The organism is Candidatus Uabimicrobium amorphum, assembly GCF_009002475.1.
Lineage (GTDB): Bacteria > Planctomycetota > Uabimicrobiia > Uabimicrobiales > Uabimicrobiaceae > Uabimicrobium > Uabimicrobium amorphum.
This window is the reverse complement of sequence record NZ_AP019860.1, coordinates 2,422,203-2,479,873: the sequence shown is the minus strand read 5'-3', so window position 1 is coordinate 2,479,873 and position 57,671 is coordinate 2,422,203. Positions and strand designations below refer to the sequence as shown.

The window sequence follows — 57,671 nt, the reverse complement described above, 5'->3', positions numbered from 1 at the left end:
ATTTGCGAACTATCGCTAAGAGAAAAAGTACCTATTTTTTTTTCGACAGTAACTCCGGGAAAGTTACCTATCTTTTGTCGTAAACCGGTTAAGGAATTGAAAAGGGTTGTTTTTCCGACGTTCGGGTTTCCAATGAGTGCTACCCTTTTGCTGTTGTTTGTCATGAGTTTCTTTCTAAGCTTGTACTTGGATTAAGGCTGCTTCGCTACTACGCATGGAAAGTTGATAACCACGAATATCTATTTCTCTGGGGTCTCCCAGTGGAGATAGTTTAGATACGGTAACTTCTGTTCCTTTGGTCATACCCATTTCTAGTAATTGTTGTAAAACAGCAGGTTTGCTAAAGTTGTAACCGACGATTGTTGCTTTTTCGCCCATTTTTAATTCACTAAGAGCTCTCATAGTTTTCTCCTGAAATTGAGAATCAATCTCAATAAATATGCGTGTTTACTAGCGGAATATATCCCTAGATTTAAAATAAAACTTGAAGAAAAGTCAATAAAAAACCTAAAAAATAGCATCGTATTTTTCCACTGTCTTTTCCCACGAATGCTTTGCCATACTCTGGGAGATTCTCTGGCGATATTCTTTTCGCCGTTCCGGGATTTGCAAGAATTTTTCCATTTTAGCAATTAGATCCGCAAAATCTTTATATAAGCACTCCTTATGATACTCGCGCGGTAGGACCTCTGGATAAGAAAGGCGATGGGGAAGGAGAGGGAAACAACCGTAGTACATCGCTTCTACCACGGAAATGCCAAAGTTTTCTTGTAGGGCGGTACTTATGACCAAATCGGCGCGTTGCAACCAAGTAATATAATCGTTTTTATTGTCGACAAAACCATAATGCAAAACGCGTTCACCCCATTTATCTTTGGCTTTAATAAAAGGTTTCGGTACATCCTGTCCGCATTCCCCTAGAAGAACTATATCGAAAGCATAACCTTTGCCATCGATCTCACTAAGCGCACGAAAAAACTCTTCCGGATTTTTATCAAATTCCCAACGGTGATTCCAAATGATCATTGGGCGCTTATTATGGACAAATGCGGCGTTATTTTTAAGTTGGCATCCTGGGTGTAGTACCTGCGCTTTTTGCATAATGATTTTTTTGATCCAGTGTGGAGGATACTCGGGAACGCGCGCAAAATACGTATCAATGTGGTCTATAAAGGTGCTCATGTGAGTATGTGAATTGAAGACTAACCAGTCGGCAGCTAGGCAATTGCTAAAATCTATGTGAATGCCATGGTGGTCTACTTTGGAACTTTTCGGCAGAGGATAGGATAGTTGGCTTTCGTGCATATATAGAAAAATCGGTATTTGACAGTGGTTTTTGAGCTCACTGATGGACATCATACTTGTGCATATAAGCGCATCGTATTTGTGAAAGTCATCAACAATGTCCACAAAATACAACGCGGCCATACGCAAGCGCCATTTCCAAAAACGTGCAGGTAAGGTAACTAGATCGATTTGGTGTCGCGAGTGTTGTATCCAACCATCGGCGAAATCTTTGTGTGAACCTCCATAGAAGGGTTCTAAAAACAATAATTTTTTCATGGGTGAAAATTCCACTTGGTGTCTAAAGGAGATTCACATACCGCACATTCGTATATGTGATCTTTTACAATGTTGATTTGCATGCACTTTGTGCAACGTCTGAAAATACAAACTTGGTTGAAGTATGGGGGATAGTCGATGGCAATGGCCGCTAAAACATCTTTTACGACTTCCCATGACTCAGGTTCTGGGCAATAACCCGTTGATTGATTGGTAATAAACAACACCTGCGCCTTGTGTAGAGAAAATGTGATTTCTCCCGCAGCAAAAATCGCTTTTCCCCTGGCGCAGGCGACATGTTCACAATGACGATCGGCTATCCATAAATTTTTTTTGTCGTCGATAACAAAGGTGAAAATGCGTTCATTTGTATGGTCCTGAGACCATACAACGACATCTTCATAACACGTAACTTTTACTCGTTCACATGAGGTTTTGTCTCGCAAAATGTCTATAGGACCAACGTAGTGATATCGTCTATTTTTCATTGTCCTGTTTGTTTTTGACTTGGGGCAGTTTTTGTTCAATCCATTGTACAACGCCGTCGAATGTACCTCCACGTAGCCATAGTTTTCCGCTACTAGAGTCAAAAAGATAACACTTTCCTTGCTGTGTAAACTTTAGCTGAAAACGATCGGTTTCGCGATGTTTTTTCGGAACTGGGTTTAAATTGGCAATTTTTTGCGGGACCCATTGGGTGACACCGTTGAAATCACCTCCTCTTATCCACAAGTCTCCATTATGGCTGTCAAGTAAGTAAATATCTTCCGTTGTTTCATGATACTGGTAACGATTGACATCGGCTTTTATTCTTGGACGTCGCGGTGGTGTAAATGCGATAATAAATGCGGCGATGACAATGCAAATTCCGAGTAGATCTCCCTTTTTGCTGTTCTTATGCTCCCGACTTTCTCTACTCTCTTTACTCTTGCTCATGAGGCCTCCTGTGGTGTATCAAAAGTTAAAACGCCGTCCTCTACATCGCTCTTGGAAAAAATAGCTTTTTCGTACTTGTAGTCTTGAGGGTTGGTCCATGGTTCATGACTACCTTGTTTGGGAAGATCATCCATAACCCTTAGTAAGTAACCTGAAGTAAAGCCTTCGATAAATGGTCGCGAGGCCATATTTTCGTCTTCTTTACGTAAACGTGGTGTACAACGCGTTGCTTTTTTGTGGTCCATGTGATTGATGATGCGGCATATATAACCAGCAATGATATCTGCGCGTAATGTCCATGAGGCATTTACATAGCCGAATGTAAGTGTAAAGTTCGGGACGTCTGAATACATGAGTCCGCGATATGTGTAAGTGTCGGAAAAATTTAGTTTTTCACCATTCATAAAAAGTTCGATACCACCACATGCAATCAAGCTAAGCCCAGTTGCGGTGACAATAATATCTGCTGGTAGTTCTTTTCCTGAGTCGAGTAAGATTCCATTAGGAGTAAAACGCGTAATGGTGTCTGTTTCTACCGAGACTTTTCCCGATTTGATTGTTTTGAATAGATCGCCATCGGGCACAAGACATACGCGCTGATCCCAAGGTTTGTAATGCGGAGAAAAGTGCTTGTCTACATCGTAGTCGTTACCAAGTGCTTTTTTCGTCATTTTCAATAAAAAATCTTTGGTTTTTTGTGGACGATTTCGCGCTCTTTTGAAGTAAAAACGTTGGATAAAAACGTTTTTCCAGCGCGTAATGGCATACGCGAGTTTTTCAGGAAGTATTTTGCGCAAAAAATTGGCGATGATGTCTTTGGATGGTCGCGAGACAATGTAGGTGGGGGAACGTTGTAGCATCGTAACATGTTCTGCGGTTTCTGCCATCGAGGGAACAATTGTGATGGCAGTGGCTCCCGAGCCAATGACCACTACTTTTTTGTTGGCGTAATCTAAGTCTTCTGGCCATTGTTGCGGGTGTATGATTTGCCCTGTAAAGTCTTCACTGTGAGGAAATTTTGGGGAATGGCCTTGTTTATAGCTATAGTAGCCAGAACACATCGATAGAAAGTTACAACTCATTTTTACTTTTTCGCCTTGGTGGTCTATTTCCAGTTCCCAGGTACAACTTTCATCGCTCCAGTTTGCCGTTTTCACCATATGGTTGAAGTGAATGTGTGCTTCCACATTGTGTTCTTTTGCCGTTTCTTTTATATAACTTAGAATATCTGGGCCATCGGCAATTGCCTTCGCAGCGCGCCATGGCTTGAAATTGTAACCTAAGGTATGCATATCACTATCGGAACGAATACCAGGGTAGCGAAAAAGATCCCATGTTCCGCCCATGTCACCGCGGCCTTCTAGTATCGCATACGTTTTTCCTGGGCAATTTTGTTGTAAATGGCATGCCATGCCAATGCCCGAAAGTCCTGCACCTACAATAATAACATCAAAAAAATTTGTGCTCATAGTTTGATCTCTTGTCTAAAAATAGATCTAATTGTTTTACAATTATTAGGGCGTGTCATCAATTAGAAAATTTGTTCAGTTCTCGTGTCATCCCTGCGAAAGCACATACCTGTCAAGCTAAGATGTAAAAGCTTTCTCAATAAAGACTTACAAAGCCGTGTCATTCCTGGCTTGACCAGGAATCCACAAAACAAAATTAAATTGTATGCGCCTGGATCCCTGATCAAGTCAGGGATGACACCGGCAAGGTAGTTTTTTAGTTTCAGAGAAAAAAATGTAATTCTTTTATTTGTAGTACTTTATGTCTTAACTTGACAGCCATGTGCGAAAGCAGGGATCTATGTTAATAAATAGAAATATCAAAAATAAAAAGAAATATCTTTAGAAATAAGAATTCCTTATTTTTGTAAGCTTTTCTAATTTTATTCATGGATCCCGCATCAAGTGCGGGATGACACCAGGCGTATGTTTTATCTAGTATTTGTGTAATTCGTTAATTGATGACACATCCTATTATACAACGAAAATGATTGGTTTCTTGATTTTTGTATGTAAACAATATAGTATGAGTAAGTTTTGCGTTATGTAGGGTGTTACACCCTAATCATACAAAAACGTATTGTAACAAAATTGTTTTACAAACGGAACAGAAACATGAATAGAGTACGTTGGATAATTCAGAATAACTTAATTTCGCCCAGTGATTTGTCTGCCATAAAAAATGCGTGTCAAAAACTTGGCGTTGGTTATAAAGAGGTATGTGTAATTCCATTCTCCAACGAGTTACCTGAATTTCCACAAGACGAAGTGACAAACATTTACTACGGTGCCACGGCATTTATTTCCGAACTTCATAAAAAAAGTAAACCTTTAGGCATATTTTTTGATGAAGAAAGGTTTAGTTTAGAAACAGCGATGAATAACTGGCAGGAATACATGCTAAATAGCGAAGGGAAAATAACTACGCTACAAAATTTTTCTGAGTCTAGTTATCCATTGGATAGTAAGTGGTTTATTCGTCCAAATGCCGATGATAAAAGCTTTGCTGGTGAAGTGATTCGTTTTGCTGATTTTAAGGACTGGTACCAAAGATTGATCACGCAAAATGTTTCTTTGAATGTTCACAGCAAAATACTTGTGGCACCGCCGTACAATATCAAAAAAGAATGGCGAAACTTCGTCGTAAACGGGAAGGTGATCACAAGTACACTGTATCGTCGTAACTTTCAGGTTCATGTTTCTGACAGTGAGGCCCCGCAACAAGTGGTTGATTTTGTGGAAAAACGCTGCAAAGAATTTATGCCGCACAAACTTTTCGCAATGGATATCGCTCTGTGTGGAGATGAATACTACGTTATCGAATGCAATTGTTTGAATTCTATTGGTTTTTACGGGGCAAACATCTTCGTCATCGTGAAAGCCATCACCGAATACGTTGCATCTATCAACTCGGGAGTAGAGAAATGATGCCAGAGCTTTCCGCGACAGTAAAACAACAAATCATTGAAGATATGGCAAACTTGTATAAAAACCTCCATGAGGATTTGTCGCAACTTCCTGCTCCTTGCACCTCTTGTGGCTTCTGTTGCCACTTTGATTTAGCAAAGCATTCGTTGTATGTCACCACTTTGGAAATGATCTATCTTTTTGATAAATATCACGTGACATCTAAGGTGGAGAAACACTGTCCTTTCCTACGGAATAATTTGTGTAGCGTACATGACAGAAGAATGTTGGGGTGTCGCACGTATTTTCGTTTGCACAATAAAGAGCAAACGATCGCTGCTGAACAAATCTACGAGAAGTACCTTGGGAAAATAAAGGAACTACATCTTAAATACGATGTGGAGTGGAACTATCAAGATTGTATGAATATCTTTCAAGAAATGATGTAAAATGTCATGACACAAGACATACAAAATAAAATCAAAGAAAAGTTCGACGCAATTTCGCCTTTTTTAGACGAAAAATCGACGAGGTTATGGTGTGCTGCAGAAGCGCGGGCCTATGGCTATGGTGGTATTACGATCGTTTCTAATGCAACACGTGTGTCTCGCACCACAATACGACGTGGTATTGAAGAGTTAGACAAAACACCTAATGAAAATGCCTCAAAAATTCGTCAAACGGGCGGTGGGCGCAAAAAAATCAGTATTACAGATCTTACCATTATGGCGGATTTACAGAATGTCATCAAAAATAATGAGGATGACGCGTTGTACTGGACAGACAAAAGTGTGCAACAAATAACCAATATTCTAACGTATAAGGGACACCGTATTAGCTCGCGTACGGTAAATCGCATGTTGAAAAATATGGGATATTTTGTGCAAAGAAAAGAGCAAAATTTTCCAGAGCAGTGTAAATATATAAACAAGCGAATGATCGAAGTGCAAAAGCAGGCTCTAGCGATGGTTTATATTGAAATTGACCAAAAAAAATACAAAACAAAAAACAAAAAAAAACTCGAAAGCAATAGCAAAAATTTACTGGAAAAAAACCTCATCACAGAGAAAACATACTTTGTGGTGGATAGCCTATATACATGGGCAGAACGAAAAACCTTCAATGAAAAGCCTTCGCTAGAAATTATTACTCATGCGCACTACGTCAATAATAAAAAATATTGGCTACAAGCACTACAGAATTTTGCAAATCAATACAACACGAAACTCTACATACATTTAATTGGCTCTGGGATCAAAAAATGGCAGTTATTGATGGACAAGATGCACTTTTTATATCCCGAAAAAGACAATGGTCAAAAAAAACAGAAAATGACAACTGTGTACTTTTCGGCGAGACAAAAATCACAATCTACCACCACTGTAATACGCGACAGACATCAAGTAAGCTATGTCGAAACCAAAAAAAATATACAGCGTGATTCTGTTTTGGGAAATTGGAATTACGTTGTGAAACCTATGTAAATTTAAGTCACTAAAACTAGGGTGTCATAAAAAACTATTTGTAATGATGGGAAAAAAAATGGTTAAGAAAAGAGTTACAGCAAAGCCAAAGCCAAAGCAATCGCAGATACGTTTAAATTTGTCTTCGGCTTCGGTAGATTATGTGGGCGAATTTAGTATTCAGTCTACTTCTGAAGAGGTTTTCTTCAACTTTGCAGCATCTTTGTTTCCCGGGGGGGCACCTGGGGAAATAGTACTTCCTGTACACACTCGGCTTGCCACAAATTACAAAAACGCCAAACGTTTTCATGAAGTTTTGGGAAAAGTTTTACAAAAATACGAAAAACAGTATGGGGAAATTGATATCAGTAACGTGCAGCGTGAACTCCCCGTCGAAGAAAAAGAAAATGAAGAAACCACAGCTAGACTACCCAAAATTAAACTATGAAAAGAACACAACGCCGCAAGAGAGTAAAGCTCGTTGATTCAGGTACGCATGCAATTTATAAAGACTTTGAAAGTGGTGTGGAAGGAAATTCTGCTTCTACGCGTATTTCAGAGTTAGATGCATTGCGTCTTCAACGCAACTTTCACAAAGTAATGATGCGTTTTGACGAACCACAAGAGTTTTTCAATGCGCTGTTTTTGTTTATCATAAAACTCACCAATGCCCGAGGGGTTGCCCATTTTACTTTAGATGAAAAAGTGAATTTGCAACTTACTCACAAAATAATACTTTCATCGGATAGTAAAAAGTCGCAAACGATTGAACAAAAGATTGAAGAGAGTGCTAAGAAAGCTTTGGGACTAAAACAAGTCGACATTCATCGTGTGGATGACTGGGTGATTCTCGCCGTACCTATTTTATACCAGCAGCATGCAAAGTCTGGTTTGGCTTGTGTGCTAGAAGTTGTAGATATAGAGCAGTTAAGCCCGTATATTCTCATTTTGCAGTTCATTGCGAGTCACATACCACTGATTGAAGACAGTTTTGATAATGCACGCCTGAAGAAGCAAGTAATGCGTTCCGCAAGTTTTGTTGATTTAGTTCGCGAAATTTCCATGTATAAATCGTTTGACAAGGGAATAGACCAGTTATTACTTTTAATGAAGAAAGAACTTGGTTGCGAACGTATTGCGATTGGATTAGCGAAAAAAAAGCGCGCACGACTACTGGCATTGTCGAATATGAGCAAGTTTGACCGACGTGCACGTCTTGTAGGGCTTATTGAAAAGGCAATGGCGGAAGCTTTAGAGCAACAAAAAACGATTACTCACCCACAAATAAATACCGATAAACGTGAAATACAACTCGACCTTGCTCATCGTAGCTTGCAACAAGAAACGAAATCGCAGGAGGTCGTGACATCTATTATCGGTGACTCTAACGGGTCTTTTGCGGTGTGGAGTTTTCTGTGGAATGAGACAAAAGTCAAAAAAGAAGATGTCTTTTTTATCGAGGCGGTATCGGAATATATTACACCGATATTGATGCTTTTACGAAAAAAAACGTTGTTTGTAAAAAATCGCGAACATTCCCATTGGGGAAGGAAGTTTGCCTTTGTGGGGATTTTTACCGCGCTCTTGTATTTTGTGCTGATGATGCCATACGACCACTATTTATCTGCATCGTGTTCCTTGGAGCCGGTGGCGACACGTACGGTTTCGATTCCCTTTGATAGCGTTATTGAAAAAGTGAACTATCAAGTGGGAGACATTGTACAAAAAGACGACGAACTTGTGGTTCTTGATGGACGTGATATTCGTTTAGAGTACTTCGCCGTGAAAGAAGAACTACAAAGTACACAAAAAAAGATGTTACAGTTGCTTGCCGAGAAGAAGATTGCGGAGTACCAAGCGGAGATGCTAAAGTCCCAGAAAATAGAAAAAGATTTACAATTGTTGCAGTATCACTTGGAACGTATTCGTATACGTGCACCGCAAAGTGGAGTTGTGACAGAGGGCGATTTAGAAAAAGCCACGGGAGCCACTGTTCGCAAGGGTGAACCAATCATGGAAATAGCACCATTGGATGAATTTTTTGTCAAACTAGAGATCGATGAATGGGACATGCCTTTTATCAAGAAAGGCATGCAAGTGGAAGTACAACTGCACTCCTTTTTTGAGGAAAAATGGAAAACAAACATAACGTACATTTCTCCTAAAATACAGATCTCGGAACAAAAAAATATCTTGGTATGCAAAGGTAAAGTACCCAATGCGCAACAAAAACTTCTCCCGGGAATGAGTGGAGAGGCACGCATATTTGTGGGAGAAGAACGCGTGTGGTGGGTATGGTTGCGTAAACCCATTATGTGGATGAAGGCGAAGCTGTGGTGGTAAAATGACAGAAAAAAGCAATGTTGATTTTGCCATACAAGAGTGGATGAATCTTTGTCCGCAACTGCGCGAAGATCTGAAGATTACCTTTCAAAAACAAAAAGGTGAAGTTTCGTACACGATTGAAGATCCGATTAACTCGCGTTATTATCGCGTAGGACTGTTGGAATATAAATTTATTTCACTACTCAACGGCAAAAAGAAACTCTCCGATCTCATTATTACCATGGTCGAAGACATGCAAGAGCAGTCTTTCGATAACCATGAAGTTTTACAGATACTCAATTGGTTAAACGATAGTGGTTTGCTACAAAAGGGGACTCCCTCCAATCTACAAAAAGACATATTTTCGTCGGCGAATGAAAAAGCGTCTTTTTTGGTTTTTCCCAAATTCCCCATAGGAAAACCCGATAAGATTATTTCTGGCTTATTTCCATTTTTTCGCCCATTGTTGGGAAATTTGTTTTTTTGTGTGTGGATTATCACTGTTTTATGCGGATGCTACTACATATTTAGCGATTGGAAAACATTTGTATACGGAAGCAATGATATACTCTCCGTTTACAGTGTGATCTCCTTTGCCCTCATTTGGGTGATGTTGAAGATCGTTCATGAGCTGTGGCATGGTTTGGTGTGTAAGCTATACGGCGGGGATGTTCGCGAAGCAGGTATCATGTTACTTTTGCTAATACCTCTTGGTTATGTCGATACCTCTAGTTCGTGGAATTTTCCTTCAAAATGGCAAAGAATATACGTCTCCATCGCTGGAATGTATATCGAAGTTTTTATCGCCGCTATTGCCGCTATTGTTTGGGGAGAGACCCAATCTAAGGTTGTACAGCAAATATGTTATAACATCATCATTTTAGGTAGTATCACCACTCTATTTTTCAATATAAATCCGTTGATGCGTTTTGACGGCTATTATGTATTGATGGATCTTGTCGAAGAGCCTAATTTGTATACGCGTTCGCGCAATTATATTCACTATCTTTGTAAACGATATATTTTAGGGGTGAAAGTTACCACAAATACGACAATCCGTCAAAAGCCACTTTTTCTTGTTTATGGACTATTGTGCTTCATGTGGCGTATCCTCATTTATTTCGGTATCTTTCTCGCCTCTAGTATCATGTTGATGGGCGTTGGCATGATAATTGCTATTTGTGTACTATTGATGTGGATTCTAATTCCCACAATAAAAGTACTTATTTTCATGTTTTTTGGCTCAAAAACAGAAAAGCCAAATGTACTGCGTTCTTTGGCGGTTTTGGGAACCGTGGCCGCTTTTTGCGTTGTCGGGTACCAAAATCTCACTTGGCAAGAAAAAATACAATCTCCTGGAGTGGTGGTCTACAAGAATTATGAGATAGTGCGCAACTATTGTCCAGGATTTGTGAAAAAAATACATATAAATTCGGGAGATTATGTCAAAAAAGGGCAAATTCTTCTGATTTTGGAGAACCGGGAAAAGCATGTCGCTTTGGAAAAAACAAAATACGATATTGCGATTACCGAGAACTTCATACGCCGTAACCAAAACGATGAAGAAAAACGCATCCAGGTACAAATTGCCAAAGAAAAACTAGAGTACTTTCACCAGACAATGTCTGAAAACAAGGCGCTCGTCGATTCCTTGACCATTAAGGCGCCTATCGATGGATATGTTTTCAATGAACACTTGGACTCTCTGTACGGCAAGTATATTGCCACAGGAGAAGAACTTGTGGAAATTTTTGCTACCGACAGTGCGGTGTTTCGCGCAGCCATACTCGAAGATGAAATTGAGCAGTATGCAATAAAAAAAGGAATGGATGTCACTATATACATTGTGTCCTTACAGATGGGATTCACAGGTAAGATTAACTCTGTGAGTCCTCGGGCAGATTACGAAATTAAACATCCTGGAATTACTGCACTAGCTGGAGGTGACCTTGTTGTCGAGCAGGCAGCACAAGGGCAAAATTCGCAAGCGAAATATCGTTTGGCATATCCACATTTTTATCTAGAAGTAACCATACCAAAGCACTATAGGAAACTCTTGTGCAATGAACAAACCGGCTACATTCGCATATACCGCGAAGAGAAAACAGTCGCCGAACTACTTTATTATAAAATCAAAAGCAAAATACAAAAATTTTACGCCAGTAATCTTTAATGGTTTGCATGTTAAGGAAATAAGAATGAATAAACTACTTTTAGGGTTTTGTATTTTTATCGTGAGTTGTACGCCATATTGGGGAAAGCCAGATAATCTCGATAACATTGGTGAAGATCGCAGTGAAATGCTCTCAGATTACAACGCACAAGTGGAAAGTATGGAAGTAAAACCTCAAGAGAAAGAGGAAGAGGAAAAACTTTTTGAAACAAAGCAAGAGATCGATGTCAAGAATATGGAGTGGTTTCGCCAGCTAACAGCGGAAGCTCAGACGAACAGTAACAATGTTTCTCTCGAAGATCTTTATTTAACATCCTTAGTGAACTCTAAGCAAATTAAAGTATTTGCTGACATACCCATTATCCGCAAAACCGGTATTCAAGAGGCAGAGGGACGTTTCAATACGCGTGTATTTGCCGACGGTGGTTACAATCGTGTCAATGAAGCGGTGGGGAACGTCCTAAGAACAGGAATCAACGATCGCTTTATCGAAGATGAAACCTTTATAGAGTTTGGTCTACGCAAAATATTTATTACCGGTGGAGAAGCGGTTTTAACGCAAAAACTTTCGCGTTTACAGAATAACTCGGAGTTTTTTGATCCCAATCCACAATCGCTGTCGAATTTGACTTTGCGTTTTACACAGCCACTACTACGAGGTGCTGGTGTTACATATAACGAGAGTGCGATTGTTCTCGCGCAACTAGACACCGAGATAGCGGAAAATGAATTTAAACGACAGCTCGAAGCACATTTCTTAGAAATTTCTGCCGCATACTGGGACTTGTACTTGGCCAAAATTAATTTCTTTATGCGCAAAAGAATTATCGACAATATAAAAGCCATCAATACGGAGATGACCGAGCGAAGTAATATCGATGCGTTGCGCAGTCAGATCTATCACACAGAGGCTGCGATTGCTTTTCATCGCACACAACTCATTCGCGCAGAGGTATCCGTACGCAATGCCCAGGATCGCCTGATGTCTTTAGTCAACTCGCCTAAGTTCCACGAGTATAAAATTGATGAGCTGACACCTCTTGATCACCCTATTACCGATTGGGTAAAAGCGGATCTTAAGGAATCCGCAAGGTTGGCGCTAAAAAATCGTCCGGAACTAGAACAGGCCTTTTTACAATTACGCAGTGCCAAGGTACGCCTTAACATGACCAAGAATGAATTACTCCCTATTTTAGATGTATTCGCTGAAATGGGTTTAAGTGGTATCGCCGCTGAGGTGGATTTCCCCAGAGCATTTGATGATCAATTTACCGGTGGTGAACCTGGTATGAGTGTCGGTTTCCATTTCGAGTTTCCTATCGTAAATGATACGGCCAGAGCGCGCAAGTTGCGTCGTGAAATAGAAAAACGCCAACTACGTCATCAATTTGAGAGTTCGGTGGAAAGTATTTTACTTGAGATTAAAGTGGCCGTGCGTGAGGTAAAAGCGGCCTATCAGGAATTTCTTTCCAGTCAAAAAGCATATATTGCCGCCAAAAATGAAGTGGATGCACTGCAAAGTCGTTTCAAATTCGAAGCATTGTTGGGAGAAAACAATGGCGGTGTAAGTGCTTTCTTACAAGTTATTTTGCAAGCGCAAAATGTGTATGCGGACTCGCAATTGGCGCTAGTGAAAAATCTTGTGAGCTATAACCTTGCCATCACGCGTTTAAAGAAAGCCGAAGGAACATTTTTGTCTTATAAAAACGTAGAAATTAGCGAAGTGACAGATGAAGATAACTTACCGATGTTGCGCGCTAGAGTAAAAGAGATGCAAGAAGCCACACCTGAAGATTGGAAAAAATAAGCACATGATGCACAGTGTGGCCAATTTTTTATATTCTGTTTCTCCTAAAGTAAAAAGTATCACTGATTTTGAATATCGCATGGTGGAAGAGATAAAACAGCACGAACGCGTTAGTGAAAAGTTAGACGATGACGCTTTGCGCTATAGTATTTTTTATCTCAAGGAATGTTTGAGGAAAAACAAGATCAGTGATTTCTATTTACTGGTAAAAGTGTTTGCCTTGGTGAGAGAGGCAGCATGGCGTGCATTGCAGAAAAAACACTACGACGTACAATTGTTGTCGGGAATTATATTGGCCAATGGTGGGATTGCCGAAATGGCGACAGGCGAAGGCAAGACACTTACGGCAACTTTGCCCATTGTGTTGTGGGCAATGCATGACAAGGGTGTGCATGTCGCGACGTCGAATCAATATCTGGCGGAACGCGATCTTGAGCTTATGAAGCCGGTGTACGATCTTCTTGGGTTTTCTTCGGCTGTCTTAAAAGAAAAGGACACTCCACAACTGAAAATACAGCGCTATTTGGCTGACATTACTTATGGATGTGGTTATACATTTGGTTTTGATTACTTACGTGACCAATTGGCGATCATTCATCGCAAGACACCTCCTTTGGGTAGTCGCTTTTGCGGTTACCTGAATGGAGAAAAAAATGTCGATGATGTTGTGCAGATGCAACGTGGGCAGCATTTTGCTCTCATTGACGAGTTAGATAGTGTGTTGATTGATGAAGCACGTACACCGCTTGTTTTGAGCAGCAAGGGGGACAACACTGGTACGGGCAATGATGTGTATTCTTATGCCAATGAAATGTCGAAAGTTTTAGAAGTCGAACAGGATTTTATTGTCGACTACAAAGCCAAGACCTTAGATATCACAGATAAAGGAGTCGAAAAGGTTTCTGGTCTCGTTGACGAAAATCGCATCCGCGGAATTAAATATCCGTGGTCTTTTTATATTCGGCAAGCGCTTCGGGCAAACCATTTGTTTCGCAAAGATGTCGATTACGTTGTTGAGGACGATAAAGTAATGATTGTCGATGCCTCTACCGGACGCAAGTTTGCTGATCGTTCGTGGAACCAAGGTCTACACCAAGCTGTCCAAGCCAAAGAAGGTGTTGAAATTAGCGATGAAAATACCACTTTGGGCAAAATTACGCGTCAAAAATACTACTCATTGTACGAATGTATTGGCGGAATGACAGGGACGGCAGCCGGAAGTGAAAAGGAACTGTGGAATCTATACGGCTTAGTGGTAACAAGCATACCAACGCGCAAACCACCACAGCGCAAATTACTCCCCACGCGTATTTTTACCACAAAGCAAGTAAAGTTCCAGGCAATTGCAGATGAAATTGCCAATATCGCCAAGACAAAACAACCAATACTCGTTGGTACAAAAACCATCGAAGATAGTGAGAAACTGTCGGCGATTCTCAAAGAAAAAAATATTGTACACAAGGTTTTGAATGCGAAATACGATCAAGAAGAGGCCGACATTGTTGCGGTCGCTGGACAAGCGGGAAGTATAACCATCGCTACCAACATGGCGGGGCGCGGAACAGATATTCCCCTGGGGGAAGGGGTGCCAGAAATGGGTGGATTATTTGTTATCGCTGCAGAACGCAATGATTCCAAGAGGATTGATCGCCAACTTGTTGGGCGATGTGCGCGACAAGGTCAACCAGGAACCGCACAGTTCTTTATTTCCTTTGAAGATGATCTTATTTACAACAATGTGGAAAAAGCGCCACGTAGTAAAAAAGATGAGGTTGATAAAAAATACGTAGACATGTTCGATAAGGTACAACGCCAAGTCGAAATTCGTCACTACGCACAAAGACGCGAAATGCAGCGTTATGATAGTTGGATGGAAGAGCTACTCGTAAAGGTAGGAAAGAAATGAGAATATTGATACTGTTTTTATTGTGTTTGCCAGCACTTGCGCAAGATATTATCGGTACTTCCCAGCCATTTTTAGAAATAGAAATGGTGCCGTTGCAACCAGGTACAATTCGCGCGATCGAAGTACGCGAAGGGGATTACATCAAAAAAGGGCAAGTTGTGGCATCTCTTAACAGCAATTTTTTACGGCCTGCTCTTGATATTGCCAAAATGAAAGCAAGCGCTCAAGGCGAGATTATCGCGGCAAAGTCGCAATTGGACTTGGCGAAAAACAAGTTACAAAGGTTGCAAGAGTTGCAGAGAAGTAACCATGCACGAAGCTCTGAATTTGACAAGATAAAAGCCGAGGTTTCACTTGCGGAAGCAAATTTACGTATCATGCAAGAGAAAAAGCGCATTGCGGAATTAGAGGTGCGGCAAATTGAGTTTCAAATTTCGCAGCACCGTGTGATAAGTCCCATTGATGGTGTGGTGCGCAAAATTATCAAAAAAGTAGGTGAGAGCATATCAGGTACACAACCCTTGATTAAGATAGCACAGCTACATAAAATCAATGTCGAGTCTTTCCCTCTTTTTGAGCAAACGCGTAGTTTACGTATCGGGGATAGCATCAAAGTATTCTTTTTACAAACCAAACAACAGGCGGCTGCCCGAGTGACCTTCATTGACCCCGTCGTAGATTTTGCTAGCAATACAGTACGTATCGTTGCGGTGGTCGACAATAAAGATCGGAAATATCGCAGTGGTTTAAAGTGTACATTACAATTTCCACGCTCTAATTAAGATTTTGTATAGCGGTATTATGATAGTAAAATTTTAAGAGGCCGCTATACAGCTTTTTGGCAAGTATTGCTGCGTATGGTAATAAACATCAACTACACGACATGGCTTTGCTATAAATCCATCACATCCCAAATTCAGCATATGTTGTTTATCTTCTTCACTAGCAAAAGCACTCATGGCAATGATTTTCGTGTGTGAATCGACATCGCGAATGAGTTTGACAGCTTTTGATCCACTCATGACCGGCATCGATAGGTCCATCCAAATCAAATGTGGTCGCCAACTCAAATGCATTTCTACTGCCTGTAATCCATTTTCCGCTTCGTGAATTTCACAGGGGAAACTTTCGAGAAGGCAGCGCAGTAAATAACGATTTGCCCATTGGTCGTCGACAATAAGAACGCGCTGTTTCTGTTGCGTTTTTTGTATCAAGTCTTTAGGATTTTGCGAAATAGAGTTTTGCATATCTACACTTTCCAATACAAATAGCAGATTTTGCGATGATCTTTGTTGAAAATTTATAAGGACAGCCGGTGAAAAAACCGGCTGTAACATCGCATACAAATAGAACTATCACTTAAAAATATCAAAAAAAAGAAATTTCTGCTATCCGTGAAAAAATGATTTTTTTATCAAAAAATTTGCTAATTTGCTATAGCAAATTTTGCTATGTGGTATCTTAAACCTTTTCAAAATATGAGTTTATAGTGGTGTTTTTTGACACAGATGTCGTAACGTAAAGGTTTTTTATTGCAGTGTATCGCTGTTTTCACTTTAATGAATTTGTTGTTCGTTTTGGGCTTATTAGAGTGGAAGGATTACAATGAGGCAGGTGGGGGATTATAAGTTACAATGCAAGTTACACGAAAACTATCGCGCAAGTGTTTATAAAGCGATACGTGGAAGAGACAATCTTGCCGTTATTGTCAAAGTCGTCAGCTTGTTGAATAAAAAAGCGCTAAAGCATATCGATAATGAATACAAAGTATTGCAAAATACTCATTTGCAAAACGTAATAGCTATCGTAGATTTTGTGAAAGACGATGATTACCAGCTTATTGCATATGAAGATATTAATGGCCAAAGTTTAGATCGCATATTATCCTCTTCACCGCTTGATTTGGAACGTTTTTTTCTACTGGCAAATCGCATCGTCGCCGCGATCGATGAAATACATCGTCATGATATTATACATTGCGATATCAAGCCGTCGAACATTATTGTCAGCAGTGAAAATCGCGTTAAGTTAACGGATTTTGGTATTGCATCAAAGTGTGCAACGAAGACTACGGTAGGTAACATTCAAGGAAGTCTTCCTTATCTTGCTCCCGAGAGAAGTGGTTGGATCGATTATATTTGTGACTATAGAAGTGACTACTATTCTTTGGGGGCAACATTTTATGAAATGCTTACCGCTTCTCTTCCTTTTACCGAAAAAGACACCGATAAATTAATCCATGCTCATATTGCGCAGACACCGCCGTCTCCTGATTTATTAAATCAGGAAATACCCGTTTCTTTATCAAAAGTGGTGTTAAAGCTCCTTGAAAAAAACCCTCAGGATAGATACATAAACACAAAATCACTCATGTATGATTTGCAAGTGGCGCAAAATTCATACAGCAGCATAAACTCTACCATAGTAACTCCACAGCTCTCTTTTGAATTTTCCACAAAATTTTATGGTCGCGACAAAGAAGTACAAATACTTTGTGATCACTTTATGCAATTTCTAAAGCACGACAAACCTTTTCTCAATATAATTTCTGGTCCGATGGGATCAGGAAAAACTACGGTGGTGCATAGTTGTTACCAAACATTTTTTCAGTATGATATTTTCTTTAGCCAAACAAAGTGCGAAAACGCTGACAAACCTTATGCGGCGGTAGTTCAATTGGCCAGGGGGCTTGTTTTTTATATTCTGACGCAACAAGCGAACGTTATAAAAAAGTGGCGAGAAAAGCTGAGTTGCTTTCCTCAAAAAGATTTACAGGAAATTATGAAGTTTGTTCCAGACTTGGCAAATTTAGTGAGTTGTCCATCAACCACATCTTCGTTTGAAGGTTCTCTTGCGGTTATTTGGCGAAGTTTTTTCTCCTTATTTGTGACGGAAAAACCGTTGCTGTGCTTCATCGACGATATCCAATGGATTGATGAAAGTTCGTGGATATGGATGCTCGCGATTCTTGAATACGAAATAAATGTATTTTTTGTATGCACTTCACGAAATAGCATCTCGCAGATAACAAACACAACACAAAATTTACAAAATGTTGCGGTAAGTGAGCTTTGTTTGCAACCTTTGGATGACCAAAATATTGAGCGATGGATTGAAGATTGCACACGAGAAAAAATAAAAGATATTGGGTCCCTTGTAAAAGTTGTGCGCCAAAAAACACGAGGTAATGTGTTGTGCATACGTGAGTTTTTGCAAATGCTTGATGAGCGCAAGTTATTGTACTATGACCGCGAATGGTGCTATGACTTAGAAAAAATTATCCAAAGTGGTGACTATACTATTTCTTACACAATGGTGCGCATGGATAATTTTTCGCAAGAAACAATCGATGTGTTGCAGTGGATGTGTTGTATGGGAAACGAGTTTGATCGAAATATGTTGTGCGAACTCGTTACACAACAAACTACGACTCAAATAACACAGGTTTTGTCAAAATTGCAACGAGAAAGTATCATTGTACCGTGCGAAAATGAAAGGGATACGTATCGTTTTACCCACGACTCTATCCGAGAAACACTGTATGAAAATATGGATACGACAAAGCGAGAATCTTGTCATTACGCTATTGGAATGTGTTTGCACAAGAGCCTTAAAATGCCTTTTGATATTGTGCAACATTTAAATATGGCCATCACTACCGTAAAAAAACAACACAATGAAACAATTTGTATTGACTGCAATATTAAAGCCGGAGAAATGGCTACGAAATCCAATGCATATCCGCTAGCGATTAAGTTTTTAACGATTGCTCATAATTTAGTGGTGGAAAGTGCACATAACGACAAGAAGTGGTTATTTGCCATTTACATATTATTGGGGGAATGTGAATTTTTGCGCGGAAATATTTCAGTTGCGGAAAAGTATTTCTCTCAGTTAGAAAATATGCATTTAGATGTAGAGCAACAATTTGCGGTGTGTAAGTTAAGATTGATCTTGTACTCAAATTTTGGAGAGTACAAGACTGCGGCAAAGTTTGGTTTGCGAGCCTTACATTTAGCAGAGCACCCTATTCCATATGATATTTCGTTGTTTAAAATAATCACTCAAGTATTCAAAAATGTATATTACTATTGGCATAGAAGCACAGATATGCCACAAGAAATTCACGATAAAATGATTGTGTTGAAAGATCTTATGGTCGTTGTTTTTATGTGTGAAAATCCCAAGTTGTTTTTGTTTATGCTATTACAACAAATACAAGTTGTCAGACAATACGGCGAAAATGCATTTACGGCACAGGTGTATATTTTTAAAGCCCAACTCTCTATTTTTTTTAAAAAGTATGGAACCGCACAAAAGCTCGCCCACAAAGCTTTGATTTTATGTCAAAAATACGGGGACCCTTCGGTGAGTTGTCGGGTCAAGTTTTTTTATATTGCTTCTATTAACCACTGGAATAATCACCTAGACAGTGGCATTGCTTACATAAAAAAACAAGTGGAAGAAGCTCAATATGCCAAAGATCACACAATGTTTAGTTATGGGAATACCCAACTTGCCATTCACTATCTTTACTCAGGAAAAAGTCTGGAGAAAACATCGGCGGTTTTCAAACAAATATTCATGATTTCTTCAAAGAACGAACGATTAGACATGTGCCACAAGTTAATGCTGGTGCTATATGAATTTAAGAATATCATGGATGGATCGAGTATACATAAAAATTGGCAGAGTCATGAGTTTGATGAAAAACATTTTCCCGACTTAGAAGAGGCCTCGTGTACAATCGTCTATATACACAAAGTGGAACTGCTATACATCTTTCACCATTATAATATTGCGTATGAGTACACGCAAAAAGTACTCACGATACTACCTTACAGTTTGCTTGTCGCTTCTGGTACACAAATGAGTTGGTATTTTGTTTTTTATTACACATTAGTCATTTGTGCTATGTATAAAACGCAATCAAAAAAACAACAAAGACAGTATCGTCGCTTGGTACATAAGAATAAAAAGATTTGCAAGTCTTGGGCAAAGAACTGTGCGCAAAATTTTCAGCACATTTACATGTTGATTTGTGCCGAAGAAGCGCGCATTTTACAGAAAACATTTCGCGCAATGCAATTCTATGACAAGGCAATTTATTATGCCAAAGAAAATGGTTTTGTACACCATCAGGGAATCGCGAATGAAAAAGCTGGGGAATTTTATTTAGATATGGGCAAAGAAAAAATTGCAGAAGCATACCTACGCAGTGCTTATGAATGCTATCGTAAGTGGGGGGGGAATGCAAAAGTTCGTGCTCTCGAAAGTCAATATTCACAGCTGTTTTACTTCGCGCGAGAAAAATTCGCCGATACGCTATCTTCTCTAACAGCAACCATTGCCAGGGAAAAAATAGATTTGCAAACCATACTCAAAACGGGGGTGGTACTTTCTTCAGAATTAGATTTAGATATACTCGTGGAAAAGTGGCTCAACATCGCGGTAGAAAGTACAGGAGCAACAAAAGGTATTTTATTGCGTGAGGAAAACAACGCTTTGCAGATTATGGGGGAGTATGGACGAAAAACATCACCGCAAACTAAATTTGCATACTCGGTGTTAAACTACGTACAGCAAACACGACAGAAGTTTGTCGTGGGGGACGCTTCTAAAGAAGAGAAATTGAGCCATGACGACTATATTCTCGAAAATAATGTAAAGTCAATCATGTGCTTACCTCTTGTAAATCAAAAAAAGCAGGTAGCGATTTTATATTTGGAAAATAACTTAGTCCGCAATGTTTTTCATCATAATGCTGTGATTGAATTTCTCACGGTACAGGCAGCCATTGCGATAGAAAATGCGATTCTATATAGGCGTTTATCGGAACAAATGTCGGAAAGACAGAAATTACAACAGAGAATTTTGCAAATTAGCGATGATGAAAAACAGCGTTTAGGACAAGATATCCATGATGGTTTAGGGCAATACGCGACAGCAATTCAGCTCAGTTTGCACGCACTACATCATCAGCTAGAAAAGGCGGAGTCTCCTTTTACAATCAATATGTTAGAGTTGATGGACATGGCCAAAGAAATGACACAACGCATTAGTCATATGGCACGAGGTTTAGTGTCACTGAATGTCAAAAACAAAAATCTTGAGGAAGTGCTGGAAAGTCTAGTGGCAAGCAGCGAAAAGTTCTTACTGGTGAAATGCCATTTGCATTACGACAGCAACGCTGTTATTGATGATCCTGTTGTTGTAAAGCATTTATACATGATTGCCCAAGAAGCGATTCACAACGCAAAAAAACATGCGCAGGCAACAAATATTTGGATAAGTGTCACTACCGAAAATAGTGAAGGTGCTTTACAGATTTGTAACGATGGCTTATCATTTACAGACGAAACGTCTAAGGGGTTAGGATTATTTACGATGAATAACCGCGCGCAAATTATTGGGGGAAATTTGCTGATTAAAAAAGGAGAAAAAACATCTATTGTTTGTAATTTTTTTCACTCGTCGCGCGATGTATCAATTCAACCTGATTTTTGATATGAAGTTTTCTTTTTATATTCGCTTTGTATGTTCCGATCGTACTTTCGCTTAAAAAAAGACTTTCCGCTATTTTTTTCGTGGTAAAACCTTGTCCAAGGAGACGGAAAACTTCGAGTTCGCGATCACTAAGTACTTCGATAGGATTGTGTGTGTTTTGGTGGTTGTTGGTAAAACGCTTTTGTAGTAACAAAGAGTTCATCTCCTCACTCAGAAATATCTTTCCGTCTAGAATCTTGCGAATCGCTTTGACAATACAACCATCTATGTTGCTTTTATTGATGTATCCTCTTGCTCCTGCAAGCAGTGCTCTTTCCACATATGTCATTTCTTCATGCATAGAAAAAATCAATATAGGGAGTGTTGGGTACTTGACATGCAACTCTTTGGTTAGTTCAAGTCCCGAGAGATTTTGAAGAGAAATATCGGTGATGATGATATCAGGCCTAGTTTGTTCAATACTAATTTTTGCTTGATGTGGGTCGTTTGCCGATCCACATACCATAAAATCATCTTCGCATTCCAGCAGCCACTTGAGTCCTTTTATCACTATGGGGTGATCATCAACAACAAAAATTTTAATTTTTGTTTCCACTATGATGGATTCTCCTTAGATAGTAAGTATTTTAAAATTTCTATTCTATGGTAAAATTGAAATTTTTCAAGTAACTATATTTTTTGGGTGTAAAACTTTGCATTTGAAAAAATTCCAACTATAATTCTTATTAGGAACAGAGTTTTATTTTTTATATTCTTCAAATCTGGATGGTATGTTTTATGAAAAAAATACTTTTTGTGCTTATTATCGTTGGCATCCTGCATGCTGAAGAACGAAGAGAATTTGTCAAAGAGCAAGTCCTTGAGAATAATGAGTTTGTCACAAATCCAACAACGCGTGCCTATAAGTTTTCGAAAATGGCCATCTCACCTTTTGCTTTTTTTCGTGCTACCGCACATTTGTATTACAAAGATATTGAACTACACAATGTAGCTATTCCCCATGAATGGAGGCTTACCTCTGGCATCAATACTTGGATTCAGGGGGACAGCCATATACAAAATATTGGATTTTTTGACGTTGATGGTGAAATTCACTGGGATGTGAACGACTTTGATGAAGGTTACATCGCTCCTTTCTACTGGGACTTAATTCGTTATATGGCAAGTGTTCATCTCATTTGTAGTGAAATTCCAGCACTTGAAGAGAACGAGGTCGATGATCTGGTATACGATTTTGCCGTAGAGTACCAAAAACATTTAGAAAAGGTCGCGAAAGACCAGCGCGAAGTTTCCACAGTATGGACAGACAAAAATACTAGCGGCGAGATACTTAAGAAAATAGGCAAATTAAAAAAGAAGAAAAATAGCAGTAGTTTGCTCGATAAATGGACGTCTTATGGGGCCTTTGACTTCGAAAACGAAAAGCTACGTCGCTTAACGGTAGATGAACAACAAATCTTGACGGAAATTTGGCATCAATACCTCAAACACCATGCGAAAAACAAGCATCATTTTAAGGCAAAAGATATGGCGGTGCGTTTGAAGTCTGGTCTTGGTAGTTTGGGCGTTTACAAATATTACGTACTTGCGGATGGACCAACCACTAGTAACAATGATGACTTCATGTTTGAGGTGAAAGAACAGCGTCTTCCGGCAATGCTCAAGTCAGCACTCGCTGACGAGATTGACAATTACCATGCATTGTTTTCCCACCATGGTCATAGGGTATTTGTTGCGCAACAAGCTCTTCTCAACAGAAACCAAGATTCTTATGCAAACCACGCAAAAGTAGAAAATGTCAGTTATACTATTTCCAGGATGTCGCCGTGGGAAGGGGGCTTTGATTCAGGGAATATAGACGATCTCGATGAACTGCGCGATGTGGTTTTGTCGAGTGCCAAAATACTGGCATATGCTCACAGTCGCGGTGACAAAGACTTTGCAAATTTTTGTGATTATTCCTTTGAACATAATGCTGTGGCGGCCATCAAAAAGTGGTCCAAAACAAAGACAACATTGTGTGAGCTAGCAAAAGATTATGCACTACAAATAGGAGAAGATTACAAATTATTTGTTGAACTTGTCAATAATGGTGAAATTAAGTAGCGTTTAGACAGGATTTACAGGAGAATTTTTTCTCCTGTAAATCCTGTTCATCCTGTCAAATTTTACTTGCCCATATTTTTTTTATATCCTCGGGAAGCTCGGCAAGATTGAAGGGTTTACTGAGCACTCCAATCGCTCCCATTTGAGTGAATTCTTCTATTTCATGTGGTAGCGACTTGGCGGTGAGAAAAATACATGGAGTGGTATTACCTATTTCGCGTAGTTTCTTTAGAGTACTTGGGCCGTCCATACCCTCCATCATCACATCTAGTAAAACTAAATCTGGTTGAAATTCATCTATTTCTTGCAGGAGTTCATCGCCTGAACTGCACGTTTTTACATTAAAGCCGGCAATTTGTTGTAAACTTAACTGCAATATTTTTTGAATATCTTCTTCGTCTTCAACAACCATAATTTTGTGCAACGACATAAATATCTCACTTCTAAGATTTTTCTTTTGATATTTTTAGTACATCTTCGAGATCTGTAATCAGATCTCGCGCCGAACTGTAACGCTGGCTTGCGTTTATCTTCATCATTTTTTTGATAATTGCAGTGACATTGTCGGGTAGATCTGGGTTTAATTCTTGTGGATTTGGTGAATAGACTAGGCGTTTGTGCATCACTTCCAATGTGGTTCTACCGTCGAAGGGCAGTTGACCAGTTACCATATGAAAATATGTGGCCCCCAAACTAAAAATATCGCTGCGCGAGTCTATTTCCTTGCTGCATAGCTGTTCAGGAGATAAATAGAAGGGCGTTCCGATAACAATATCCGTTGTCGTCATTGCCATTTGATAGTTTGTCTCTGTTTTTGCAATACCAAAGTCAACAAGTTTGGTTGTTTTCTGCCCTAGTATAATATTTTGTGGCTTTACATCACGGTGTATAATGTGTTGTTCCTCTAAATATGCCAGAGCTTGGGCGACATCATAAATAATTTGTGTGGCCAATGCGACATCTATGATTAAAAGTTCTTCAATGAGCTGTGCAACTGTTTTTCCTTTAATATACTCCATGACAATGAAACACAGCGATTGACCATGATAGTAATCATAACCACAAACAAGATTGGGGTGGTTTACTTTCACAAGACATTGCGATTCATTGTAAAAGCGCAAAGAATCCTTGGGATTTTTCTGATATTTCATGGCCAGAGTTTTAATGACAACTTGTTCGGAAGACTTTTCCCTCATGGCCAAATAGGTAATGCCCATACCACCAGAGGCAATGGTTTTTACAATGGTGTACTTTTCTCCGGTGTTCCCTTGTAATATGGCCCCTGTTTTTAGATTATCTTCACCGTGCATGTCGTAGAGTGCATCCATTTCGCGTTGTAAATTTTCCACAGCTTCTTCTAGTCTTTTGCGTTTGATGCGCTCTTGACGTAATTCATGAACAAGTAATGTCTCGTCGACTTGCTCATCATACTTACGCAAGGTTTGTTTTATTGCTTGCTTGCGCAAGAATTGTTGTCCCCATTTTTGTACTGCTGCGATGAGTTGTTGTGGTTGAATGGGTTTCTGTAAGAAAGCCTCACCTTGTTCCATTGCCGCGAGTTGTTTGTCAAAATTTTTGTCTGTTGACAGGAAAATAATGGGAATATCACGAAAATATTCATATTGACGAATGATTTTGGCCAATTCAATTCCCGAACAAAAAGGCATATTGACATCCGTTAAGATTACGTCTGGCATGAAAGTATTGAGTGCTTGTAGCACGTTTCCTGGATCATTGACTACTTTTGTGTCCATGCCAACTTTGCGCAGTACAAGGGCATAGTTTTCTGCCAGTGCTATGTCGTCGTCTATGATAAGAACGGCAAAGGGTTCATAAATTCTCTCATGAGAAAATTTGCTGAGTTTGGCAATGAGCTTTTCGTGAGAAAGTGGTCGTGTTAAAAAGTCACTAATACCAGCGCGTATTGCCAATAGATAAAAGGTAAAGTCGTGCTCATCTAACACAAATACGATGGGGACATGCTGTTTTATGGTAGGAATTTCGATTAGAAAATCGTTATTTTTGAAGTAGCACTTGTCCACGAGTAGCACAAAAGGTATTTCCTTTGTGAGTTCTTCCATTAAATCGCTACAACTGGCAAAGCTTTTTACACTACAATCAGCAATGGCACCGATTTGATAGTTTTCTTCTGGATTGGTCAGCATGGAAAATACGAGAGAAAAATTCGCTTTGGGAGCCTTTATCGAGGCTTTTTGTGTTGTTGTAAACTTTTTTAGTTCGCTGTTGGTGTTCTCGGTAAGCTTTTCTAATAAATCATCTATTCTGTCCATGTTTTCGGCACTTAGATGATCATCCAGTTCTTCGCATATTTGACTTGCGCATTGGCTAACCATAGTGAAACCAAAAGATCCTGCAGACCCTGCGAGGTTATTAACAAGGAAAAACATTGTGCGATTTTGCTGCCCTTTTTTTACTTTTTCCCAGTTCGCTTTGATTTGCGAAACCTTGGGGAGTAAATCTTCGGCATACGCCGAAGATAAAATTTGTATCTGTTTGTTTATTAGAGACACCGGAATATAGAAACCATTGCTATGCCTAGAGCTAAAAGCCTTATGCAGCTTTGGCAAAAAGCTGGTGAGTAAATTTTCAGCAAAAAAAGTTGAAAGCTCTTGCGGATTTTTTTTAGGTTGTAGTTTACGATCTAGTTCCAAACATATGTTGCTGGCTTCATTAAACCCAAAAGTTCCGGCGCTTCCAGCTATTTTGTGGACCGCTGATTTTAATTCCGTAAAATTTTCTACACTAGGATCAATAATCGCTTTTTTTAACAGAGATTCTATGTCCTGTAGTTTCTCGTCTACAGAGGCCTCATATTCGCGTTTTAGTTCTTCGAGGAGATAATTGGGATCGTTCTTATCTACAGCGTTTGCTTCGCGAATAAGATTGTTAAACAAGTCTTTCAGTTCTTTGTCATTCACGGGCTTACGTACGATGTAGTTTATGGCAAATTTCTCTTTCCACTCTTTTGCATCATTTGTGTTTTTAAAGTTGGAGAGCAAGGCAATTTGTACATCAGTAAACTTTTTGCGAATCAATTCAATAAGTTGAATACCACTACCATCAGGTAGATTAACATCGATAATATAACCAGCAAAGTCTTGCTGTGATATCTTTTCCATTGCCTCTTTGTAGTTATAGGCAACCGCAATATCAATATTGATAAATTGTCCAACAAGTGTCAGATAATTTACTATGTCGTGGTCATCATCAACGAGGAGTATTTGAGGTTTATTTTTTTTATCTAACATTTTATTTTTTATACTTTGCTGATTGTTTTGCCTTAGGGATGGATTTTACAATAAATTCTCGTAAATGATTGTTGGAAGATTTGAGATCTTCTTTGCGCAAGTACATCATGTGTCCACTGCGATAACCTTCAAAACGAAAACGATTTTTTAGTTTACCACTTGGGTCTATTTGCCACATAGTGTATTTGGCGTTGAAGTAGGTTGTGGCACCATCATAATAACCTGACTGGATCATTACTTGTAAATTGGGGTTTTGTGCCATAGCTTGACGTAAGTTATCTCTGGTATTGTCGTTCGAACGATCCCAGGGGTGAACAGATCCAAACATGTTGTAAGCAAGGTCTGTTTTATAATTTAAATGTTCACGCAAATAATAGTTGATTGCGGGAGTAAATGAATGTAACCATGATGTCAACTCTGCGTTGTAATCCGGTCTGGTTCCCGCGTCTTGTTTGTCAACACCTAGATATCTCGAATCTAATCTTCCCACTGTAAAACTTTGCTCTCTGAGTAGGTCTTTCCAAAAAAAAGAAGTGGGTACTCTGAGGTTGTGTTGTATTATTTTTTTCACAGATAGGCCTGAATAGTACGCCATTTTCGTTGCGATTGATTTTCTGTGCTCTTTATCGATAAAGCCGCCTTGTGCCAAAGCAGGTAGCAATTCTTGTAAGGCAAAATTTTCTGCTTCGGGTAAAATGTCTAGCAAGTCTTGGCTCTGTAACTTTTTATCTAATTTCCCATGATACCAAGCGGTGGCGGTATAATACGGTAGGTTGAGAGCAATAGATACTGGGTTGTTTTGGCGCAGAACTTTGTAGTCGGCAGGCGAGACTAAAACAACGCCATTTAGGTACATCCAGTGCGAGTTTTGTAGTGCAAGAGCTAGACCGGAGACTCTAGTGGCGCCATAGCTTTCACCTATAATGTATTTAGGCGAACGCCATCGGTTGTTTCGCGTAACAAAGGTATTAATCCACTTGGCTAGGTAGCTGATATCTGCGTTGATACCAAAAAACTTTTTTTTATCTATTTTGCTATCGGGAGAATTGATAAATCGCGAATAACCAGTATTTACAGGGTTGACATACACAATGTCAGTAACGTCTAGCACCGAATGTGGGTTTTCTTTAATGCCGTATGGTTGTACAGGGAAACCTTCATCATCGATTTTTAGAATACGTGGCCCTGTATAGGCAATATGCATCCATACCGAAGCAGAACCAGGCCCACCATTGAAGGAGATGAGTAGTGGTCTATTTGTACGGTCACTGATATCGGTTCTTTGGTAGTATGTGTAAAAAAGTGAAGCGACGGCTTTTCCATCTTTATCCCATACCGGTTGGGTTCCGGCGGTAGCGGTGTAGGGAATTTCTTTGCCGTTTATCGTCACCTTGTGTTCTGTGGTAATAGCGGATTGTGGTTCGATAGATTTGTTTTGTGCATATAGCGTACACACAAAACACAGCAATACTAGCATGCGCATATAATTCTCCCAATATAATTTTTTGGTGTAAGGTTGTAGATTGTACGCCTAATTTTAAATGTGTTTTACACGTGTAGATTATAACGTCTATTTTTTCTTTTTAAATTTCTTTTTCGGCGGAGGTGGATTTTTTTCCCCATCTTTTTGCGGTTTTTCTCGTGGAGGTTTTTGTTGTTTTTTCTTTTTTTGTTCCTCAATGAACGAATTCAACTTTTTTATTTCACTTTTATTCAACTTGCCGTTATTGTCACTGTCGTAGCGTCTGACTAACGACTTACGTTGTTGATTAAATGCTGTACGCGTTTCTTTGTATAACTGCCGTAATTCAGAACTGTTGAGTTTTCCATTTCCATTCTTATCTACCATCGCAATAACCGCTGCGGATTCCCGTTTGCGCTCGTATAAGGTTTCTATTAAAGCTTTTTTTTCTTTCTTACTCAACTTACCATCATAGTCTTCGTCAAAATCAGCAACAATATTACGCCCCCAAGCCGAATTTCTTATTTCTGTTAAAGAGCGTAACGTTTTTTGTATTTTTTTTGCGTCGGCTTTCGATGCCTCCAGTAGACGCTTGATGTCGTAGATCCGGTCATCGATGTCGTGTGGTTCTTGTCTACACTCCATCACGTCGATGACACTTTCTGCTAAGTCGTAAGACTTCCACTTTGAGTAGTCTATGGTCACAATTGTTCGACACAACGCTTTGGCAAAACTCTTTATTTGTGATTGGGATGGCTGTGTTGTTGTGGTGATACAAGATGTCAATTGCTCGGTCATTTTTTTGTAGTATATACGTGGAGATTTGTTTTGTACTTCTAAGAAAAGCGAGCTTAGTCCTTGACAACGCTGTTCTATTGAGGTCGATGTATTTTGCTCTGTGGTCGAGTTTTGCGCATTTACGATACACAACATCATGATTCCCATTATTAATTTTCGCATAAAGATCTCCTTATATTTTAATAAATTTCTAATTTTATCTTAAACTTTAACAAATATTTTGTGTGTAAACTAAAACTCAAAGGTGAACTTGCTAGACCATTGTTTCTGCTAAATATAAATCTTAGCAGCGGGACCTAGCATAAAATTAGATTTTTAACCCTGAAACTTGGGTAGTTCCAGAGAACCGTCTGCTGAAGCTGGCTTCAGTTTTATTGGGACGGAACTTTCCACAAGGTGTCATTCCTGCGAACGCAGGAATCCAGCAATGTAAAGTTGACTTGTAAACGCCTGGATCCCTTATCAAGTAAGGGATGACACCCTGAGGGAGTTTTCTAGTTCCAGAACAATCTTACACGTTACTTAATTTTTATTGGAAATAATGTTTACTACAAGTAGGAATTGTACCATGATCGAGATCTTTACCAACAAGCACAATACTATTGAAGAAAAACAAAAAGAACAGTTAGCCGCTTTTTTTAAAGAACAGATTAAAGAAATCGAAAAGTTGTTGGAAGAAATGGAAGAAAAGAATCTAGAAAAAGATTATATCGAAAAGTTTTTGTATTTGCGCTTTAAAAAAGATAAAAAAATACTACGCATCATTTGAGATCAGATTTAGGTAGCAATTTATATATTGTCTTTTCAATATTTGCAAATGACGAGGCATCTATCTGCGTTTCAATGTGGCTACCTTCCCAGTCAACAATAATATTGGCTGTGTTACCGGGCTGTTGGTTTTTGGATATAGCGAGAAGCAGACGTTGGATCGCACGCGGTGTTACTTCTATGTTATACTGTACACGATTTCCCAAGGCGTCAAGTACATACAAATAACCAGTGGTCTGAGAAACAAACAATTCTTTCCGCGTTGTTGGGTTTGTGGTTTCATATAGAACTTCTACTTGCAAATTGTCGGCAATTTTTTCTATGCGGGGAAATGCGCGCAAATTTTTTGTCTTTTCTATGTCTGAATATAGTGTGGCGATGACCACATTTTTTTCTAGACGGTTTTTTCCCCAGGTGATTACCGTTTTTCCGCTTACATACTCTTCGCTATCTTGCAGCCACATAAATTTCTTATCGCGTAAGACGTCGCAAAAATATTGTAAATCTTCTTTGGTTATATCAAAGCTATGCAACTGTTTGTGAGTTTTATCAATAACAGACATGTGCCCTTGCCCAAGTAGCAAACGCGCATACCTTCCATACTCCGAAAACAAATCGTCGCGCTGTTCTATTTCGATCACAAAATCCTGCGGAGCATTTAACGGCAGGCGAAAAGGTAGAGCAATCTTGCGATCAACAAAACCTTCGATAATAGATACAATGGGACCAAGGTTCCATAAAGAGTTATTTCTCTTATCGACTTTATTACCGCTTTGTATAACTAGCGTCGTTTCTTTTTTGGCCTTATTTTCGTTACTTATCCGCGCTTTTTTTATGTGTGAATACAATTCTTGTAGTTCTTCTTTTTTTGTAGAGAAGAAATATTTTTTGTGTAGGGTTTGCACAAAGCTTTCTTCTAAAGAAATGTAAATCTGTTTGTATTCAACGGCTAATTGTGTTTGGCCTTTGTGAGTTAATGTTAGAGAGGTATTTGCCAAAATTTGATATTTGTTTGTTGGAGTTTCGCGCAGGCAACTTATCAAAACACAAAAACACATAAATATGGCAATGTCGCGCATGATATCTTTCTAGAAATTAGGGCAGTTTACCTGCCCTAATTATTAAGATGTAGTTTCACTTTCTGCTGTGGGTTTTGCGGTCTCACCTTTTGATTTTGCCTGTTCTTCTTCCGAAAATAAATGGCAACGTACAATGTGTTCATTTTCCGCAGTACCAGTATTAATAACTGGGGGAACGACAGCTTTACATATTTCCTTTACATGAATACAACGATTATGGAAAGGACATCCACTTGGTGGATTAATAGGAGACGGAACATCCCCTTCTAATACAATACGGTCTATATGTCTATTGGGATCTGGTTGTGGAATTGCAGACAACAGAGCCTGAGTGTACGGGTGCTTTGGAGATTTGTACAAATCTTCTGCTTTTGCTTTTTCTACCATTCTCCCTAAATACATCACCGCAACATCATCACAGATATGTTGAACAACTGCGAGGTCGTGGGCGATGAACATAAACGAGATGCCGAATTCTTGCTGTAGTTTGCGGATCAGATTGAGTACTTGCGATTGAACAGATACATCAAGCGCCGAAACAGGTTCATCTGCAACGATAAATTTCGGATTCATGGTCAATGCTCGCGCGATACCAATACGTTGACGTTGTCCTCCAGAAAATTCGTGAGGGTAACGATGCATGTATTGGCGTCGAAGCCCCACTAAGTCCATGAGACTGCAAACTTTTTCATAACGTTCTTCGGCAGTACCTATTTCGTGGATTTCTAGTGGTTCCACGATGATTTGGAAGACAGTCAAACGCGGGTTTAATGAGGCAAATGGATCTTGAAAAATAATTTGCATTTCACGACGTTTTGCCACCATTTCTTCGTGAGATAATCCTGTTATATCCTTGCCTTCGAATACTACCTCACCGCTTGTAGGTTCGTGTAAGCGTAAAATCGCTCTTCCCAAAGTCGACTTTCCGCATCCTGATTCCCCTACAACTCCTAAAGTCTTGCCTTTTTTAAGAACAAAACTCACATCATCAACAGCTTTTACATTGCCAACTACGGTACGAAAAAAGCCGCCTTTTATTGGGAAGTATTTTTTTAAATTTTTAACTTCGAGTAAATTATCCATGGCGATCCTCTACTTATAAGGGTGGTAACAAGCAACGCCGGCCTGTGTTTTTTCGTCTATCGTTAGTTGTGGTGGTTTTGCATTGCACTCTTCTGTGGCTCGTTCACAACGGTCCGCAAAACGGCATCCTTTGGGTAAATTTCCCAGGTCAGGAACTGTACCAGAGATCGTTGGTAAAAATTCAACTTTTTCCTCCAACACGCGAGGAACAGAAGCCAGTAAACCTTTGGTGTAAGGATGTTGTGGACGATTGAATATCTGGTCTACAGTACCTACTTCGGCAATGTGTCCACAATACATGACAATCACCCGTTGGCAAAACTCGGCGACAACGCCTAGGTCGTGGGTGACGAGAATCACCGCCATGTTTTGTTTCTTTTGCATGTCTCCCATGAGATCCATCACCTGGGCTTGAATCGTTACATCAAGCGCAGTTGTTGGTTCATCGGCGAGAAGCAAGTGGGGGTTACACGACAGCGCCATGGCAATCATGACTCTTTGTCTCATACCACCGGACAACTGGTGTGGGTAATTGTGTACGCGCTTTTCGGGAGCGGGAATTCCCACATCTTCTAACATTTTTACCGCCATTTTTAACGCTTCTTTTTTGTTCACTTTTTTGTGGCGCATAATGACTTCCATCATTTGATTTCCCACGGTAAAAACCGGATTGAGCGCTGTCATTGGCTCTTGGAAAATCATCGAAATATCATGGCCACGCATTAAGCGTAGTTGTTCTTCTGGCAAACCGACGAGTTCTTTGCCCTGGTATTTGATACTCGATTCTGCACCTATACGTCCAGGAGGTGAAGGAATTAAACCTAAGATAGAAAGAGAGGTAATGGACTTTCCACAACCGGATTCTCCTACTAACCCAACGGTTTCTCCTTCGAAAATATCAAAACTAATACGATCCACGGCTCTTATCAAGCCGTGCTCTGTATTGAATTCGATCACTAAGTCTTTGACACTAAGAAGTGGAGTCGTCATTTTCTTTCTACTTTTCTATGAAACTTTTTTCGGATCTAAAGCATCTTGCAGTGCATCAGCAAAAATATTGAATGCCATTACAAGAACAAATAAAAATGCGGAGGCAGCGAAAAAGTTACTGTAAATACCCGCAGGAACTTCCTGAGTTGCTTCGGCAATCATTTTTCCCCAACTCACGGTGTTTTTTACACCCAAACCAAGGTAACTCAAAATTACTTCTGACTTAATCGCACTAACAAAAGCAATCGTTGCTTGAACTAATAGAATATGGAAAGTGTTAGGTAGAATATGTTTGAAGATAATCTTAGGTCCTGGAACACCGATTGCATGTGCTGCTTCGACAAATTCAAGATGTTTGATTTTGATCACTTCTCCGCGCACTAAACGCGCTGTCGCCGTCCAGAAGGTGGCAATCATCGCAATGTGCATCGCAAAGTATTCAAAACCTTCTATTCCAAAGGAAGCATTTAAATTTTGCGCAAGTGTATTGACGGCAAAACCGACGGCGGCGACGAATAGGTAAAAGGGGATACAGTCAATACAACCTATAATCCACAAGAAAAATTCGTCGATCCATGTACCACTGAAGTAACCAGATAAACAACCAACAATCGCTCCAAGCATCGTTGCAACTAAAGCGACGACAAGGCCTACCTCAAAAGCTGTTTTTGTACTGAAGATAGCTCTTTGATAGATATCTTGGCCCAATATATTTGTGCCAAGCCAGAAGTCCGCGGAAGGCCCTGTATTTTTCATATCGGGGTTTAGTTCACTCCATTCGGTTGCCCAAAAACCACAAGCCACACCTAAAGCAATGAGTGCATACAGACATACGATACTAAAAGAGATTACCCCCATTTTATCGCGAAAAAATTTGCGAACGGCTTTGGTCCAAAGAGTTTCTTTTTTTATGGTTTCTTGTTTGTTTTGTTCGTTTGTCATTTTAATGAAATCCGTGGGTCAACAACTTGATATAGAATATCGGTTAATGTTAAAAAAAACACGTATAAGATTGCTGTACAAACAACAGCGGCTTTTGTGATTGGCTGGTCTCCATTGACAATGGCATCGTACACAACTGAACCAACACCTGGTATTCCAAAGTACGATTCAATAATAATACTACCACCAATGATGACAAAAGGTAGAGACAAGATAATACGTGTGAGTATGGGAATGAGGCTATTTTTCAAGACATGTTTAAATAGCAAACGCACTGGACCACATCCAAAAGCTTTGGCTGTTCTTACATGATCGCGAGTTAGCTCTTCCACAAATACAGCACGGTAAAAGCGTGTGTTGTAACCAACACTTACAAAAATAGTACATATTGCGGGAACAGTAACGTATTCGAAGTAGTCAAGTATATTAAACTCTTCGAGATTCATCCCCACTTCCCAACCAGTCGTGGGAAACATATTGAGGCCGTAGTCGGAGCAGAGAAGTAACTGGAAAACAATTACCACAATGAGAAAGCTAATACTCATTCCCACCACCGCCCCGGCCATAATCGTTTTATCTAAACGTTGTCCGCGGTGGTATGCTGCCCACAGGCCAAATATGATACTTATGAGATTACCCAGTATAAATCCGGGCAGCGCGACCATTATTGATACCGGTATCGTTTCGGCAAACATATCCATAACTCTTTGATTTGTGGAAAACGATTCCCCAAAGTCGAATGTTAGAACAGAGGTAAGGAAATTGCCATAGCGTACCACAAATGGTTTGTTATAGCCTAGTTTTTCACGCTCGCGTTCTATATCTTCTTCGGTAGCGTTTTTTCCTAGCTTTTCGTAGGCCATGTCTGGTCCAAAATAGACCATCAAAGTAAAACTAAGTAAGGTGACCCCCAATATTAGGGGGACACTATACAATAGCTTACGTAATGTATATCGTAAGGTATCCATGAAACTGTCTATTTTCCTTATTCTTTGTTTTCTGTATTTTTTTGTCCAGCGTCACCAGAATTGTTGGCATCGCCAGCGTTACCATTGCCATCGGCTTTAGTATTTTTCTTTTTCTTTTTATCTTTTTTGATCACGTCTACGTATTTGAATACGTTGCTTAAAATTTCGCGTGTTGGATACATGATCGTGTTTTTATTCCAAAGCTTGAGACGCGTACGCGAAAAACCAAACATTCCGACACATTCTTCTAGAAGAATTTCCGTCATGCGCTTGTACAGTTTAGTTCTTTCTTCTGAATCAGGCATTGGCTTCGCTTTTTCAAACAATTCGTTGTATTCTGGGTGATCAAAGTTCGAAGCATTGGAACCCGGAGAAGCATTAGGACCATAGAAAAGTTGCATTACGTTCTCAGCATCAGGATAATCGAGTCCCCAACCGTAAGAATTAATTATGTTCTTTCTTTCCTTCATCGATTTGTTTAGGTCACCAAATGTCGCAAATTCCTTTTGTTTTATTTTCTTACGTGGGTAACCAATTTCTTCTAGCCAACCACGTACTTGTTCAAAAAATTGCGTGGCGGTAGTTGATGCAGCATTTGGATACTCAAATACTGGAAGATTTTCTGCCGTCCAACCTGCATCCTTAAGCAGTTTCTTGGCCCCTTCAACGTCACGAGTAATGGAATCTTTTGGAAACTCGCTGTATCCAGATATACCAGGAGGAATGATGCCTACGAAAGGTTCGCCGATACCAGCGTAGAATACGTCAATACGCCCTTGCCAGTCAAAAGCTTTGCGAATGGCTTTACGTAGAGCTTTATTCATTTCATTACGTTTAGGATCATCACTATAACCGAACGCAGGATCGGTCATGTTAAAAACAGAAAAAACAAATCCTGATTCACGTTCGTAATCAAAATGAAATTTTTTCGCTAATTTTTCAATGACTTTAGGTGGCTTTTTAGACATCAAAGCGTTATCAATTTGGTCTTTCGGAATGGTTCCAAATTGAATTTCATTTCCTTTGTTTAATGAATTCCAACGTGCAACATCTTGCTTCATAAAACTGATGATCACAGTATCAACGATAGGCAACGTTTTACCATGTAAAGCCTTGATTCCTGTAAATCCGTGTTTTTCTTCGTCATAACCTTCATAGTGTATGTCGAAAACTTCTTTACGATACGTTGGGTTTTTTACCAATACAGCTTTTGTTTTGTTAAAAGACTTCAGCATGAATGGTCCAGAACCAACAGGATTGGTGGTCAGCTGTTTCCCATATTTTTCAACCGCTTCTTGTGGCACTACAGAAGCAAAACCCATTGCAAAAGTGTAAAGGATTTGCGGATATGGTTCTGTCAATGTTATTTGGATTGTATATTTATCTGTTGCTTGTAAACCTTTGATTTTGGCTGCGTAATCTGTGGTTCCCGCCTCTCTTGCGGCTTTTCCCCAATCATCGAGACCAACGATTCTACCCCGCCATAACCATGATCCCTGCGAACTGTTTTTTGGATCAAAGTGGCGCTTTAGAGAGTAAACAAAATCCGCAGCAACGACTTCGCGACCTTTACCTTTGGGATTCTCTTTTGTCTTAAAGCAAGCATCGTCAATAAACTTGACACCTTCTTTGATTTTTATTGTATAAACTAAGCCATCTTCGCTAATTTCTGGCATGTTTGCCGCCAAGTTTGGCTTGAGTTCATAAGGATGGCGCTTTAGGTATTTGTATTCGTATAAAGTGTCGTATACTGCTGTAGTGATTCGGTTTGCGTATGTTGTGGCACTTTCAATAGGATCTAGTTTTGTGGGAGCACCATCTTCTGAGTGCCAGTATACTTTACCTTTAGCAGTCTTTCTCTCACCACATGAAACGGTAAGAAATATACTAAGTACAATACCGACAAAAGTGATTAACCTCATGAATTACCTTTCTAAATGTACCTTGATTCGTTATGATGAATTGCAAAGAAAGTCCCTAAAACGTGTTGATTGTTGTCGTAGTTTTGAAAAGCGCATACTTTGCTATGCGTAACCGTGCAAAAGTTTACACGTTAATATAGGGAAATTTTAAATGTTTTAAGTTATTTACTGATCATCTATTTTGGCAAATTTTGTGAATTATTACAACCTTCATGTGAAAAAACTTTTCGGAGTAGATATGAGCGTTTGTTTCGATAATATAAAGGACGCAAGTAACGTTTTGCGAAATGTAGTGCATCGTACACCTGTTTTTACCTCGCAAACACTAGATAAACTAACCAATAACCGCGTTTTTTTTAAATGCGAAAATTTACAAAAAATGGGGGCGTTCAAAATCCGCGGTGCCTACTATGCGATGAGTAAAGTGGACAATGACCATGTATTAGCTTATTCTTCAGGAAATCACGCACAAGCGATGGCGCTGGCGGGAAAACTTTTGGGAAAGCATACGGTGATCATCATGCCTGAAGATGCTCCTCAAGTCAAACTAGACGCCACCGCTGGGTATGGTGCGGAAATTATTACGTATAACCGCGATGAAGTTACCAGAGAAGATTTGGCGCAGCAAATAGCCAAAGAACGCAATTTAACGATTATTCCTCCTTATGATCATGTTGACATTGTTGCTGGACAGGGAACGGCTGCAAAGGAATTGCTTGAGGATGTGGGAGATCTCGACTATCTTCTTGTTCCATGTGGAGGAGGTGGATTACTTTCTGGTAGCGCTATTAGTAGTAAAGCACTTTGTAAAGAATGCAAGGTGATAGGAGTTGAGCCCGAACAAGCAAACGACGCCGAGAAGTCCTTTGCCACAAAAAAGCTACATACGGTTCACAATCCGCAGACCATTGCCGATGGCGCACGCACTCCTTCACTTGGTGAAGTGACGTTTCCTCTCGTATTACGCTATGTTGACGGTATGTTGAGTGTTTCGGAAGAAGCGATTACTGATAGTATGCACTTACTGTGGGAGCGCATGAAACTCGTTGTAGAACCTACGGGAGCTTTAGGGCTTGCGGCCTTGTACGAAAACAAACTAACAGTAACGGGAAAAAAAATAGGTATCATAATAAGTGGAGGTAACGTAACGATTCGTAAGAGTTGGTTTGGTATGTAGCAGGCAAGGGAAAACAAAAATTCTTTGCAAAAAGTGTAAAATATTGTATGTTAGAATCTATGATAAAGTTGTTGCACGAATCGATCCTTTGCTGTGATTTTGGAGATACTGGTTGACTTATGGACGATAACATTTTCAGTCGTAGTTCTTTAGCAAAAGTCATTGTTGAACCCAACAGCACAACTGAAAAGCTCAAGTTTGGTCATTTGGAAATTTTAGAGGAACTTGGCCGTGGTGCTGTTGGGGTTGTATATAAAGTTCTACAAATGAACTTGAATCGCATCATCGCGGTGAAAGAAATGGATAAAAGTTGTCTATCGAAAGAGGACGTATTGCGTTTTCGTACCGAAGGCAAAACAGTGGCTAAACTCAAACATCCTAATATCGTTCGTGTAATAGACTTCCAGGAAACAGAGGAAGCGTATTTCCTGTATATGGATTTTATCGACGGGCAAACGCTAGATGTCTACTGGCAAGAACACCGCATTGGTTGGCTGGAGCTTGCCGATCTATTCATACAAATCTGCGATGCCATCCATCATGCCCACAACCGCGAAATTGTCCACCGAGATTTAAAGCCCGCGAATGTAATGATGTCGCAAAAAGGACGTGCGTACATTATGGACTTTGGCCTTGCCAAGGTAATGAATAACCAGAAGCGCTTAACAAAAATGGGTGCCATTATGGGAACACCCGAATACATGCCTCCTGAACAAGCTCAAGGCGGAGATATCGATCACCGGGCGGATATATACTCTTTAGGGGCTATTTTGTACGAAGGGTTATGTGGACAGCCGTGTTTTTCTGCGTCGACAAGTTTAGCCCTCATTATGAAAATTGTACGTGAAGAGCCTATCCCTCCAAAGGAAATTAATCCAGATGTGCCGTCGGAACTACAAGAGATCTGCCTAAAAGCTCTAAGCAAAAAACGCGAAGATCGCTATCAAAGCGCTGAGGATATGCGGCTTGATTTACAGAATTATTTAAATGACGCGACAGAATACAACAAACCAGTCATGGACAGTTGTGACGATGCCGACAAAAGTCAGGCCAATATGCGTGCAAGCCAAGCGTCCAAAAAGCGACGGCGCGTCAAGACAAAGCGCACGCGGGCACGTAAAAACCTTGCGACATCGCAACACGGTGAAGCGGAAAATACCCCACCAGCCAAACCGCTAAACAAAGAAAAAGTGCCTGAGTTATCGCAATCTCAAATAGGGGACTTGACACCGAAAGATATGCGAAAAATAAAGAATTCCGTAGGCCGACGTTCTCGCCAAAGTCGTAAGCGCCACAGTCAGAAGTTATGGCAAATAATTTCACTTATACTCATTGTATTGATTCTTATTTTGATAGCAAAACAGTAACGGAGAACACTATTTTTGCGTTTAATTTTGACATAACGACACACCAAGAAGTTACGATCGTAAAAATGGGGCGTACCTTTTTAGGACAAAAATTTTTACAAGCCTATGCGTTCATTTATAAAGATACACTTGTGGACACCGGACTCGATTGCTGTGGTAAAAATCTGCGCGAATTAGCCGGTAAGCAAAAAGTACAAAAAATCTTTCTTTCCCATCACCACGAAGATCACAGCGGTGGTGCACATCATTTTGATATACCTATCTTCTCTTCCACTAAGACAGCGCAAATCATTCATAGTGGCTTTAAATTAAAACCATACCAGCGAATTGTGTGGGGAAAGATGCACAAGTGCGATTGCAAGGAGTTCCCCGTTCATCTTGCAATGGGCGATGAAACAGTGGAAGTCATCCATACTCCTGGGCACAGTGAAGACCACGTTGTGTTTTTTCTACCCCAAAAAAAATGGCTGTTTTGTGGTGATTTATTCGTACACGAAAAAATCAAATATTTTCGCAAAGATGAAGATTTTGCGACAACGATCGCTTCGCTACGCCGCGTCATTGCTTTAGATTTTTCGACTCTATTTTGTTGTCATCGTGGGGTTGTGGTCAATGGAAAAAAAGCATTGTGCAATAAACTGGATCACTTGCTACGCGTTGAAGATAAAGTGCGCAAATTACATGAACAGGGATTGCCCATAAAAAAAATTGCGCAAAAACTGACAAAAACAACTTCGCTACGTATCACTTTGGGCGATGTATCCACAGACAACCTCGTACACTCGATTCTCTTTGGAGGAGTTCGACGCCCTGACATAAAAAAAATTCTAGAAAAAGGACACCTGGATTAGGACGTGTATATGTCCATACGAAACAATATTATTTATGTAGAGGTTTGAGATGAAAAAATTATCTTTTGTACTTGCAGCTGTTACCATTTTTATGACTTGCTTTTGTAATTTTACTCAAGCACAAGAAATTAAAATTCCATGGGAACTGGGAAAAACATACCGTTTTTGCTCTGTAGTATACGGTAAGAAAGCGGGAAATTCACAGTTTACAGTGAAAAGTTTTCAGGATGACGTTTATACGATCGAAGTAGTGACGCAAGGAGGTTTTGAAAGTAAGACCACATATAAAATTTCCAAATATGGTGAGCCGCTTTCATACAGTATAGAAAGCGATTATATATCTGCCACAGCTACTTTTAATGAAAAAGAAATAACGCACGGAGTCAAAGGACAACAAGCGCAGACGATAGAAAGACATAAAAATTTGTTACTGTTTGACAGTCTTACTATACTTCCTAGTCTAAACATTATTTCGCAGGAAAAACAGAAGAGTATTATGGTTCAGGTGTACTCCGCTGCGATGAATAAACTGACACCATTGACATCCGTCGGACCAGAGGTTATTGACTATAATGGGAAAAAGGTAAATTGCTGGAAGTACACTATTGAGACGAGTTGGTCATCTCAATTTGGGCCCGATCGCCTATGGTTCGATGAGAAAGGCTTTTTACTTCGTCGCGAGACAGACATTTTTACGTTAGAGTGGGTTCAAGACGAGCAACACGAAGCAAGCTTAGAAGACCCGGCATTGTATGATAAGTACTTCCCTCCCGTCAAAATGGCCGGCAGTTTAGATTTTTGTCTTGTCGACAAAGAGGTGACAGAAAAAGAAAGTGAAAACTGTAAACTTGTCCAAAAGAAAGCGGGAAAAGTTTTAGAAGATTATCAAAAAAAATGGGCCTCTAAAAATTGTACTTGGGTTCATCAGCAAGAAGATCGCTGGTTGGCTCTACGCACTGATGAAAAAGTCAGCCTAGATGTCGGCAATACAGACTTTCGTGAAGATCCAAATAACTTTGGTGCCATTCAATTTACAATTACCAATGAAAAAGTGAAAGAGCAATTTACCGCATTTACTAAAAAACATATGCGTAAACAAGTGGCAGTGGTACGAAAAGGTAAAATTTTATTTGTGATGTACATAAACTCTGTCATTGAAGGGACTGGCATGTTCCAAGGTGTAAAAAGAGAAGATTTGGAAAACAATTAACGACGCCGTGCGATGAATTGTCAAGGATTTTGTAGGATAGATGCTATGGAAGACTTATTTTCACCTATTGACAGCCCTAAAGAGCCTCTTGCCGCAAGAATGCGTCCGCAAACCTTGGATGATTTTTACGGACAACAACATATTGTGGGGCCTGGTCGCTTGTTACGGCGAGCGATTCAGGCCGATCAACTTTCCTCTGTTATTTTCTATGGCCCTCCTGGTACAGGAAAAACAACCCTAGCGCGCATCATAGCGCACAACACCAATGCCCATTTTATTGCGATCAACGCTGTATTAGCCGGTATAAAAGATCTACGCGAAGCAATAAAAGAGGCGCAAAAACAACGCGAGCTTTACCATCAGCGCACCATACTATTCATCGATGAAGTCCATCGCTGGAACAAGGCCCAGCAAGACGCGCTACTACCATGGGTTGAAAATGGGACGATTATTTTAATCGGAGCGACAACAGAAAATCCGTATTTTGAAGTGATTAAGCCATTGGTGAGTCGTAGTCGATTGTTTCAGCTTCAATCTCTAACAACAGACGACTTACGCTTAGTCATCAACCGAGCAATCAGTGACGATAAAAATGGTTATGGTGAACTCAGAGTATCTATCGATGAAAACGCACTGGCGCATTTCGTGGAACTTTGCAATGGAGATGCGCGCAGTATGCTAAACGCTTTAGAGCTTGCGGTAGAAACTACGGAAGAGAATAATGAGGGTATTATTCGTATTACCATGGAGGTTGCCGAGGAGTCGATACAAAAACGCGCCGTTCTCTATGACAAGGAAGGTGACGTTCATTACGATACGATCAGTGCTTTTATCAAAAGTTTACGTGGGTCTGACCCCGATGCGGCATTGTATTGGATGGCGCGCATGGTGTATGCAGGGGAAGACCCTAGATTTATATTTAGGCGCATGATTATTTTCGCCAGTGAAGACGTGGGAATGGCCGCTCCCCAAGCTTTGAGTGTGGTGATGTCGTGCGCACAGGCGTTTGATTACATCGGGATGCCTGAAGGACGTTTTCCGTTATCACAAGCTGCGATTTATTTAGCCACGGCAAAAAAATGTAATTCGACCATGGCGTTTTTTGATGCACTCAGTGCGGTGGAAAATGAACAGGAAGGCAAAGTACCCAATCATTTAAAGGACGGGAATCGCGATGCCGAGGGGTTTGGGCATGGGACGGGTTACATGTATCCACACGCCTACCGCGATCACTGGGTAGCACAACAATATTTACCGGACACCTTACAAGGGCGCGTTTTTTATGAACCCTCGAACCAAGGGTATGAAAAACAAATACATGACGAAGTGTTGCGCCGTCGCGAAGCACAGCTCGCAGCGGCACTAACGTCTAGTTCTTCGCCGGAAATTCTTACCTTTAGCGGCAAATATCTGACATCGCAAAAAGAACGCTGGTTGCAAAGAACGATTTCGCAAACTGGGCAACTCTTTGCCACCATTCGTGATACTATATTCTATGAAAATTTGTTGCAACGTCACAGTTGTGTACTCGATCTCAATGCGGCAACGGGTTTACTCACCTGGGAAGCACTGCGCCGTGTACCAGAAGGTGGTGTGTGGTCGTTTGTTTACACCGCAGAACATGCAAAGCTTTTGCAACAACAAAGTAGTCGACTGTCTCCCATAGAGCGTCCTGTGGTTATGCATGGTAAGTGGCAAAGTTTTGCGCAAAGTTACCGCGAAAACAATTGCGAAGTGAAATATGACGCGATTATCGGCCGCAATCCTTTTTCACAAGGTGAATGTACTGCGCAAAGTGTGGTATCTCTACTCGAATACGCCGCACAAGGATGTCATATCGCTATTGCACAAACCGTGCCCCGCTATACACCGCGTATTTATACGTTTGTGGAAGGGAAGCTTTCCAAAACCCTCTATGCAAAAGTTCGCAAAGCCGAAGAACGAATTTATACCAATAAACAAGATTCTATGGTCAATTGGGACGAAAAAACCTTAGAGAAAGCCTGGGCAAACACCCGTAACTTAAAGATTGAATTGGTAAAGCATCCTATGCAGTTGTATATTTCTCCGGAAATTCTTCGTGGTTGGTTCCAAAAAAACAACGCGAAAGAGCGTCCAAGTTATGGAGAATGTTTGCAACAACACTTGTCGGAAAAAGAATGGCAAAAAGTTCGTATTTGCATTGAAAACAACCTGGGAAATAAGACCATTTCGTGGTCGACAACCGTTGCCTATATCTACGCGCAAGTAAATAATGGATGATGAAATATTGCCCGAAGTATAGAAATTGTTTCGCATCTTTAGTTATGTTTAGGTTTTGGGAAGTAAATATGAATTTTGTACAAGCCGTTTATCACATGTCTTTCCATAGAATCAAAGACGAGGACAAGGCCTATCGTGAAGGATTTTCGATCGCACTATTTGGCACTTTTGTTATTACAATCACTGTACTTTTGGCGGTGCTAAATATACCATATGTGCAAAAACAAATACGTGTTTATCCCGGAATTTTTGGCCCACGTAGCATTTCTCTAAATTTGAGAATAGCAGTTGTGGCATTTATTTTTGCTTACAATTTTGTTCGCTTTTATGGGGGAAGCAAACAAGCTTTTTTACAAAAACTGCAAACCGAGAAAAACGAAAAACGAAAGTTCGGAGGCATCATACGCTTGAAGGCAATTGCGTTTTATATTGCGGCAATACTACCTATGGCTATTTTCTTTTATGGTGCTGGTTCTTCTGCGTTAGCGGTTTTGGTCGCGGGGTGTATCTTTATCGGAATTCCTGTTGCTGCAATGATGGCATTCTTTCGAACGTATTCACACGATTGATTGTTCGTTGTGGAAGATCACGGCGATTGTCGCAGAAAACTCCATAGACGCTTGTGGGTCGTTTTCGTGAGAGACATATCGTTTTGCACTGTATAATCGCTAAGAAAATGTTGTTCCGCAGAGCGCATTTGCGAGATGGTATATTTTGCAAATGCGTTCCACCTATAAACAGCTTCCTGTGTTGAGTAGTACAATATACCATTTTGATTTAAACGTGCGATTTGCGCGTTGTGTAATTGTGGTACAGGAAGTTGTTGTAAAGTCGCGATGTCCCAAATTTCTATACCTTCCGCAAAGCTACACACCAAATGTTGACCATCTTGTGTGAATTGACAGCTGCGTATGTCTCGTTTGTTTGACGTGAATGTTGTGCTGTGATTTGTGTGGGGATTCCATAGATAGATGTTTCTATTTGAGCCAATGGCCAACAGTTGATCATTGGGAGAAAAATTCACTGAATAGACTTCGAAGTCGCTAGTAAAAGTAGCTAGTGGCTTTTGGTCTTTTACACTCCACAAGCGAACGGTCCTGTCTTTTGAGCCAGAAGCGATTCGTTTACCATCGCTACTAAAATCAACACTTGTAATTGTATTTGTATGTCCATGAAAAGACTTTGTCGGTTTTGCTGTGGTATTCCATAGATAAACTATTTTGTCTCTTCCTACAGAAGCAATATATTTGTTATCGTCACTAAATACGGCGTCCCATACAGGTGAGAGGTGACCTTTCATCGTTGCCACAATCTTTTTACTGTTCACATCATATTTATACAACTCATGCTTTTTGCCACTACAAAGAACATGCTTTCCGTCACAACTAAATGCCAAAACCGTACCGCTTTTTCGAAGGTGCGTGGTTTGATTCGATTTGCTATTGTGCAGTGTTGTTGTTTTTCCGTTAGAGAAGGCCAGCATATCGCGATTTATCTCTAGTGCCGTGAGTGGTTGTGACGTTTTTAGGAGAGGACGGGCCGTTATGAGTGATACATCCCACAATTCAATGGTGCGATTACTGTCACTAATGAAAGCAACCTTGCTGTACTCGGGATGAAACAGACAACTCTCACCTGGGGTGAACAGTTTTATATGTAGGATTTGTCGTCGATTATCAACTTTCCACATGCGTAGAGTTTTGTCGTTAGAAGTCGATATGATAAACCGATTGTCTCGGGTGATATCGACAGCATTCACCTGAGAAGTGTGTCCAGAAAAGGTACCTAATTGTTTTTGTGTTTTTATGTCCCACAGGTAAATTTTTTTGTCGGAAGTACCTGAGACAATGTATTGTCCGCTTGTGCTAAATTTAGCGCAAAATACAGGCCGAGAGTGTGGTAACATTGCGACTTTCTGCGTAGTTTTTAGATCGATGATTTCGACAAGTTGATGAGAAATAACGAACAGTTGCGTTGCGTTTAAATCCATTTGATAAATGGACTTGTCGTACTTTTTCCACAGCGACAACTGCTTACTCTTTACATCAAGTACTTTGATTTCTTTCCCAAAAGCACAGAGAATATTACCTCTATGAAACGCAATGGCGTTTACTAATTTAGAAAAGGGGCCAAAAGTGGAAACGTTCGTTTGCGAAGCAACATCCCATAAGCGAATGGTTTTGTCTTTTCCCGTAGAAACCATATAACGACTATCATTGCTAAATTTGATGGCAGTCACTGCGGCGCTGTGCCCTTCTAGAGCACCTTGCTCGTTTCCGGTTTTTGCGTTCCACAAACGAATGCTGGTATCTCTAGAACACGAAGCGAGGTATTTGCCATCGCCACTGAAAACGATGGAATAAATATCTGCTGTATGTCCTTGCCAACAAGAGTGTTGTTTATGTGTGGCAATATCCCACAAACGGACGGTTTTATCATGAGATGCCGAAACGAGGTACTTACCGTCGCTACTGAAGTCCAAAGACATCACTTTGCCATAGTGACCAGAAAAAACTGCCAAACGTTGTTGCGTTTTGATATTCCATAGCTCAATTTGTCGGCCTTGTGCACAAACGACGATCTTTTGCTGGGGATGGTAATCCAAAGCAGTTATCGCGGTGTCTAATTTTGCTGTAAACAATTGTTTTCCGGTGTGCAAATCCCACAAGCGCAGTGTACGATCTGCGGAACCAGAAATGATGTAGTTTGGCGAAACACATACACAATTGACAGCTTGCTCGTGACCGTGTAGTGCCAATACTTGCTGTTTTGTTTGTATATTCCACACGCGAATGCTTTTGTCCTTTGATCCAGAAACAACAAATGTACCACAAACCGCGATGGCGTTTACTGTAGAAGTGTGTCCGCGAAAAATAAATTCTTCTCTGCCCTTGGCAATATTCCATACGCAAATGGTTTTGTCCGCAGAACCTGATATGACATAGCGGTTATCAATACTAAAAGCAACGCTGTGTACGCGATATCCACGAAAAATACACACCTGTTCACCCGAAGTAACATTCCACACACGAATAGTTTTATCGGTTGAAGCGGAGGCGAGGTATTTGCCATTTTCACTATATTTTATAGAGTTTACTGTTGAGCGATGTCCGCGAAATATTTGTAATTCCTCACCGGTGAGCGTACTGTATATACGTATAGCACCGTCTTTTCCCGCACAGGCAATGTGTTGTGCATCATGGCTAAATTCTATGGCGCCTATTTTTCCTACATTAGCAGCATGTACTTTCCACAAAGCCGGGCTAAATGGACGTTTCATTGATAAGTGTAACATACCACGTGATTGTTTTTGTAGCTTTGCTATTTGCGTTTTTTGCTGTGGTGCGATAGCTTTTATTTGTTGTAGAAACTGTAAACTTTGTTGGGCATATACGCCACACTGATCATAGCCATGTTCTATTTGTTGCAAAGGTGGATATTGTGCGATGATTTGTTGTGATACTTCGCGATATGCCTGCTGTGATTTCCTTGTGGCAATTTTTGCAAGTTGTAAAAAAGCAGCATTTTTTTGTTGTTGCGTTTTGCGTTGGGTGTTGCGAACGAATAAAAATCCGATGCTAAGTCCAACAATAATAATTATTGTCGCGGCAACCACCGCGTAACGCAAATATTGTGTGGTGCGTACAGCGCGTAATTTTCGTTGTCGTGCATGGGCAATTTTTTTCTTTAAGTCACGACTTTTGTTTTCGCTGACATAGGCAAGCTGTGAATCTGCTAAACCAAAATCTTCGTAGGAAAGCGCCGTATTTGCGTAGGCAATACGTGTTTCTTGTAAACCGCGCTGTGCATCGCCATTTTCCTCCCATAGCTGTAAAGCTTGTTCAAAACCAGCAATGGCTTGCGAAAAATTATGATAGAGTTTGTTGGACGATTTGCCATGGTAGTTATCGAGCATTTTTTGTGCTTTAGCGGCAATGATGATACTTTCCTTGTGCTGTAGATAATTCTGTATACTGTTTTGGAAATCGGCAACACTTTGGTAGCGTTCGTTAATTTTTTTTGCCATAGCTTTGTGGCAAATTGTCTGGAGTTCTTTGGGGATATGAGCCTCAAATTCAGGGAGTTTTCCCGTCACCGCAGCAAACAATGACGAAACCATTCCGCCACCATGCGGTGGCTTCTTCATCAAAATGTGATACAATGTAGCGCCCAACAAATACACATCTGTCCATTCACCGATGTTTTCTCCACAACCTTCGGCAAGTTCCCAAGGCATGTAGTTTGGCGTCCCTAAAGGCGTCTTGATCGACTCTCTACTTAACCCTCTTACTCCGGGATTTGTGTCGGAGATATTGACGGCAATCCCCCAGTCCATGACCAGAACTTCGCCAAATTCACCGACCATGACGTTCGACGGTTTAATGTCGCAGTGTACAATGCCTTTGCTATGAGCATAGGATAAGGCATTACAAACATTTAGTAAAATACGTAGGTGTGCTTCTTCGTTATACTTATGCGCAAGTAGTTGTTGATTTTGGTCGCGAGGCTCAATAAAACTTTTCCATTCCGTACCGCGAACGAGTTTCATTGCAAGGAATATTTCTTCACGAGACGTTTTGCTTAAATCGTACACGGGAACAATGTTGGGGTGGTCCAGGTAAGCGGTAACCAGGGATTCAGAAATAAACTTTGCTGTGGTGGCGGCATTGCTTTCGCCTTTAATTTTTTTTATGGCAATTTCGCGTTGTAGTTTTACCTGTTTACCTTTGTAGACAATTCCCATACCTCCACGAGAAATCTCATCGGCCAATTCGTAATCCTGTGGTGTAGATACTTCGTTGGCAGTGGCGTTATCCTCTGCAATGTTATAAGACGATTCGATGGTTTGTTGTATAGGTGGAGACGATTCGATAGTTTGCTGTATAGGTGCAGGTAAGCCAATGCTCGCAATACTAATATGTGCACTTTTGTAGGTTTTTCCGGGATCACAATTTTCCGATTTGTTGTGAAGAACCGACTCTTCCCATAGTTTCTTGATGCTTTCTCTGTCCATGAAATTTTCCTTTTGTACACATTATGAGATATTGAACGCAAGTGTTCTAAGAGAATCGTTTGCGTAATTTTCGGTGGCGATTTTTGAATAGCATTTTGATGAAGAAAGTAACAAACGGCGAAAAAAAATATGGTTCGAAGGTAAGAACATCTTTTACTTCGCATTTGTTTTCTCGTGGTATAACATAGCGTTCATGGCGCCAACGCTTCATGGTGAACATGGGTGATTCTTCAATAAAATACGCACCTTCGACAACTTCTACAGGTGTGATTCGCAAACGGTCTATGGGTAAAAATCCAAAAAGTAAGATCCAACTATCGGCGATTACTTTGCCAGAGGTAAAATTGTCTTCAGTAATCGTTGCCAGAGCATCTAAACTGGTCATGTACATTAAGGGTGACAATTCATTGTTAATGCCACGCCGCGAAATAATCCAATTCCACAATGTTGCGGCACTATCATTTAATTGTGATTGAAATTCTAATTTCATATATCCCTCTTTCTACGAGGTGTCATTCCTGCGAAAGCAGGAATCCACAACATAAAGTAGACTTGGAAATGACAACCTGGGGATTCCAGCATGAAGTACGGAAATCGTAATCGTCGCCGTGACCTTGACCGATAAAATCGGTTACGATCACGGTCACGAAAGTTCGATGCAACACTTGAATGTAAAGGTATTTTAGCGTTCTTTATAGACAATATCAATAGATAGACCTGCTGCCAAAAGTAAGGTTGCATGCGCTTCGTTCACTTCACCCTCTAGTGAAATCATGTAATTGTCAGCGGTGGTAAAGAGTTCTTTTCCCACACCACTCCATTTTTTGCTCACACTGCCTATTTGTTCGTCGCCGAATAAAAACTTAAAATTCCAGCCTTTCCAGTCTCCTTTAACAAGGGCAATCTCTGTGCCCATATCATCGAATACACGGAAAGCTCCTCCTAAAGAGAATACTTTGCTTTTAAACCAGCCCAGCGTTTGGCCATTTCGACCAATAACGTCTACTTTTGATGAAAAGAACGCGAAACCTTTTTTGATGGAAAATATCATTTTGCTTGGATTAGACTCGGTTCCCTCGTAAACGTTCACTGTTGTTGGTAATAACTGTTTATTGACAAAGAAACGCAAAAAATGCAAGCCACCACTGATTTCTTCTTTGGCAATCCCGAGCTGTTGTTGTGTATCTGGGTCGAGTATATCGTAGGCATTCGATAGTTTGAACATTCCGACATGCTCGCGAACGAAATATTGCTTCTTATTAAGCATTGCAATTCCCTTCCATAAAAATTACTATTTACATGTAAAGATTATATAACGCTCTACCACAAATGGCTACAAATAAACATTGGCAGAATAGGAAAGAGAAAACCATGCGTCAGAAAGACATACCTCCCAATTGGGACACCGTTTTAAAACCAATGATTGATAACGCTCCCAAGCATTCTTTTACCGGAGAAGATGGTGTAGAGATTTGCTATATTGCTTTTGACAACGGTCATGACAAGTCAATATTTATCGCTCCAGGAGTAGTAGAACCGGCTTACAAATATGTTGAATTCGCCTATGATTTTGCACAGCTAGGTTTTAATATTTTCGTCGTTGACCACCGTAGCCAAGGAGCATCAGGGCGTATCATTCCACGCAGTGACATCGTCTATGTCAAAGATTTTGCCCATTATGTTGCTGACTTAGCGCAATTTGTTGATGAAGTGCACAAACAATATCCGCACGTGGGCAATACGACACGATACCTGTTGGGAAACAGTCTCGGAGGACTTATCAGTGCAAATTATATCGCACAACACCAGCATCCTTTTTCCAAAGTTATTCTATCCGTACCCGCCATGCAGGTGAATACTTTCCCGCTACCAGAAGAAATTGCAAGAGCCGCAACAAGTTTCGCACAGATTCTTGGTTTAGGAAAACGCAAATTACCTGGGCCGAAGTTTTTCTCCTCCGAGCACTTTACGACAAATCGCGCCACGAGTTGCCGGGAGCGCTTTGACATCAATACCAAGGTATTCACAGAGTACCCTCAAACATGCATTACGGGAATTAGTTTTGGATGGGTTGGCAAAATAGTCAAAGCTTCGCGTTTTATGGAAAATTATGCAAAAGCAAACGTTCCGGTGCTTTTAATACAAGCGGCAAAAGATGAGGTCCTGAAACCTGGTCGCCAACGAAAATATAGCGAAAAAGTGACAGAGTGTACTTTAAAGATATACAATGAAGGAAAGCACAACTTACTAGAAGAAAAAGATCATACCCGCGATGAAGTTTTTAAGTGGATTGTCGATTTTTTGAGTTAGGGCGTGTCATCAATTAGCTAAACGCACTAAATGTAGAAAAAATATATACTTAGTGTCATCCCGCATCAAGTGCGGGATGACACAGTAAAAGAAATATCTCTTTAATTGATGACAGCACTAGCTACTTTTGCAATGCGCGAAGAACTTTTCTTCTCATTTTTTGTTCTTCTACGTTTAAAGTTAAATCGCGCAGTAGATTTGCAATTCTTTGGCGACTTTCTCTAGAGAGCGACATTATCTTATACTTATCTTGACGATTCTTTAGAAGACGTGTCACACAACGCAGTGTATTTCGTTGGCTACTCTTGGCTATTTCTAACAAGTGTTCTTCTAAGCGATCGATGTCGATTTTTTTCAAGTCTTTAAAATCAAACCTCTTTCTTGCTGTAGAGTCATCGTAGTAATAACCGCAAACAACGCGAATAGATTTTAAATTTTTCGCAGCAAAAAAATCATAATTGATCAGGTTAAATCCGTCCCCTGGTTGTATGTGATGTCGGTCGAGCTGTTTCCCATCAACAAAAATTTCTAGCGGGAATTTGACACTGTCGCGAATCATGTTGGTATAAATTTTTCCCACTCTCATTGTATATTTTTTGTATGCAATGAGATCAACTTTTGTAAGGTACGGACCTTCTCCAGGTTCTATGGTGATGGTGCGATTCACCGTCTTGAACTTTTTGAATTTTACCACGAGATTGTACTTGATTCCAGGCGTGAATTTCGCCTGAGGAGCCGCAACTTCACCATTTATAATAACTTCTGTCGCTGGTATTAATTGTTTGGTTTGCGGATCGAAAATACTAAAGGACAAAGGTCTTGGTTTTGCGTATAGAGTTTCGCGTATCCAGAAGGGCTCTTCGCTCGGCTCGATGTTAATCTTTTTGCGATGTTCTCTATATTCATAGCCAGGTTGGTTGATTTCCAATTTCTGAGAGCCGGGTCGAATGCGATTTCCGTGTTCGACACTACGTCCTATATCGTTGCTATCGATGAATGTCAATTTGGAACTACCAAGAGCGATGGCCTCGTCTCCTGGAGTCACGTCATATTTTATGTCCATGAGAATTTGTACGTGCTTCGCCACTAATTCTGTAGAGAGCACATAAGGCTTTTCACCTGGCTCAACAACTATACGTCCTTGGTATAAAGTGTAAGCTTCTTTTTCAATTTCGACCTTATATTCCCCAGGATAAATCATATCACCTTCTTTTATGCTACGGAATTCTGTATCACTCAAGTTGCGCAAGCTAATCTTATGCGGCGCTAATTTTTCAGAAGGTTTTACATCATAAGTCACGTTGACTTCTAAACGGCGACGAGAAGGATGTAAGTGTCGTGTCAATTGCAGGATGTCTTCGCCGGGTTCCACGGTGATTTTTTCACGTATTTCTGTATAACCAGGATGATAAATCGCCATTTCGTAAACGCCAGGTTTAAAACTTTCTTCGGGGACTATATCGCGTTCCGCAAGAGTCAACAATTCGGGTTGAAATTCTTCCGAAACAAAATCACTCGTCACTTTTACACTTACTTGACGCGGTTTTGTGACCATGGTCTTTTTTATGGCAAAAGCGGATGTACCTGCGGGCACTTTGATGTCAAAGGCAAGATCTTCATAACCTTTTTTTCGCAAAGTAATCGCGTACTCCCCTGGTGCAAGGACGTTTTTTATATCAAAAGCTTCACCATTGACAAGAACCTCATCGACATCCGTGGTCACTCCTGGTTGATAGTCACTATCTACCTGAAGGTTTAAATGACGTGCACGCGGAGTCATGGTGACTTTTAGAGTGTAAATGTCCTCTGCTGGTTCAATTTCGACCATTTGGATGACACTTTCATACCCTTGTTTTTCAATTTGCACATGGTATCGATCCGGTTTTACTTCTTCGCTTTCTCGCACTTCTAGTATGTTAAACAGTACTTTTGTCGGAACTATCTTCATTTGCGGATTTAGTGAACTGCTAATATCAAAAGCCAATTTTCGCTTTTTTGAAATAAGGGTTTTTTTGATGGTGTAGCTATGCTGGCTAGGGCTAATGGATAAACGGGTGTTTAGCTGTTCATAACCCGGAACATAAATAGATAAATTATGACCACCTGGACGTACTTTGCTTGTCCCAGGTACGATGTCCACTCCATTTAACGTCAACTGCTGCGGTGACAATAAATCATCGTTATAATCTCCTTTTATCTCTGCGAGAACTAAGCGTTTAGATGAATTGGGAAATCTTTTAATTTCATAATTATTTACCCCAGGCTCAATATTGATGTCTTCGCTAATCGTTGCGTAACCTTCTGCTTCTATAATCATGTGGTATTTTTTAGGTTTAAAAGGTGCCGTACCTGTTACTTTTACCTCGTCTAAAGTAATGGAGTCAGGCGTAATTTCTTTGCCATTTTCGTTATCCACTAAAGTGACTTTGACAACACGAGGTATAGAACGCAACTGTTTTTCTATGACAACATTGCTAGTTCCTGCGGAAATTTGGATTTCATCGCTAATGGAATGAAAACCAGGTTTACGGATTACCAAAGAGTGTACACCGGGTTTTATCGCGGTAATATTCTGCACCGGCATTCCATCTACAACAATTTCGCAATCTTGTACGTTCGTTGTGGTGTTGTAATCCGAAGTAATGCGAAAAATGACTTGTCGTGGCAATGCAATGAGTTTTTTTGTAATACGGAAAGGTGTTTCTGCGGGATGAATGGTTATGGCTTCCGAAAGTGGCTCATAACCATCAGCGAAAATTTTTAATTGATAGTGTTCGGGGGCAATCAAATCGTTGTTTGTGACTACTTTATCAAAGGCAATTGTTTTGCCTTCTAGCCGTACTGTTTTGGAAAAATCTAAGTCGTCGGCAACAACATCGTATTTTAAATCTAAAATGAACATGCGCTTTTTTGGCTTCATGATTCGGGTAATCATGAAAGGTTTTTCGGAAACTTCTACATCTACCATTTCGCGAATACTTTGATATCCGGTTTTTGCCAAAAACAATTCATGTGTCCCTGCGGCAACCTCCGTGTCTTCTTGCAATGTTTCCCCTCCTATTGTTTTGGCGTCTAGGGGAGCTAAGTTCACTCCTTTGGGGAATTCCGCGGTTAGATGAAGAATCACGCGGCGCTTTTTGGGTTTTAAAGTCGCGTTGAAGATATAAGGATCATCCGAAGGGGCAATGGCTCTTTCAAACATATGCGTGACAAAACCTTTGCATTCTACTTTAAAAGTATATAACTTTTTCGGAGGAACAGAGTCACCGCTTTGCACGGCAAGATCACCGATGGTCACCTTGATGTTTTTTGATTCTTGCACACCAAAAATTTTAAATTGAACTTCACGCGGTTTGGCGTTAAATTGCCCCTTGACAATGAATGCCTTACCACTTGGGTTGACATTAATGACTTTTTCGATTGGGTAATACCCTACTTTATTGAGAGTGAGAGTATACTCGCCCGGTTTTACCTTGTGGCCTTCGTCTATATTTTGGCGATCTAAGGATATAACGTCGGGTTTGATTTTGTTACCTTGATAGTCATCATCTGTGTCAATCACCAATGTGCGACGCAGTGAAACCATTTCTTTTTTAATCACATAATGCTTGTCGTCCGGAAAAATAGTGATTTGTTCTTCGATAGGTTTATATCCCGATTTATAAATACGCAAAAAATAGCGCCCAGGTTTATATTCTTTAAAAGGGGCTTTCGTTGCCACTTCCACACTTTCTTGTTCGGTTCCATCGAGAATGCGTGAGAGTGAAATAACATCTGGAGTGATTGTTCGTAAGGTATTGTCTGCGGAGATATTTGCAATAACTTGTCGCGGAAGGGTTTCTAAAAAAATGCGAATTTCCGTTTCTAGCTTTTTTGTTGCCAGTGATCTCTCTAAATCTTCGACGGCTTTGTAACCTTTTTTACGAACATTGACAGAAATGTCTATTTCATCAGGGTTGGGGTTGGGAGAAATATCAAAATCAGAGGATATTTTCCACGATGTATACCTACCTTTCGCGGCGGCTTTCGTCGCAGCTTTTGCATTTGCCTCTTTGTACTTTTCGACTAACGTTTTTAATTCGCTAACGTTTTTTTCATAAGCGGCAATTATTTTCTGTTGTTCCGCGATCTTATTTTTTTGCTGTCGCAGTACCTTTCTTTGATTTTTGTTATAAGAATCTTTTTGTGATTGATTTTTATATGGCAAAGTAAGGTAAGCTAAATTTTTTACCCGACCAAAAGAAACGCTCTGGGCATCTCCGGATACATCCTCTTCGCCAACAACAATTTCTGTACTACCAATGAGATCACTTTTCTTCAAGTCTTTATCTAGAACTTCAAGTTTGATCTTTTGCCCTGGTAAAACCGAAATTTCTGTTACGATAGTTTCTTTTATGTGACAGGTATTTTGAAATTTAGGACTCTCATACAAACTGAGCCATTTGCTGTTTTGCCAGACATAAATAGACAAGATGATATCTGGTTTTCCATAAAAACTGTCCCAGTGCTTGTTTTTGCTATTTTTTTCCTCGACTTCTAAATGAGAAATGTAGACATAGTTTTCACAAAGAACAGTGTTTGACAACAATAACATTGCAAGAATGATAAAAATATACTTATACATACCATAAACCTTCAAAACGATTAGAGTGGTGAAATGGTCACACGACAGTATTTTAGATTTTTCACCTATAACGGTATCAAAATTTGTATGATTTGTCTACTTGGTGTTGTTTTTCTTTGGTGTGCGATGCCTAACAACTGTTCTTTGCTCCACAGTTAAATACTACGCAAATATTTTATTATTTGGTATAGTAGATACAATATTCTATTTCTGATGAAACTCTAAATCGATGGCGGGAAGTGTTATGAAAAATTTGAAAAAATTATGTTTTATCATGGCGATGTTGGTGATGGCATCACTGCAGGCCGAGAAGTCAGCTATTGTTATTTATATCGATTCATTTGTTCTCCATGCTGGATTTGCTGGGGACGACGCACCAAAAATTGTCATGCCAAATGCGGTGAGTACGAAGGATGATGAAGTCTATGTTGATTTTGGAACTTTAGCAAAAAGTGATTCCGTTTCTTACCCAATACAAGACGGTAAAGTAGTGGATGTTGCGCAATGCGAAAAGGTTTTAGACCATGTATTTTCAAAGTTGAAAGCCGATCCTAAAGAGCAGGCAGTTCTGCTAGCATACCCTGGTGATTTTACCACAGAGTCTATAGATCAGGTCGCAAAGATCTTATTTGATAAGTTTGAGGTTCCTGCTCTGCACGCGGTAAGTAATACGATTCTAATATTATATTCAAACGGTAAAATGGATGGTTTAGTTGTATGTATGGACGACAATGGTGTTTTCGTGAATGCCGTAGATTATGGTTCGATTCTTGCCACCCAAAAAATTCCTGTAACAAGTCAACATATTCGTGATTATTTGCAAAAATTATTGGAAAAAAAAGGTTATCAATTCGCAAAAAATTGTAGCGGAATGATGGAGGAAATCAAAAATAAATACTGTTATGTGGCCCTAAATTTTAACGCGGAAACGAAATTGGCGAAGAATAGTTCTTCATTAAGTAAAACATATACTTTGGAAGACGGTCAAGCTATTGAGGTCAAGGAAGAACGATTTACAGCACCCGAAGCTTTTTTTCAGCCAAAATTACTGGGAATAGATGCACAAGGTGTTCATAAGGTTATACAAGAAGTGATCGGGAAATGTGATTCTAAATTTCGTAAAAGATTGTATCGCAACATTGTTATTGCCGGTAGCGAAAGTATGTATCCTGGTTTAAGAGATCGTATTGAATACGAATTTTACAATGCGAATAAAAAAATGAAAACTAAAGTTTCCGCGCCTCCAGAAAGAAAATATGGTACATGGATCGGCGGCTCTATTTTCGCTTCTTTATCTAATTTCAAATCTGTACCAAGAAAAGAATATATGGACCATGGAAGTTTTGGTGATTTACAAAAAAAATTAGAACAAAAATAACAGGGCATCCAACTGTAGAAGAAAAATCTCAAATTTAAAAAGAAAAAGCTTGCACTTGACATACGGATAACATACGATCAATTGATTATGGATCAATAATAATCATGTTGTCGGAGGAGAAAAGATGACAACATGGATTTCAATTGGTGAAGTAGCCAAACTATTTGGAGTTTCAACACAAACGATCAGAAATTGGAGTGAGCAAGGTGTATTTTCCTACAAAAGGACATATGGCAATCACCGAAGATACTCAAAGCAAGAAGTTGAACGAAAACTAAGCATCGAAACGCAACAAGACGAAGTAACAGTTTGTTATTCTAGAGTAAGTGCTAACGACCAAAAACAAGACTTGGAAAGACAGCAACTAGAGCTAAGAAGTTTTTGCGAAGAACAACAGTACTCAAATATAGTTGAAATCAAGGAAGTAGGATCAGGGTTGAATTACAAAAAACGTGGTTTTTTTAAACTACTGCGTTGGATGTTATCAGGAAATGTA

At 40.0% G+C, this 57,671-nt stretch carries 43 protein-coding genes (2 of these 43 cut by a window edge); 21 read left to right on the top strand and 22 right to left on the bottom strand.

The features are described 5' to 3' along the window. From feoB to UABAM_RS08760, 6 genes are all read right to left on the bottom strand, one after another. A protein-coding gene (gene feoB, locus UABAM_RS08785) for a ferrous iron transport protein B (protein ID WP_151967626.1) crosses the window boundary here: on the bottom strand, positions 1 to 164 show its 5' end (the start). It extends 2,191 nt beyond the left edge of the window; 164 of the gene's 2,355 nt are visible here — the first part of the coding sequence; the start codon lies at positions 162 to 164; the stop codon falls past the left edge of the window. Positions 165 to 174: 10 nt separating this feature from the next. After that, positions 175 to 402, bottom strand: a complete 228-nt coding sequence (locus UABAM_RS08780; protein ID WP_151967625.1) for a FeoA family protein — start codon at positions 400 to 402, stop codon at positions 175 to 177. Between the two features lie 105 nt (positions 403 to 507). Next, positions 508 to 1,563, bottom strand: coding sequence for a tRNA-queuosine alpha-mannosyltransferase domain-containing protein (locus UABAM_RS08775; RefSeq protein WP_151967624.1), 1,056 nt, complete (start codon positions 1,561 to 1,563; stop codon positions 508 to 510). Further along, the gene (locus tag UABAM_RS08770) at positions 1,560 to 2,051 is read right to left on the bottom strand and encodes a hypothetical protein (RefSeq protein WP_151967623.1); all 492 of its coding nucleotides are present in this window, start codon (positions 2,049 to 2,051) and stop codon (positions 1,560 to 1,562) included. Before UABAM_RS08770 ends, UABAM_RS08775 begins: the two co-directional genes overlap by 4 nt. Continuing rightward, positions 2,041 to 2,499, bottom strand: coding sequence for a hypothetical protein (locus UABAM_RS08765; RefSeq protein ID WP_151967622.1), 459 nt, complete (start codon positions 2,497 to 2,499; stop codon positions 2,041 to 2,043). The genes UABAM_RS08770 and UABAM_RS08765 overlap by 11 nt, the downstream gene beginning before the upstream one ends. Then, a complete protein-coding gene (locus UABAM_RS08760; RefSeq protein WP_151967621.1) occupies positions 2,496 to 3,968 on the bottom strand; it encodes a flavin-containing monooxygenase in 1,473 nt (490 codons plus the stop codon). Before UABAM_RS08760 ends, UABAM_RS08765 begins: the two co-directional genes overlap by 4 nt. 654 nt (positions 3,969 to 4,622) lie before the next feature. Between UABAM_RS08760 and UABAM_RS08755 the strand changes: the two genes are divergently transcribed. From UABAM_RS08755 to UABAM_RS08715, 9 genes are read left to right on the top strand one after another with little or no spacing between them, the layout of a single operon-like run. Next, a complete protein-coding gene (locus UABAM_RS08755; protein ID WP_151967620.1) occupies positions 4,623 to 5,435 on the top strand; it encodes an ATP-grasp domain-containing protein in 813 nt (270 codons plus the stop codon). Further along, complete coding sequence (locus UABAM_RS08750; RefSeq protein ID WP_173013214.1) at positions 5,432 to 5,863, top strand: YkgJ family cysteine cluster protein; 432 nt, start codon at positions 5,432 to 5,434, stop codon at positions 5,861 to 5,863. Before UABAM_RS08755 ends, UABAM_RS08750 begins: the two co-directional genes overlap by 4 nt. Before the next feature lie 6 nt (positions 5,864 to 5,869). Next, positions 5,870 to 6,898 carry an ISAzo13-like element transposase-related protein gene (locus UABAM_RS08745; RefSeq protein WP_151967618.1) on the top strand — a complete coding sequence of 343 codons (1,029 nt, stop codon included), beginning with the start codon at positions 5,870 to 5,872 and terminating at the stop codon, positions 6,896 to 6,898. A gap of 58 nt (positions 6,899 to 6,956) precedes the next feature. Next, entirely contained in the window at positions 6,957 to 7,325 is a 369-nt protein-coding gene (locus UABAM_RS08740; RefSeq protein ID WP_173013213.1) for a DUF3467 domain-containing protein, read from the top strand. Beyond that, positions 7,322 to 9,220 (top strand): efflux RND transporter periplasmic adaptor subunit, encoded by a 1,899-nt coding sequence (locus UABAM_RS08735; protein WP_151967616.1) that lies wholly within the window; start codon positions 7,322 to 7,324, stop codon positions 9,218 to 9,220. Before UABAM_RS08740 ends, UABAM_RS08735 begins: the two co-directional genes overlap by 4 nt. 1 nt (position 9,221) lies before the next feature. Continuing rightward, positions 9,222 to 11,375: an efflux RND transporter periplasmic adaptor subunit gene (locus UABAM_RS08730; protein ID WP_151967615.1), complete on the top strand. Its 2,154-nt coding sequence runs from the start codon at positions 9,222 to 9,224 to the stop codon at positions 11,373 to 11,375. A 25-nt stretch (positions 11,376 to 11,400) separates the two neighbouring features. Continuing rightward, the gene (locus tag UABAM_RS08725; protein ID WP_173013212.1) at positions 11,401 to 13,182 is read left to right on the top strand and encodes a TolC family protein; all 1,782 of its coding nucleotides are present in this window, start codon (positions 11,401 to 11,403) and stop codon (positions 13,180 to 13,182) included. A gap of 4 nt (positions 13,183 to 13,186) precedes the next feature. Beyond that, positions 13,187 to 15,088 (top strand): preprotein translocase subunit SecA, encoded by a 1,902-nt coding sequence (locus tag UABAM_RS08720; protein WP_151967613.1) that lies wholly within the window; start codon positions 13,187 to 13,189, stop codon positions 15,086 to 15,088. Further along, on the top strand, positions 15,085 to 15,870 hold the full coding sequence (locus tag UABAM_RS08715) for an efflux RND transporter periplasmic adaptor subunit (RefSeq protein WP_151967612.1): 786 nt from the start codon (positions 15,085 to 15,087) through the stop codon (positions 15,868 to 15,870). Before UABAM_RS08720 ends, UABAM_RS08715 begins: the two co-directional genes overlap by 4 nt. A gap of 33 nt (positions 15,871 to 15,903) precedes the next feature. Here the strand turns inward: UABAM_RS08715 and UABAM_RS08710 are convergent, their stop codons facing one another. Then, positions 15,904 to 16,335 (bottom strand): response regulator, encoded by a 432-nt coding sequence (locus UABAM_RS08710; RefSeq protein WP_173013211.1) that lies wholly within the window; start codon positions 16,333 to 16,335, stop codon positions 15,904 to 15,906. Between the two features lie 358 nt (positions 16,336 to 16,693). Here UABAM_RS08710 and UABAM_RS08705 point away from each other — a divergent pair, with 358 nt between their 5' ends. Next, positions 16,694 to 21,595 (top strand): protein kinase domain-containing protein, encoded by a 4,902-nt coding sequence (locus tag UABAM_RS08705; protein WP_151967610.1) that lies wholly within the window; start codon positions 16,694 to 16,696, stop codon positions 21,593 to 21,595. Here UABAM_RS08705 and UABAM_RS08700 read toward each other — a convergent pair. After that, a complete protein-coding gene (locus UABAM_RS08700; protein ID WP_229759371.1) occupies positions 21,537 to 22,190 on the bottom strand; it encodes a response regulator transcription factor in 654 nt (217 codons plus the stop codon). The two genes, UABAM_RS08705 and UABAM_RS08700, sit on opposite strands and share 59 nt — an antisense overlap. A gap of 182 nt (positions 22,191 to 22,372) precedes the next feature. On the opposite strand from UABAM_RS08700, the gene UABAM_RS08695 reads away from it, so the two are divergent. Further along, positions 22,373 to 23,701, top strand: a complete 1,329-nt coding sequence (locus UABAM_RS08695; RefSeq protein WP_173013210.1) for a DUF2252 family protein — start codon at positions 22,373 to 22,375, stop codon at positions 23,699 to 23,701. Between the two features lie 55 nt (positions 23,702 to 23,756). Here UABAM_RS08695 and UABAM_RS08690 read toward each other — a convergent pair whose 3' ends face one another. From UABAM_RS08690 to UABAM_RS08675, 4 genes are all read right to left on the bottom strand, one after another. After that, a complete protein-coding gene (locus tag UABAM_RS08690; RefSeq protein ID WP_151967608.1) occupies positions 23,757 to 24,131 on the bottom strand; it encodes a response regulator in 375 nt (124 codons plus the stop codon). Between the two features lie 13 nt (positions 24,132 to 24,144). After that, a complete protein-coding gene (locus UABAM_RS08685) occupies positions 24,145 to 26,970 on the bottom strand; it encodes a protein kinase domain-containing protein (protein WP_151967607.1) in 2,826 nt (941 codons plus the stop codon). A gap of 1 nt (position 26,971) precedes the next feature. Further along, positions 26,972 to 28,453 (bottom strand): S10 family peptidase, encoded by a 1,482-nt coding sequence (locus UABAM_RS08680; RefSeq protein WP_151967606.1) that lies wholly within the window; start codon positions 28,451 to 28,453, stop codon positions 26,972 to 26,974. Positions 28,454 to 28,540: 87 nt separating this feature from the next. Next, positions 28,541 to 29,392 carry an EF-hand domain-containing protein gene (locus UABAM_RS08675; protein WP_151967605.1) on the bottom strand — a complete coding sequence of 284 codons (852 nt, stop codon included), beginning with the start codon at positions 29,390 to 29,392 and terminating at the stop codon, positions 28,541 to 28,543. A gap of 406 nt (positions 29,393 to 29,798) precedes the next feature. Here UABAM_RS08675 and UABAM_RS08670 point away from each other — a divergent pair, with 406 nt between their 5' ends. Next, positions 29,799 to 29,999: a hypothetical protein gene (locus UABAM_RS08670; protein ID WP_151967604.1), complete on the top strand. Its 201-nt coding sequence runs from the start codon at positions 29,799 to 29,801 to the stop codon at positions 29,997 to 29,999. Here UABAM_RS08670 and UABAM_RS08665 read toward each other — a convergent pair. The 6 genes from UABAM_RS08665 to UABAM_RS08640 are packed head-to-tail and all read right to left on the bottom strand — an operon-like array spanning position 29,992 to position 36,982. Beyond that, on the bottom strand, positions 29,992 to 31,077 hold the full coding sequence (locus tag UABAM_RS08665; RefSeq protein ID WP_151967603.1) for a hypothetical protein: 1,086 nt from the start codon (positions 31,075 to 31,077) through the stop codon (positions 29,992 to 29,994). The genes UABAM_RS08670 and UABAM_RS08665 overlap by 8 nt on opposite strands. Positions 31,078 to 31,119: 42 nt before the next feature. Beyond that, positions 31,120 to 32,160 (bottom strand): ABC transporter ATP-binding protein, encoded by a 1,041-nt coding sequence (locus tag UABAM_RS08660; protein WP_151967602.1) that lies wholly within the window; start codon positions 32,158 to 32,160, stop codon positions 31,120 to 31,122. A gap of 9 nt (positions 32,161 to 32,169) precedes the next feature. Further along, positions 32,170 to 33,150, bottom strand: coding sequence for an ABC transporter ATP-binding protein (locus tag UABAM_RS08655; RefSeq protein WP_151967601.1), 981 nt, complete (start codon positions 33,148 to 33,150; stop codon positions 32,170 to 32,172). Positions 33,151 to 33,165: 15 nt separating this feature from the next. Further along, on the bottom strand, positions 33,166 to 34,092 hold the full coding sequence (locus tag UABAM_RS08650; protein WP_151967600.1) for an ABC transporter permease: 927 nt from the start codon (positions 34,090 to 34,092) through the stop codon (positions 33,166 to 33,168). Further along, positions 34,089 to 35,060, bottom strand: coding sequence for an ABC transporter permease (locus UABAM_RS08645; RefSeq protein ID WP_151967599.1), 972 nt, complete (start codon positions 35,058 to 35,060; stop codon positions 34,089 to 34,091). Before UABAM_RS08645 ends, UABAM_RS08650 begins: the two co-directional genes overlap by 4 nt. Before the next feature lie 17 nt (positions 35,061 to 35,077). Beyond that, positions 35,078 to 36,982 carry an ABC transporter substrate-binding protein gene (locus UABAM_RS08640; RefSeq protein ID WP_151967598.1) on the bottom strand — a complete coding sequence of 635 codons (1,905 nt, stop codon included), beginning with the start codon at positions 36,980 to 36,982 and terminating at the stop codon, positions 35,078 to 35,080. Positions 36,983 to 37,220: 238 nt separating this feature from the next. Here UABAM_RS08640 and UABAM_RS08635 point away from each other — a divergent pair, with 238 nt between their 5' ends. The 6 genes from UABAM_RS08635 to UABAM_RS08610 all read left to right on the top strand — a co-directional run bounded on the left by UABAM_RS08635 (position 37,221) and on the right by UABAM_RS08610 (position 44,418). After that, on the top strand, positions 37,221 to 38,159 hold the full coding sequence (locus UABAM_RS08635; protein ID WP_151967597.1) for a threo-3-hydroxy-L-aspartate ammonia-lyase: 939 nt from the start codon (positions 37,221 to 37,223) through the stop codon (positions 38,157 to 38,159). Between the two features lie 119 nt (positions 38,160 to 38,278). Beyond that, entirely contained in the window at positions 38,279 to 39,526 is a 1,248-nt protein-coding gene (locus UABAM_RS08630; protein WP_151967596.1) for a serine/threonine protein kinase, read from the top strand. Then, the gene (locus tag UABAM_RS08625) at positions 39,466 to 40,377 is read left to right on the top strand and encodes an MBL fold metallo-hydrolase (RefSeq protein WP_151967595.1); all 912 of its coding nucleotides are present in this window, start codon (positions 39,466 to 39,468) and stop codon (positions 40,375 to 40,377) included. The genes UABAM_RS08630 and UABAM_RS08625 overlap by 61 nt, the downstream gene beginning before the upstream one ends. A 49-nt stretch (positions 40,378 to 40,426) precedes the next feature. Then, positions 40,427 to 41,587 carry a hypothetical protein gene (locus UABAM_RS08620; protein WP_151967594.1) on the top strand — a complete coding sequence of 387 codons (1,161 nt, stop codon included), beginning with the start codon at positions 40,427 to 40,429 and terminating at the stop codon, positions 41,585 to 41,587. 45 nt (positions 41,588 to 41,632) lie between these two features. Further along, positions 41,633 to 43,849, top strand: coding sequence for an AAA family ATPase (locus UABAM_RS08615; RefSeq protein ID WP_151967593.1), 2,217 nt, complete (start codon positions 41,633 to 41,635; stop codon positions 43,847 to 43,849). A gap of 68 nt (positions 43,850 to 43,917) precedes the next feature. Then, positions 43,918 to 44,418, top strand: coding sequence for a hypothetical protein (locus UABAM_RS08610; RefSeq protein WP_151967592.1), 501 nt, complete (start codon positions 43,918 to 43,920; stop codon positions 44,416 to 44,418). A 17-nt stretch (positions 44,419 to 44,435) separates the two neighbouring features. On the opposite strand, the gene UABAM_RS08605 is transcribed toward UABAM_RS08610, so the two are convergent. From UABAM_RS08605 to UABAM_RS08595, 3 genes are all read right to left on the bottom strand, one after another. After that, entirely contained in the window at positions 44,436 to 48,863 is a 4,428-nt protein-coding gene (locus tag UABAM_RS08605) for a protein kinase domain-containing protein (protein ID WP_151967591.1), read from the bottom strand. A gap of 46 nt (positions 48,864 to 48,909) precedes the next feature. Continuing rightward, on the bottom strand, positions 48,910 to 49,353 hold the full coding sequence (locus UABAM_RS08600; protein WP_151967590.1) for an SRPBCC family protein: 444 nt from the start codon (positions 49,351 to 49,353) through the stop codon (positions 48,910 to 48,912). A 192-nt stretch (positions 49,354 to 49,545) separates the two neighbouring features. Then, positions 49,546 to 50,130, bottom strand: a complete 585-nt coding sequence (locus UABAM_RS08595; protein WP_151967589.1) for a phospholipid scramblase-related protein — start codon at positions 50,128 to 50,130, stop codon at positions 49,546 to 49,548. Positions 50,131 to 50,234: 104 nt separating this feature from the next. Between UABAM_RS08595 and UABAM_RS08590 the strand changes: the two genes are divergently transcribed. Beyond that, complete coding sequence (locus UABAM_RS08590; protein WP_173013209.1) at positions 50,235 to 51,173, top strand: alpha/beta fold hydrolase; 939 nt, start codon at positions 50,235 to 50,237, stop codon at positions 51,171 to 51,173. A 121-nt stretch (positions 51,174 to 51,294) separates the two neighbouring features. Here UABAM_RS08590 and UABAM_RS08585 read toward each other — a convergent pair whose 3' ends face one another. Further along, on the bottom strand, positions 51,295 to 55,797 hold the full coding sequence (locus tag UABAM_RS08585; protein ID WP_151967587.1) for a hypothetical protein: 4,503 nt from the start codon (positions 55,795 to 55,797) through the stop codon (positions 51,295 to 51,297). 244 nt (positions 55,798 to 56,041) lie between these two features. On the opposite strand from UABAM_RS08585, the gene UABAM_RS08580 reads away from it, so the two are divergent. Both UABAM_RS08580 and UABAM_RS08575 read left to right on the top strand, forming a co-directional pair. After that, positions 56,042 to 57,175 (top strand): actin family protein, encoded by a 1,134-nt coding sequence (locus tag UABAM_RS08580; protein ID WP_173013208.1) that lies wholly within the window; start codon positions 56,042 to 56,044, stop codon positions 57,173 to 57,175. Between the two features lie 124 nt (positions 57,176 to 57,299). After that, on the top strand, positions 57,300 to 57,671 hold the 5' portion of the coding sequence (locus UABAM_RS08575) for an IS607 family transposase (RefSeq protein WP_151967585.1). Its footprint extends 255 nt past the window's final position; only the first 372 of its 627 coding nucleotides appear in the window; it begins with the start codon at positions 57,300 to 57,302; the stop codon falls past the right edge of the window.

Excerpts from the sequence above, each read along its gene's own strand:
- UABAM_RS08780 (WP_151967625.1), bottom strand. The coding sequence starts at position 402 with ATGAGAGCTCTTAGTGAATTAAAAATGGGCGAAAAAGCAACAATCGTC.
- UABAM_RS08775 (WP_151967624.1), bottom strand. The coding sequence starts at position 1,563 with ATGAAAAAATTATTGTTTTTAGAACCCTTCTATGGAGGTTCACACAAA.
- UABAM_RS08770 (WP_151967623.1), bottom strand. The coding sequence starts at position 2,051 with ATGAAAAATAGACGATATCACTACGTTGGTCCTATAGACATTTTGCGA.
- UABAM_RS08765 (WP_151967622.1), bottom strand. The coding sequence starts at position 2,499 with ATGAGCAAGAGTAAAGAGAGTAGAGAAAGTCGGGAGCATAAGAACAGC.
- UABAM_RS08760 (WP_151967621.1), bottom strand. The coding sequence starts at position 3,968 with ATGAGCACAAATTTTTTTGATGTTATTATTGTAGGTGCAGGACTTTCG.
- UABAM_RS08755 (WP_151967620.1), top strand. The coding sequence starts at position 4,623 with ATGAATAGAGTACGTTGGATAATTCAGAATAACTTAATTTCGCCCAGT.
- UABAM_RS08750 (WP_173013214.1), top strand. The coding sequence starts at position 5,432 with ATGATGCCAGAGCTTTCCGCGACAGTAAAACAACAAATCATTGAAGAT.
- UABAM_RS08745 (WP_151967618.1), top strand. The coding sequence starts at position 5,870 with ATGACACAAGACATACAAAATAAAATCAAAGAAAAGTTCGACGCAATT.
- UABAM_RS08740 (WP_173013213.1), top strand. The coding sequence starts at position 6,957 with ATGGTTAAGAAAAGAGTTACAGCAAAGCCAAAGCCAAAGCAATCGCAG.
- UABAM_RS08735 (WP_151967616.1), top strand. The coding sequence starts at position 7,322 with ATGAAAAGAACACAACGCCGCAAGAGAGTAAAGCTCGTTGATTCAGGT.
- UABAM_RS08730 (WP_151967615.1), top strand. The coding sequence starts at position 9,222 with ATGACAGAAAAAAGCAATGTTGATTTTGCCATACAAGAGTGGATGAAT.
- UABAM_RS08725 (WP_173013212.1), top strand. The coding sequence starts at position 11,401 with ATGAATAAACTACTTTTAGGGTTTTGTATTTTTATCGTGAGTTGTACG.
- UABAM_RS08720 (WP_151967613.1), top strand. The coding sequence starts at position 13,187 with ATGATGCACAGTGTGGCCAATTTTTTATATTCTGTTTCTCCTAAAGTA.
- UABAM_RS08715 (WP_151967612.1), top strand. The coding sequence starts at position 15,085 with ATGAGAATATTGATACTGTTTTTATTGTGTTTGCCAGCACTTGCGCAA.
- UABAM_RS08710 (WP_173013211.1), bottom strand. The coding sequence starts at position 16,335 with ATGCAAAACTCTATTTCGCAAAATCCTAAAGACTTGATACAAAAAACG.
- UABAM_RS08705 (WP_151967610.1), top strand. The coding sequence starts at position 16,694 with ATGAGGCAGGTGGGGGATTATAAGTTACAATGCAAGTTACACGAAAAC.
- UABAM_RS08695 (WP_173013210.1), top strand. The coding sequence starts at position 22,373 with ATGAAAAAAATACTTTTTGTGCTTATTATCGTTGGCATCCTGCATGCT.
- UABAM_RS08690 (WP_151967608.1), bottom strand. The coding sequence starts at position 24,131 with ATGTCGTTGCACAAAATTATGGTTGTTGAAGACGAAGAAGATATTCAA.
- UABAM_RS08685 (WP_151967607.1), bottom strand. The coding sequence starts at position 26,970 with ATGTTAGATAAAAAAAATAAACCTCAAATACTCCTCGTTGATGATGAC.
- UABAM_RS08680 (WP_151967606.1), bottom strand. The coding sequence starts at position 28,453 with ATGCGCATGCTAGTATTGCTGTGTTTTGTGTGTACGCTATATGCACAA.
- UABAM_RS08675 (WP_151967605.1), bottom strand. The coding sequence starts at position 29,392 with ATGCGAAAATTAATAATGGGAATCATGATGTTGTGTATCGTAAATGCG.
- UABAM_RS08670 (WP_151967604.1), top strand. The coding sequence starts at position 29,799 with ATGATCGAGATCTTTACCAACAAGCACAATACTATTGAAGAAAAACAA.
- UABAM_RS08665 (WP_151967603.1), bottom strand. The coding sequence starts at position 31,077 with ATGCGCGACATTGCCATATTTATGTGTTTTTGTGTTTTGATAAGTTGC.
- UABAM_RS08660 (WP_151967602.1), bottom strand. The coding sequence starts at position 32,160 with ATGGATAATTTACTCGAAGTTAAAAATTTAAAAAAATACTTCCCAATA.
- UABAM_RS08655 (WP_151967601.1), bottom strand. The coding sequence starts at position 33,150 with ATGACGACTCCACTTCTTAGTGTCAAAGACTTAGTGATCGAATTCAAT.
- UABAM_RS08650 (WP_151967600.1), bottom strand. The coding sequence starts at position 34,092 with ATGACAAACGAACAAAACAAACAAGAAACCATAAAAAAAGAAACTCTT.
- UABAM_RS08645 (WP_151967599.1), bottom strand. The coding sequence starts at position 35,060 with ATGGATACCTTACGATATACATTACGTAAGCTATTGTATAGTGTCCCC.
- UABAM_RS08640 (WP_151967598.1), bottom strand. The coding sequence starts at position 36,982 with ATGAGGTTAATCACTTTTGTCGGTATTGTACTTAGTATATTTCTTACC.
- UABAM_RS08635 (WP_151967597.1), top strand. The coding sequence starts at position 37,221 with ATGAGCGTTTGTTTCGATAATATAAAGGACGCAAGTAACGTTTTGCGA.
- UABAM_RS08630 (WP_151967596.1), top strand. The coding sequence starts at position 38,279 with ATGGACGATAACATTTTCAGTCGTAGTTCTTTAGCAAAAGTCATTGTT.
- UABAM_RS08625 (WP_151967595.1), top strand. The coding sequence starts at position 39,466 with ATGGCAAATAATTTCACTTATACTCATTGTATTGATTCTTATTTTGAT.
- UABAM_RS08620 (WP_151967594.1), top strand. The coding sequence starts at position 40,427 with ATGAAAAAATTATCTTTTGTACTTGCAGCTGTTACCATTTTTATGACT.
- UABAM_RS08615 (WP_151967593.1), top strand. The coding sequence starts at position 41,633 with ATGGAAGACTTATTTTCACCTATTGACAGCCCTAAAGAGCCTCTTGCC.
- UABAM_RS08610 (WP_151967592.1), top strand. The coding sequence starts at position 43,918 with ATGAATTTTGTACAAGCCGTTTATCACATGTCTTTCCATAGAATCAAA.
- UABAM_RS08605 (WP_151967591.1), bottom strand. The coding sequence starts at position 48,863 with ATGGACAGAGAAAGCATCAAGAAACTATGGGAAGAGTCGGTTCTTCAC.
- UABAM_RS08600 (WP_151967590.1), bottom strand. The coding sequence starts at position 49,353 with ATGAAATTAGAATTTCAATCACAATTAAATGATAGTGCCGCAACATTG.
- UABAM_RS08595 (WP_151967589.1), bottom strand. The coding sequence starts at position 50,130 with ATGCTTAATAAGAAGCAATATTTCGTTCGCGAGCATGTCGGAATGTTC.
- UABAM_RS08590 (WP_173013209.1), top strand. The coding sequence starts at position 50,235 with ATGCGTCAGAAAGACATACCTCCCAATTGGGACACCGTTTTAAAACCA.
- UABAM_RS08585 (WP_151967587.1), bottom strand. The coding sequence starts at position 55,797 with ATGTATAAGTATATTTTTATCATTCTTGCAATGTTATTGTTGTCAAAC.
- UABAM_RS08580 (WP_173013208.1), top strand. The coding sequence starts at position 56,042 with ATGAAAAATTTGAAAAAATTATGTTTTATCATGGCGATGTTGGTGATG.